This window comes from Paludibacter sp. 221, assembly GCF_010501035.1.
GTDB lineage: Bacteria > Bacteroidota > Bacteroidia > Bacteroidales > Paludibacteraceae > QVMH01.
Map to the genome: position 1 here is coordinate 68,397 of NZ_QVMH01000003.1, position 57,671 is coordinate 126,067.

Genomic DNA, 57,671 nt, shown 5'->3' on the forward strand with positions numbered 1-57,671 from the left:
CCCTTATAAACATTTGAATAGCAAGGTAAAAACCTTATTTTTGTATTAAACCTTAGTAACAATAATAAACTTGCAAACTCAACCTTATTAGCTTATTAAGCAACTTAAAAACAAGTTAATAAGGTAGGTCTATATTTCTACTGTGTCCCTATGTGTTTTCGTATGTGTACTATGTGAGCTAATGAGCAAAATAATACAAGTTAACTTGTGTCGAATACCTATGTGGGCATAAACTAAAATTATTCCTCCGGCAAATAAAAGTTTTCAGGAAAACGGGCTGTCACACCTTTAAAAAAAGACTGTATTTCTTTCAAATCCTTTTTCTCGTCTCCCGTAGGGTAAAATATGCCTGTGATACCTAATTCTTTTTTACCATAATCGATATATGCCAACTGTATAGGCACATTTGCCTGAACGGCAATATTGTAAAATCCCATTTTCCATTTCCGTACCTTCTTGCGCGTACCTTCGGGAGTAATAGCTATATGAAAAGTATTGCGGTTATTAAACATGTCAACCACCTGCTGCGTAACCGATGTTTTTTTCGAACGGTCGACAGGCACTCCACCCATACTACGTAGCACATTCCCAACAGGGAAAAAGAACCACGACTTTTTCATCAGAAAAGACGCATCTCTATCCTCCGCCCAATAATACAACTTACCCAGAATAAAGTCCCAGTTGCTTGTATGGGGCGCCACACATATAACGCTTTTGGGAGGTTCGGGTACTGTGGTAACATACTTCCAACCTGCAACTTTCAACAACCAACGGCTAATTTTTTTCATACATACTGAGGTTACTCGTTTTTTTAATACAAACACAAAGCTACTGCTTTTCGTTCAAACCACAAGATGTTGAAAAATATTTTAGCAGCAACCAATCCAAATCATTAACTTTGTAAAAATAAATTCCCTCTGATTCGTAATTTACAAGGAGATATTTATTCCGAATGCACAGACTGATTTATTTGTTTTAAAGTAGAAATAATTTAGATGTAAAGCGGACTATAGTCACTAAACACTAACTAAAATTTCAGATGTCGCAACCCGAACAGCGGTTTCATACCGCTTGTCGGATAATAAAGTCGGTATTTGGCTGGTTTGAATATTAAGAACTGATTTTCTTGTACATTAGAGATTATATTCAATAAAAATTATGCTCTAACCATCAACACTTTAGAGGCTAATATATTTAAATTCAAATACATGCACTCCGTTAGGAGTGGAAGTTTGGTAACAGCACTATCTTTAGATATAGCGGGCGTGCCGTAGGTACGCGACAATTAGAGAGGAAGTTGCGTACCTACGGCACGCCGGATGATTGAGTGTCCGCATATTACCAAACTTTGCTCCCTACGGGAGCCTTTAATGCTATAATTATTTAGCTCACATAGCACGCTTATGAGAGTTAGTGGTTAATAGCTATAACTATAAAACGGAGGGGCGAAAAATCTTTTGCCCGATAGAATAAAAAGAGGACAAAGAATAAATCCGCTAAACGGGAATAATAATTTAAACACTAATAATTTAAATCGGTATCTTGGTGTCTCCACGTTTGAAAACAAAAGCTATGTATAACTAACTGAACCTATGTGGCACAAAATAAAAACTAATTAAGACGATGTGCTTATAATAAACTATTGAATATAAACAAGGGCAACCGCATCAAAACATGCTAATTTACGACTTTCTTCTTTCGTAGCCATAGCTAATCTTTCCGCCTCAGCTGGTGAGCGTTAAGAAATTCAGCGTAACGTAGCGTTAAACAGGGTTTGCTGTTTGACGAGCGAAGTGAGGAGTTTTAAAGCCTGTAGCGGAGTGTAGCTGAATTTTAGCGAAGCAGGTGTAGCGGTGAATGNAAAGCAGAGTCAAGCTTGCTTGAACTATGCTGAGCGTAGGTGCTTCAACAAGGTTAATTTTTTGTTTACTTTTTCAGCTATAGGAAAAAGTAAAAGCCCGTCCGGCTTGAGGACGAAAGAATAAAAACAAGGCATTTATAACTATGGAATTTCCTTTTTTAGACGAACTGAACGACAGCCAGCGGCAAGCGGTAATATATACGGATGGGCCTTCACTTGTAATAGCAGGTGCCGGCTCAGGAAAAACACGTGTATTGACCTACAAAATAGCATATCTATTAAAAATGGGGATGCGTCCTAACACCATCCTTGCACTTACGTTTACCAACAAGGCTGCAAAGGAAATGAAAAGCCGCATTGCACAAATTGTAGGCGAAAACGTAGCACGTTACCTGTGGATGGGAACTTTTCACTCCATCTTTTCACGCATATTGCGTGCCGAATCCGAAAAAACGGGATATAGCAAGAACTTTACAATCTACGACTCGGCCGACTCCAAAAGCCTGATAAAAGCAATTATCAAGGAGATGAAACTGGACGATAAAGTTTACAAGCCGGGACTTATACAATCGCGCATTTCTTTTGCTAAAAACAACCTGATTACTCCGCAAGCCTATGCGTCGGACAGCGATGTCCAAAAAAGCGACTTGTATGCAAAAGTGCCGTTGCTGAAAGAGATATATCAAATCTATAGCAGCCGATGCAAGCAAGCCGATGCAATGGATTTTGACGATTTGTTGCTACAAACCAACCTGCTGTTCCGCAACCATCCTGACGCTTTGCAAAAATACCAGCACATATTTCAATTTATTCTGGTAGACGAGTATCAGGATACCAATTTCGCCCAATACCTGATTGTAAAAAAACTGGCCGAGGCACATAAAAAAATATGCGTGGTAGGAGACGATGCCCAAAGCATTTACTCTTTTCGGGGGGCAAACATCGACAATATACTGCAATTTAAAAACACATATCCCGAAGCCAAGGTATTTAAGTTGGAACGCAATTACCGTTCCACCAAGAACATTGTAAACGCTGCAAACAGCCTGATAGATAAAAATTCGGCTCAGATAAAAAAGACTATTTTCTCGGAGAAAGAAACCGGTGAACTTATCAAAGTCACCAATGTTTTTACCGATTTGGAAGAAGGTATGTATGTTGCCGACAACATCAAGCTACTCAACAAAAAAGAAAATTACGGTCATCAGGACATTGCTGTATTGTACCGTACCAACTCACAATCGCGGGTAATAGAAGAAGCATTGCGGAAGCAAAATATCCCCTATCGTATTTATGGAGGCCTTTCTTTTTATCAGCGCAAAGAGATAAAAGACGTTATCGCTTATTTTCGCCTCGTAGCAAACAGGAATGATGAAGAAGCCCTTAAGCGCATTATCAACTATCCGGCACGGGGCATTGGCGACACTACCGTAGGGAAACTATTTGCCACCGCTCAGTTACACGGAGTTGGAGTGTGGGATGTGCTGAACGATATGTTGGGATATAACTTACCCGTAAATGCAGGAACTGCTGCTAAACTGGCAAATTTCAGGGATATAATAGACTCGTATGCAGCACTCATAACCGAACTTAATGCGTACGAGCTTGCTCAGAATATAATAAAAGGAACAGGTATACTTAGCGAAACATTTCTCGACCGTTCGCCCGAAAATCTTAGTAAACAGGAAAATATACAGGAATTGCTAAAAGCAATCCACGAGTTTTGCGATGAGAAAGAAAAAAACGGGGAAGCAAATCTTTATCTTTCCGACTACTTGGCTGAAATTTCGTTGCTTACAGATCAGGATACTGACAAAGGAGAAAGCAACCGCGTCACCCTGATGACGGTACACGCAGCAAAAGGCCTGGAATTTAAAGTCGTATTCATAGTGGGCATGGAAGAAGAACTTTTCCCCTCCCCGTTCAATGTAGACAATGAGCGCGATTTGGAAGAAGAACGACGTTTGTTTTATGTAGCCATCACGCGCGCCGAAGAGCGTTGTTTGATAAGTTATGCACGTTCGCGGTTCCGCAACGGGAAAACAAATTTCTCGAATCCAAGCCGTTTTTTAAAAGATATTGACGAAAGGTATCTTGATATCCCGAAAGATGAAACTATTCTTGACAAGCCAAAGCTAACAGGAAACTGGGACGATGAAGTTAACCTTGAGCGGATGCGCTTCAACAAACAACAGCCAACGATAAGTTTCCAAAAAGAAGAGACTGAATATATACCTGTAAGACCAAAGCGACTGGCTAAATTACCTAAAGGAGATAACAGCAAGGTTACAACCCAAAATCCATCCGTTCCGGTAGGAGCATTTGTCAAACACAGCATATTCGGGATAGGCAAAGTATTGGAAACTAGCATCGTGAATGGCAACGAAAAAGCTGAAATAGACTTTGGCGAAAAAGGAGTAAAATCGCTCCTGCTGAAGTTTGCCAAACTCGAAATATTACAATAAAAACAACTATATTTGTAAAGATATAGGTACAACAAGCAGAAGAAACAAAAAAAGGCTTAAAAACGAAATTGGCTGTATAAACACTCAGAACAGAATAATACTGATTATCAATGTTTTACAAATTTATTTCAAATAACAAGCTGACAATCAGCATAGTATACGTTTTTATATATTGATATTATGTAGACCTTTTATCACTTTTTCAAGAAAAAAATCATATACAAATAAAATAATTAATTAAAATAAAGCATGTCAGAAGAAGTAAAAAAACCATCATCCGAGAAATTGAAAGCATTGCAGCTCGCAATGGACAAAATAGAGAAAGACCACGGCAAAGGCACCATTATGAAAATGGGCGACACCAAAGTGGAGGAAGTTTCCGTTATCCCTACCGGCTCGGTAGGACTGAATATGGCATTGGGCGTAGGGGGCTATCCACGCGGCCGTGTCATTGAGATATACGGGCCTGAGTCGTCGGGTAAAACCACACTGGCAATACATGCCATAGCCGAAGCACAAAAGGCAGGCGGAATAGCTGCAATCATCGACGCAGAACACGCTTTCGACCGTTTTTATGCTGAAAAATTAGGTGTAAACATCGACGATTTGCTTATTTCGCAGCCCGATAGCGGCGAGCAGGCTTTGGAAATTGCCGACCAGCTCATCCGATCTTCTGCTGTTGATATTGTTGTAATCGACTCAGTAGCTGCACTTACCCCAAAAGCCGAACTTGAAGGAGATATGGGCGACTCTAAAATGGGATTGCAAGCCCGCTTGATGTCGCAGGCATTAAGAAAACTTACTGCCAATATCAACAAGACAAATACTACCTGTATTTTCATCAACCAGTTGCGCGACAAAATCGGCGTAATGTTTGGCAACCCCGAAACTACGACTGGGGGTAACGCTCTGAAGTTTTATTCTTCGGTTCGTCTCGATATCCGCAGAATTGGTCAATTAAAAGACGGTGAAGACGTGGTAGGAAACCAAACACGTGTAAAAGTAGTAAAGAATAAAGTAGCTCCTCCTTTCCGCAAAGCCGAATTTGATATCATGTTTGGCGAAGGTATTTCGCGTACAGGAGAAATTATCGACTTAGGAGTTGAATACGGAGTGGTTAAGAAAAGCGGGTCGTGGTTTAGCTATGGCGATACCAAACTGGCACAGGGACGTGATGCTGCAAAAGCAGTAGTAAGGGATAATCCTGAGTTGGCTGATGAACTGGAAGCTAAAATCATGGAAGCTATCCAAAACAAGAAATAAACATCATCTGTTTTTATCAGAATGAATAAATCCGGTTTCTTTTTGAAGACCGGATTTATTTTTACCCTCCAATCAATATTTCCTATCCTCTTTTCCTACCTGAATTTACAATAAGGATTTTAAATCACCATTGTATTCAAAACAAAATGTTAAACACCTTGAGTATAACGAATCAAATCTTTATTAATTTTTCTACCTTATCCATCGTGGTTTGTGTGACCTTAACAGATTTTTCGGTATAAGCCGTTATCGGGAAACAAGTTAGTTTCATTGTTCGCTGCACTGCATCATAAGTGACACATCCTCCTACTCCCCATGATGGGAAAAACCCTGAACGAAACTTCACTACATATTTTTCCACATCATCATATACCGTAATATGGTATTGTTCTTTTATCCGGTACTTAACAACCTCGAACGAAAAATCTGAAGTTTCCACCGGAATGTATCTCTCCATTTTATCCCCAAAGGGAGGTATATCAGTATCTTCGGTATTCAGAAAATTTAATTTCGGTTTTAATAACGAATTAATTACCAATACCAAAGCCAGTGCTACAATTAGGGCTATTACAACTCCGGTTAGCAAAGTGTCCATAAAATTAATAGGACGGGCAAATACCGAATCGAACAATAAATCAAGTGCTACAAATAAAACAAGTGCAATAATTGATACTGCCAAGAAAAGTGTTTTTAATTCTTTCATATTAAATATGTTTTTGAGGATAATTTCATGTGCAAATTAATAAGGCCACTTCTTCTTAAACATTCTTTTTACAAGAATTGTTTTTTGAAAAAAACAAGTGCCTCATTAAATAATGAAGCACTCACAACTATATTCTCAATTTTAATCTTCTTCCTCATATTCATCATCCACGTCAATACTTGTATCCACATCAAATACTGATAACTGGCGGTGAAATATCTCATCGAGCGAAATCTGGAAAGTTTCAGTATGCCCTACCCCCTGTATCACCGAAAGTTTTTCCAATATAATATCCAACAAGTGCCTGTTGTCCTTCGCATATATTTTAATGAACATCGCATATTTTCCTGTAGTATAATGACATTCTACCACTTCGGGTATCTTCTTCATCTCGCTAACCACCGAGTCAAACAATTTCACATCGGTAAGTGTGATACCAATATACGCACAGGTCTGGTAGCCTATCTTATACGTATCTACAATAAATTCAGAGCCTTTGATAACGCCTATATTGCGTAGTTTCTGGATGCGCTGATGAATTGCAGCACCAGACACATTACACTCGCGGGCAACCTCTAAAAACGGTATCCGGGCATCTTTCGATATTAATTGTAAAATCTTTTTATCTAACCTGTCAATTCTATGTTGTCCCATAATACATTATTATTTAGCTTTTCATGTTATTCTCTTTCAACAAGGCTTATTTCTTATACAAATATAGTGAAAGTTGAGGGGTAAGCAAAACTTGTTTTAGCTTACCCGAAACGCATCCTATATTCTACAAATGTATTAAAAATTTTCATTTCTATCTTATATTTTCATACAATTTGAAAGCCGATTTTCAAAAACAATATTAACGGTATTTACCCGAATCGCAATCTTCCATTATACTCAGGTAACTTTGATAGCGCGACTGTGATATTTGCTGATTTTCAACCGCTTCCAACACAGCACAACCCGGCTCATGAATATGAGTACAATTAAAGAAGCGACATTTTTTTGATACCGGAAAAATATCCCTGAAATAATGCCCCACTTCGTTTTTTTCCATATCAATCACACCAAATCCCTTCACACCCGGAGTATCAATTATATACCCTCCCCCGTCCAACTCATACATTTCAGAGAATGTAGTTGTATGCATTCCCTTATTATGAACCATAGAAATACCACTCGTCTTTATATCCGAATCAGGCAATATAGCGTTTATCAAAGTTGACTTACCCACACCTGAATTTCCTGAAAACAACGTTATTTTACCTTTCAGAAAATCAATCAGCCCTTTCAACGAATCCGGATTCAAAGCAGATACTTTAAATATCGGATAATCCATTGTAGAGTATAAATAAGCTAAAGCATCCAGATATTCTTTTTCGCCGTCGTCATAACAGTCTGTTTTATTGAATATAATGCAGGCGGGTATTCTATATGCCTCGGCCGTAGTCAAAAAGCGGTCGATAAAAACCGTATAAGTCTCAGGATAATTTACTGTTACTATCAATGCCGCCCAATCCAGATTGGCAGCAATAATGTGAGCCTGCTTTGATAAATTCGACGAGCGGCGGATAATATAATTCTTCCTTTCCTTTATTTCATATATCAACCCCATACCATCAGGCGTAAGCTCAAAAGCTACTCTATCACCGATAGCAACAGGGTTGGTAGTCTTAATTTCTTTAATACGGAAATTGCCCTTTATCTTACACTCTACCGGTTTCCCGTCATCGCCCTTTACCCAATACGAGCTTCCGGAATTTTTTACAACAAGACCTTCCATATTTATAAGCCCCACCAACCTCCCCTTCGGGGGGAGGCTTTTAAATTAGTACTATATTGTTTACTTTGCCTGCCTATTTACTCAAAAAGCCTCTGTAGCAGTAATATAAAATTGTAATTTGTTATCATAATTACTTTTAGCGACATCAAACCGGACATGAACGCGTGCATCGTTTACACGGCAACGAATCCCTGCACCATAAGCAAACTTCAACTTGTCGGTACGAAAATTCTTGCTATCGAACACATCGCCTGTAGCGCAAAACACAGCAGCTTTGAAACGCTTATATATCGGGAAACGATATTCAGCCTGTGCAGCCAACAGCATATTTTCTTTATACTTCCCTTGACGGAATCCGCGCAGCATATCAATACCACCCAGAGTAGAAAGCATCTGAAAAGGCACGTCCTTACCGAATATACCATCAAATTTGGCTTGAAGCGCAAACACATGCGACCCGAATAATGGAAAGTATTTCCTCAAATCCAAAGAAACCTGTTGCAATGAATATGTACTGCCAAAGCCCGCCTGCGAAAAAGCAAATGAAAATTTGCCAAAAACCCCGCTATAGGGATAAAAAGAATTATCACGGCTATCGTACGTTGCTACCACCCCAAGGCTTGTTTGATAATAAGGCTTCCATCCCGCTTTGCCAAAACGTTCGTAAATACTCTCCTCATTTGCCGTAAAAGTAGAATCTATTTTAATATGCTCAATACGGGTAGCAAGGTTGACCCCTACATATAAATCTTTAGTCACAGCATACTGAGGCTGAAGCAGAACCGAAATAATGCGCGAGGTAAAAGGCTGTTTTATATCATTATCCTGATTGCCAATACCATAATAGTAATCGGGATAATTTCGGAAATTAACGTTAGAATATAAATACCATTTATTATTTCGGAAGTAAATTTTAGGAGTAGTATTAAATATAAATTGATGCCTGAAAGTATATACCGCACTCCCCGAAATGGAACTGATACGGTTCAGGTCTTTACTTTTGAAATAGTAACCGTAAGCGACACCCGGCGCCCAGCTTGTCTCCTGCTGGTACGAAGCGTGAGGAATAACAAAAATACTACTGCGCGACACAATAGAATCGGACTGGGCATGCAACTGAACAGCGAATGCTAAAAATAAAAATAATACGGCTTTACGAAACATATTCAGAAAAACAAAAGCCATCTCAAACCTGATTCGAGATGACTAAAATAGGAATCATTAAATAAACTAAAGCAGAAAGAAATGATTACACAGTCATAATCTCTTTTTCTTTATCAGCAAGCATATCTTCTATCTTCTTGATATATTTATCATGAATCTTTTGTATTTCGGCTTCAGCATCTTTACCGGCATCCTCAGGCAATCCTTCTTTTACTAGTTTTTTCACTTGTTCAATCGCATCGCGCCTTGAGCTACGCACGCTGATTTTAGCTTCTTCGCCTTCGCCACGAGCCTGTTTTACCAGCTGTTTACGACGGTCTTCCGTCAGCGGTGGAATCCCCAAACGGATTGTCTCACCATTGTTCGCAGGTGTAATACCCACATCCGAATCCATGATTGCCTTTTCGATAACAGAAATCATATTCTTTTCCCAAGGCTGAATCACGATTGTCTTAGCATCCGGAGTCGATACGGTAGCAACACTTGCAAGCGGCGTAAGCGAACCATAATAATCCACCCTGATACCATCCAGAATACGCGCATTGGCTTTACCTGCACGTATGTGGGCTAACGACTCGTCCAAATAAGCAAGAGCACCTTCCATGCTTTCCTGCGCTTTATTCAAATAAGGCTTTACGTCTAACATAACTCTATTTTATTAAGAAAATTCCCTATCCCTCACAAAAGAAGCTCTAAGGATAATTTGATTTATACTATTTTTAATTATTGAGAACTCTACTTATTTTTTACCAATGTGCCGATTTTTTCTCCCTGCATTACTTTTTTCAAATTGCCCGGAGTGTCCATATCGAAAACATAAATAGGCATATTGTTTTCCTTGCACATAGTGGTGGCAGTCAAGTCCATAACCTTCAAGTTACGGTTATATATCTCATCATAAGTTATTTCGTCAAACTTCACGGCAGTAGGGTCTTTTTCAGGGTCGGCGGTATAAATTCCATCTACCCGCGTACCTTTCAGCATCACATCGGCCTCTACCTCAATAGCACGCAGCGATGAGCCTGTATCAGTAGTAAAAAAAGGATTTCCCGTCCCGCCCGAAAGAATAACTATTTCGCCTTGCTCCAACGAGGCTATAGCTTTTTGCTTACTATAATACTCCCCTATCGGTTCCATCCGTATTGCAGTAAGCACCCGCGAACGCATGCCGGCAGCCTGTAATGCTGAGTTCAACGCAAGGCTATTGATAACTGTAGCCAACATACCCATTTGGTCGCCCTGCACCCTGTCAAAACCTTTCGAAGCCCCGCTCAGCCCTCTGAATATATTGCCTCCACCAATTACAATAGCTATCTGAACTCCCATCTGCGAAATCTCAGCTATTTGCGAAGCATACTCCGCCAAGCGGTTCTCATCAATTCCATATTGCTTACTTCCCATAAGCGATTCGCCACTCAGTTTCAATAATATCCGGTTAAATACTGCCATATCCTAAAAATTTGAACAAATGTAGCTAATTTGGAATTTATATACAAGTATGCAAAAATAAAAAGCGAGATAAAATCAATTTACCTCGCTTCATTCTTATATATTAAGATTTTTATTTCTTATTCTGCCTTTTCAGCTTCTTTTTCTTCAGTTGCAGGAGCTTCGGCCGGAGTTTCTTCTACTACCGGAGCTTCTTCGGCTTTTGGTGCTTCTTCAACCGGAGCAGCTTCTTCTTTCACTGTTTCCTTTGCAGGAGCAGCTTCTGTAGTTGCTTTGGCAGTACCGGCACGACGAGTACGTTTTGTTTTCTTAGCCGACTTTTCTTTCAACATGTTTTCGTTGTAGTCTACTAATTCGATGATACACATTTCAGCATTATCACCCAAACGGAAACCTGTTCTTAAGATACGAGTATAGCCACCCGGACGGTCTGCTATTTTTACAGAAATTTCGCGGAACAATTCAGTAACCGCTTCTTTATTTTGCAAATAGCTGAAAACCACACGTCTTGAATTAGTAGTATCCTCTTTAGATTTAGTCAAAAGCGGCTCAATATATAATTTTAATGCTTTTGCTTTAGGCACAGTAGTAGCAATGCGTTTGTGCATGATAAGCGAACATGCCATGTTAGAAAGCATTGCCTTTCTGTGAGCCGTTTTACGGCCTAAATGATTGAATTTCTTATTGTGTCTCATTTTTCGTTACTCTTTATCCAATTTATATTTAGAAATATCCATGCCGAATGACAGGTTCAGGCTCTCCAATTTCTCGTCCAACTCAGTAAGCGATTTTTTACCGAAGTTACGGAACTTCAGCAAATCGTTGCGGTGGTAAGAAACAAGCTGTCCTAAAGTCTCTACATCTGCTGCTTTCAAACAATTCAACGCACGTACTGACAAGTCCATGTCGGTAAGTTTTGTTTTAAGCAACTGGCGCATATGAAGTACTTCTTCATCAAATTCATCATTTTCTTCAGCCTTAGCTTGCTCCAACGATATTTTTTCGTCAGAGAACAGCATGAAGTGGTGAATCAGGATTTTTGCAGCTTCTTTCAACGCCTCTTTCGGATGGATAGAACCATCTGTGCTGATTTCTAACACTAATTTTTCGTAATCTGTAATCTGTTCTACACGATAGTTTTCAACTGAATATTTCACGTTGCGAATCGGAGTAAAAATAGCATCAACCGGTATTACACCAATTTCCGCATTCGGATTTCTGTTTTCTTCGGCAGGAAGATAACCACGTCCTTTATTTACAGTAATATCAATTTGAAAACCGGCAGAAGCATCAAGAGTACAAATAACCAAATCAGGATTAAGCACTTCGAAACCAGTAAAATGTTTTCCAATATCGCCGGCTTTAAAAACGGTTTGACCCGAAACTGAAATTGTTACTTTTTCATTTTCTATTCCTTCAACAACTTGTTTGAATCTTACTTGTTTAAGGTTCAGGATAATGTTAGTAACATCATCAATCACTCCCGGAATAGTTGCGAACTCATGGTCAACACCTTCTATTTTGATTGAAGTTATAGCAAAACCTTCTAACGAAGAAAGAAGGATACGACGCAGAGCATTACCGATAGTGATACCATAACCGGGCTCGAGCGGACGAAATTCAAATTTACCTTGAAAATCGTCAGCTTCCAACATGATTACTTTATCGGGTTTTTGAAATGCTAATATAGCCATGGATGTTTATTTATTTTATTTTAAAATTACGATTTGAAAAATACAATTAAAATAATACCAACTAAAAGCCGGTTATTATTTAGAGTACAACTCTACAATTAATTGTTCTTTAATGTTTTCTGGAATATCTTCACGTTCCGGAATATGTAAGAAAGTTCCACCCATGATAGAATCGTTCCATTCAATCCAAGGATATTTGCTATGGTTGAAACCACTTAACGATTCGTTGATAACTTCCATTGATTTGTTTTTCTCACGTACTGCGATAACTTGTCCGGGACGCACGTGATATGATGGGATATTAACAACTTTTCCATCCACAGTAATGTGACGGTGAGATACTAACTGACGAGCACCTGCACGGGTTTTTGCCATTCCCAAACGATAAACTACGTTATCCAAACGAGACTCTAATAATTGCAACAAGATAACCCCTGTTACACCCGGGTTACTTTGAGCTTTTTCATAAAGAATACGGAATTGTTTTTCTAATACTCCGTAAGTATATTTAGCTTTTTGTTTCTCACGCAACTGTGTGCCATACTCCGAAGTTTTACGACGGCGTGTATTTCCGTGCTGTCCGGGAGGATAGTTCTTTTTAGATAATACTTTATCTGGTCCGAAAATAGGCTCACCAAATTTACGTGCGATTTTTGATTTTGGTCCGATATATCTTGCCATTTCTTTTTAATTGTTTTTTATTTATTATTGTCCTACAGACGGGGAACCAGTACTAATCGTTACAGCCGCGGTTGTAGAGAGGTTTAGAAACACAACCCAAAACAATCCTTACCGATTTTTGACGCCTTTTAGACTTGATTTTAATTTACAATTCACATATTTATTTACAATTTACAATCGCCTTATTTGATTGTAAATTGTAAATAATAAAATCGTAAATAAATTAAACTCTTCTGCGTTTTGGAGGACGACAACCATTGTGTGGTAATGGAGTAACGTCAACTATTTCAGTTACTTCTATTCCGGCTCCGTGTACAGTACGGATAGCCGATTCGCGACCATTACCCGGTCCTTTTACATAAGCTTTTACTTTGCGTAGTCCTAAGTCGTATGCAACTTTAGCACAATCCTGTGCTGCCATTTGCGCTGCATAAGGTGTATTTTTCTTTGAGCCTCTGAATCCCATTTTACCTGCCGAAGACCAAGATATCACTTGTCCTTCACCATTGGTAAGTGTGACAATAATGTTGTTGAAAGAAGAGTGAACGTGTAACTGTCCTGCACCATCCACCTTAACAACTCTTTTTTTGGCTGCAACTGTTTTCTTTGCCATATTATTATTACTTTACTAAAATTCGCTAATTGTTAATACCTCAATTACTTAGTTGCTTTTTTCTTGTTAGCAACAGTTTTCTTTCTACCTTTACGGGTACGGGCGTTGTTCTTTGTACTTTGTCCACGTACAGGAAGACCAATACGGTGACGGATACCTCTGTAGCAACCAATATCCATCAAACGTTTGATGTTAAGTTGCACTTCCGAACGCAAATCACCCTCTACCTTGTATTGGGCACCGATAATTTCACGGATTTTAGCTGCTTGGTCATCAGTCCAATCTTTCACTTTAGTGTCTAAATCAACACCAGCTTCATTCAAGATTTTTTTTGCACTACTGCGACCTATTCCGTAGATATAAGTCAATCCAACTTCCCCTCTTTTATTTTGGGGTAAATCTACTCCGACGATTCTTATTGCCATAAACTAATTTTTTGCAAAAATAATTAATTATCCCTGACGTTGTTTAAACTTAGGATTTTTTTTGTTGATAACATACAAACGTCCTTTACGACGAACGATTTTGCAATCTTCAGAACGTTTTTTAATAGATGCTCTTACTTTCATATTATTTGTTTTATTTGTATCTGAACGATATTCTTCCCTTTGTCAAATCGTAAGGCGACATTTCCACTTTCACTCTATCACCCGGCAAAATCTTGATATAGTGCATACGCATTTTACCGGAAATATGAGCAGTAATAACATGCCCGTTTTCCAATTCTACACGAAACATTGCATTAGATAATGCCTCTACAATTGTTCCGTCTTGTTCTATTGCAGTTTGTTTAGCCATAAAATTACCCTTAAATTCCCCAAAGGGGCTTTTAAAAAGAATGCAAAATTAAACAAAATTATGGTTATTTCAAAATTCTCTATTCAAAAGAGAGTGGGATTTAAATTGCTCTGTCTCCTAACACCTCTTCGATATATTGAAAACTGGATAAAATATCCGCTTTACCACGGCGTACAGCTATTGAATGCTCAAAATGAGCCGAAGGTTTACGATCGATAGTTCTTACAGTCCAACCATCACTTTCGAACACGATATTACGCTTACCTAAATTTATCATAGGTTCAATAGCGATTGTCATACCTGTTTTCAGCATTGGCCCGTTTCCTTTTCTTCCATAATTCGGAACATCGGGTTTTTCGTGCAAATTGCGGCCTACACCATGTCCTATCATTTCGCGGACAACAGAGTAACCTCTTTCTTCACAATAAGTCTGAACTGCATTTCCAACATCGCCTAAACGCTTACCTTCAATTGCATTCTCTATACCTTTGTACAGAGATTCCTTTGTGGCTTTCATTAGCGCAATAATTTCAGGCTTCACTTCGCCTACACAAAACGTATAGGCCGAATCGCCGTGAAAACCATTGATATACGCACCAACATCTACAGATACAATATCCCCGTCTTTCAAAATAACTTTGTCAGAGGGTATTCCGTGTACAACCTGCTCATTTACCGAAGTACAGATAGATTTCGGGAAACCGCCGTAACCGAGAAAACCCGGTACGGCTCCGTTATCCCTTATAAATTCATCTGCTACCTTGTCCAACTGAGCTGTTGTGACACCGGGAGCAATTATTTTAGCTACTTCTGCTAATGTCTTTGCTACGATCTGATTACTTATACGAAGTAATTCGATTTCCTCGTCTGATTTTAAAAAAATCATTCGATATTTCCTTTCTTAATAGGCAGCAACGCTACCTGTACGTCCTTTTATTCTACCTGACTTCATCAACCCGTCGTAATGACGCATCAATAAATGACTTTCTATTTGCTGCAGTGTATCGAGTACAACACCTACCATAATCAACAGTGAAGTTCCACCGAAGAATTGTGCAAATTCCTGTGATATACCAAGCAAAGATGCAAATGCAGGCATAATCGCTACAATAGCAAGGAAGAATGAACCCGGCAATGTAATACGCGACATAATAGTGTCGATATATTCAGCAGTTTTCTTTCCCGGTTTTACACCCGGAATGAAACCATTGTTACGCTTCATATCTTCAGCCATCTGTGTAGGGTTAATAGTAACCGCAGTATAAAAGTAAGTAAATGCGATAATCATTATAGCAAATACAAAGTTATACCAAAATCCATTCATATTCAGGAATGTACCCATGAATCCACTAGCACTTTCCGGATTAGCATATTGCATGATTGTAATAGGAATAAACATGATTGCCTGAGCAAAAATGATAGGCATTACACCTGCAGCATTTACCTTAAGCGGAATATACTGACGAACACCTCCATATTGTTTATTTCCTACAACACGTTTAGCATATTGTACAGGTATTTTACGTGTTCCCTGAACAAGCAGGATAGAAGCTGCAATAACAACCAGCAAGAAAATAATTTCGAGCAGGAACATTACCAAACCACCACCGGCATCTGTCAGACGGAATGCAAATTCCCTGATGATTGCACTTGGGAAACGGGCAATGATACCCACCAAGATGATGAATGAGATACCATTTCCAATACCCTTGTCGGTTATACGCTCACCCAACCACATTACGAACATACTGCCCGCACAAAGAATGAGTGTTGAAGAAAAGCTAAACCAAAATCCGGCAGGAAACGCGGTACCACTACTTGCCATCTGCATTTTCAGGTTGATAAGGTACGAAGGGCCTTGAAGCAACAAAATTACAACAGTAAGATACCGTGTAATCTGATTCATTTTTCTACGACCACTTTCGCCCTCACGTTGCATTTTCTGGAAGTAAGGAATAGCGATAGTTAATAACTGTATAACAATCGATGCTGAGATATAAGGCATGATACCTAATGCAAAAACAGAAGCATTGGCAAACGCACCTCCTGAGAACATATTCAATAAACTCATTAACCCACCACTTGTTTGTTGTTTAAGTGCTGTTAACGCTCCTGGGTCAATACCAGGAAGAACGATGAATGAACCGAAACGGTAAATCAGCACAAACAAAAACGTTGTTAATAACCGATTACGTAGGTCTTCAATCTTCCAGATATTCTTAATTGTCTCTATGAATCTCATGCGATTATAATTTTGTTACGGTTCCACCTGCAGCTACGATAGCTTCTTCTGCCGATTTAGAAAATGCATTAGCTTCAACATCTACTTTTTTTGTCAAAGCACCTTTACCCAAAACCTTCACTAACGAAGATTTAGAGATAAAGCCAGCTTCTCTCAATTCGCTCAATCCAACTTTAGTTAAGTTTTTGCTTGCAGCAAGTGTTTCGATTGTTTCCAGATTGATAGCTTTATATTCAATACGGTTGATATTCTTAAATCCGAATTTAGGCAAACGACGTTGAAGCGGCATCTGACCTCCTTCAAAACCTATTTTCTTAGAATAACCTGAACGAGATTTTGCTCCTTTATGTCCTCTGGTTGAAGTACCACCCATTCCGGAACCAGAACCACGTCCGATTCTTTTTCTGGTTTTCACTGAGCCAGCAGCAGGAGTTAAACTATTTAAATTCATGTCTTTTATATTTTAAACAGTAGTGAGTAGTGAGTAGTGAGTAGTGAGAATAGAGTTAAACGAAACTCCTTGCTCCTTGCTCCTTACTCCTTGCTCCTTTTCTGTAAAAGTTAATTACTTATTTTTCTACTTCAACCAAATGTTTCACCTTGTTCACCATTCCCATAATTGCAGGAGTGGCTTCGTGCTCAACAACGGCATTCATTTTCTTAAGACCAAGAGCCTCAAGAGTTCTCTTTTGATCTTTAGGAGCATTAATTTTGCTTCTTACTTGTTTTACTTTTATTGTAGCCATAAATAAAATCTCCTATAAATTATCCGTTAAACACTTTATCAAGCGAAACACCTCTGTTTTGAGCAACAGTGTTAGCATCACGCAATTCGCCCAAAGCAACCATTGTAGCTTTTACCAAGTTGTGAGGGTTCGACGAACCTTTTGATTTAGCCAATACGTCAGTTATACCAACGCTTTCAAGTACTGCACGCATCGCACCACCAGCCTTTACTCCGGTACCGGCAGAAGCTGGTTGAATCAATACTTGCGCACCACCAAATTTAGCTAACTGAGCATGAGGAATAGTACCTTTAAGCACAGGAACTTTAATAAGGTTCTTTTTTGCAGCCTCAGTACCTTTAGCAATAGCAGCAGTTACTTCACCCGCTTTACCAAGTCCCCAGCCAACAATACCATTTTCGTTTCCAACTACAACAATAGCAGAAAAACTAAAAGTGCGTCCCCCTTTTGTTACTTTTGTAACACGGTTAACAGCTACCAATCTGTCTTTCAATTCCAAATCGTTAGTCGATTTTACTCTATTCATATTTGTTGCCATACTCGATTAAAATTTAAGTCCACCTTCGCGAGCTGCGTCAGCTAATTGTTTAACTCTACCATGGTACAGGTAACCATTACGGTCGAATACCACTTCTTTAATTCCAGCTTCCTGAGCAGTTTTCGCTACGAGGGCTCCAACTTTTGCAGCTTGCTCTTTTTTGTTTACTTTATCTTTCATTCCTAAAGAAGATGCAGTAGCAAGAGTCTTACCATTTACATCGTCAATAAGCTGAACATAAATCTGTGTATTGCTTCTGAACACAGTCATACGTGGTTTTTCAGCAGTACCCGACACCCTGTGGCGGATATGTGCTTTTATTCTTTGTCTTCTATTATTTTTTCCAGTCATAATTTCACAAGTTTACGAAAATTATTTACCTGCAGACTTACCTGCTTTACGACGAACAACTTCTCCTTGGAAGCGAACACCTTTACCTTTGTAAGGCTCAGGCTTACGGAACGAACGGATTTTAGCGCAAACTTGTCCGACCAACTGTTTATCACAGCTTTCAAGTATGATAAGCGGATTTTGGTTACGCTCCATTTTAGCTTCCACCTTAACTTCGTTAGGTAATTTCAAAAAGATGTTATGTGTATATCCCAAAGACAATTCCAAAACCTGACCTTGACTTGAGGCACGATAACCTACGCCGACTAATTCTAATGTTTTTTTGTAACCTTCAGAAACTCCGGTTACCATATTTTGTATCAAAGAGCGATACAAACCATGATTAGCCCTGTTTTGTTTTTCGTCGTTCGGACGGGTAACAGTAATTTCGTTTCCTTCGATTTTTACTTCGATATTAGAATCTATTTCTTGTGATAATTCTCCTTTAGGACCTTTTACAGTAACTACGTTGTCTTTTACTGTAACGTTTACTCCGGCAGGAACACTAATAGGCAATTTTCCAATTCTTGACATACTACTTTCCTCCTTTTATTAATAAACGTAACACAATACTTCACCACCGATTTTCAAGTCTCTCGCTTCCTTATCTGTCATTACACCTTTCGATGTAGAAAGGATTGCGATACCTAAACCGTTCAATACACGTGGCATTTCTTTATAACCTACGTACTGACGAAGACCCGGAGTAGAAACTCTTTTCAACGATTTGATTGAGTTCACTTTGTTTACCGGATCGTACTTCAAGGCAATCTTAATAGTGCCTTGTGGTCCATCTTCTACAAATTTGTAGTTCAGAATATAGCCTTTTTCGTGCAATATTCTGGTCATCTCTCTTTTGAGATTCGATGCAGGAACTTCCACCACACGGTGGTTTGCTTTAATAGCGTTCCGCAATCGCGTTAAATAATCTGCTATTGGATCTGTCATTATAAATTGTTTTAAATTGATCCCGACTATCGGGACAATATTCATTTACTATTATTGCATTTACCATTTACTATATTAATTGTCATAGTAAATGGTAAATTATCATATGGTAAATATATTACCAGCTTGATTTTTTCACTCCGGGTATAAGACCGTTTGATGCCATTTCGCGGAATTGAATACGCGAAATTCCAAACTGACGCATATATCCTTTTGGACGTCCTGTCAGTTTACAACGGTTGTGCAAACGTACAGGCGATGCATTTTTTGGAATGGATTGAAGAGCTTCATAGTTTCCTTCAGCAATGTATTTTGCTCTTTTTTCAGCATATTTTGCCACCATTTTAGCTCTTTTCACCTCACGGGCTTTCATTGATTCTTTTGCCATATCTCTTATTTATTTTTCTTGAATGGTAAACCAAATTCTTTCAACAAAGCAAAACCTTCTTCATCAGTTTTAGCTGTTGTTACAAACGTAATATTCATCCCCAAAATACGAGCAATGTTGTCGATATTGATTTCAGGGAAAATAATTTGTTCTTCTATACCAAGAGTATAATTACCACGGCCATCCAACTTATTTTCGATACCCTTAAAGTCGCGGATACGAGGCAATGCTACACGAACAAGACGTTCCAAAAACTCGTACATATGCTCGCCACGCAGTGTAACACGTACACCGATAGGCATTTTTTTACGCAGTTTGAAGTTCGAAATATCTTTTTTCGACACTGTAGCTACCGCTTTCTGACCCGAAATAGCTGTCATTTCGTTGATAGCAACTTCAATTATTTTTTTATCGGCAACAGCGATACCCAATCCCTGATTGAGGACAATTTTTTGAAGTTTTGGCGCTTGCATCACTGACGAATAGCCAAATTCCTTCATTAAGATTGGAACGATACGTTCTCTATAATCTTGTTTTAAACTTGCTGTATTCATTTTTTAATTATATTACCTCTCCTGATTTTTTAGAAATACGCACTAATTTACCATCATCGTTTCTTTTACGTCCTACACGAACAGGTTTTCCGTTCTCTACAACGTTAAGGTTCGAAATATGAATTGATGCTTCTTTCTTGATTATACCTCCTTGAGGACTTTTTGCATTTGGCTTGGTGCTTCTCGACACCATGTTGATACCTTCTACGATAGCACGTTGTTTCTTAACTTCAACAGTTAATACACGACCGGTTTTACCCTTGTCGTTACCCGTGTTTACATATACTGTATCGCCTTTTTTAATATGTAATTTACTCATTACGCTTAATTTTTTTCGAAGATTAAAGCACTTCCGGTGCTAATGATATGATTTTCATATTAGTGGCACGTAGTTCGCGGGCTACAGGACCAAAAATACGGCTTCCGCGTATTTCACCTGCGTTGTTCAGCAAAACACATGCATTATCATCGAAACGGATATATGAACCATCGGCACGGCGTATTTCTTTTTTTGTACGCACCACAATTGCCTTTGATACAATACCTTTCTTAATATCACTCGAAGGAATAACGCTTTTTACAGCTACAACAATCACGTCACCTACTGTTGCGTAACGCTTGCCAGTTCCTCCCAGAACACGGATACAAAGAGCTTCCTTTGCACCACTGTTATCTGCTACTGTTAGTCTTGATTCTTGTTGTACCATAATTACTTAGCCCTTTCGATAATTTCAGTTAATCTCCATCTTTTACTCTTACTCAAAGGACGGGTTTCCATAATGCGTACAGTGTCGCCAATGTTACATTCATTTTTTTCGTCGTGAGCGTGATATTTTTTGGTTTTATTTACGAATTTACCGTAAATAGGGTGTTTTTCTTTCCATTTTACAGCAACAGTAATGGTCTTGTCCATCTTATTGCTGAAAACTACACCCGTTCTTTCTTTTCTTAAATTTCTTGTTTCCATCAGGTCCTAAAATTTTACTTATTTACTTCTCTCTGACGTAACTCAGTAGCTAAACGTGCAATATCTCTGCGAACTTCTTTGATTTGCATCGGGTTGTCCAGCGGCGAGATAGCATGATTCAATTTCAAACGATCTAATAACTCTTTTTGAGCTTCCATTCTTTCAGCCAATTCTTTGGCATTAAGTTCTTTGATTTCTGTCGATTTCATTTCTCTTAATTAGTTATTAGTTAGTAACTCCATCATAATCACGTCTAACTACAAATTTAGTAGTTACGGGTAGTTTTTGTGCAGCTAAGCGCAATGCTTCTTTTGCAATATCGAAAGGCACGCCTTCTACTTCAATAAGTATACGTCCCGGTGTAACTGGTGCCACAAAACCTTCTGGCGAACCTTTACCTTTACCCATACGTACTTCAGCAGGTTTCTTTGTTATTGGTTTATCCGGAAACACGCGAATCCAGATTTGTCCTTGACGTTGCATATAGCGTGTAACAGCAATACGAGCAGCTTCAATCTGACGTCCGGTAAGCCATTTAGAATCCATACATTTGATTCCGAATGAGCCGAAAGCCAATTGGTTTCCTCGTTGGGCATTACCTTTCATGCGCCCTTTCTGCTGTCTTCTGAACTTTGTCTTTTTAGGTTGTAACATAATTCCTTAAATCAAATTTCTTAACAGTTTTATTTCTTTCTTTTTCTGAATCCTTTGCCACCACCACGATTGTCATGACGTTCACCGCCACGCGACGAATCTTTTTGTGTTGTAAAGGAAGGCGCTAGGTCTTTCTTACCATAGATTTCTCCACGGCATATCCATACTTTGATACCAATTAAACCTACTTTTGTCAATGCTTCGCCTAGTGCATAGTCGATGTCTGCACGGAAAGTATGAAGAGGCGTACGGCCTTCTTTGTACATTTCCGAACGTGCCATTTCAGCACCATTCAAACGACCTGAAACCATTACTTTGATTCCTTCGGCACCTAAGCGCATTGTTGAAGCGATTGCCATTTTCACTGCACGGCGGTAAGCGATTTTGCCTTCTACCTGACGGGCAATATTGTTAGCTACTATCACAGCATCTAATTCCGGACGCTTAATCTCGAAGATATTGATTTGAATTTCTTTATCAGTAATTTTTTTCAATTCTTCTTTCAGCTTGTCAACTTCTTGTCCACCCTTACCGATAATAATACCGGGGCGAGCAGTGCAGACAGTGATTGTCACAAGTTTAAGCGTGCGTTCAATGATAATACGCGATACACTGGCTTTTGCAAGACGGGCATTTAGGTATTTTCTGATTTTGCTGTCTTCCAGTATAGTGTCGCCATAATTTTTGCCACCATACCAGTTAGAATCCCATCCACGGATAATTCCTAAGCGATTACTTATCGGATTTGTCTTTTGTCCCATCTAGCAATTAATTTTGGTTATCGTTATCATTAGTATTCTTCGTATCAACGAACAATGTTACGTGATTCGAACGTTTGCGAACACGATAAGCACGCCCTTGAGGTGCTGTTTGCAAACGTTTCAGCATAGTTGCTGAGTCTACGTAAATTGCACTTACATATAATTCTGCATCATCAGCTTTTTGCTCTGTTTTTTGTTCCCAGTTAGCAATAGCTGAGCGCAACAGTTTTTCTAATCTGTTTGAAGCTTCTTTCGAAGAAAACTTCAATACACTCAACGCTTTATTTACTTCCATACCGCGAATCATGTCGGCCACAAGGCGCATTTTACGAGGAGAAGTAGGTACATCGTTAAGCTTCGCAAAGTAAAGCGACTTTTTCGCTTCTTTTCTTTGATCGGCTGATATTTTTTTTCTTACACCCATTTTTATCGAAATTTTTTAATTTTTTCTGATTAATGTTTTCAATGGATTATTTCTTTTTACCACCATGTCCGCGGAAAATACGGGTAGGTGCAAATTCTCCCAATTTGTGTCCTACCATGTTTTCGGTAACATATACGGGGATAAATTTATTTCCATTGTGAACTGCAATTGTATGACCTACAAAATCAGGTGAAATCATTGAAGCTCTTGCCCATGTTTTAACGACAGTTTTTTTGCCGCTTTCGTTCATGGTCAAAACTTTTTTCTCAAGCTTCAAGTTAATGTATGGTCCTTTTTTTAATGAACGGCTCATATTATTTACTTAGTTTTTTCTGTTATTTTTTCTTTCTTTCAATAATATATTGGCTAGACTGCTTTTTAGGCGCACGAGTTTTGTACCCTTTAGCTAATAAGCCCTTACGTGAACGTGGATGTCCTCCTGAAGCACGGCCTTCTCCACCACCCATTGGGTGATCAACCGGGTTCATTGCTACACCTCTCACTCGTGGACGACGTCCTAACCAACGTGAGCGACCTGCTTTACCTGATCTTTCTAGTGCATGGTCTGAGTTTCCTACACTACCGATAGTAGCTTTACATGCCGAAAGTATTTTACGAACTTCGCCTGAAGGCAATTTGATAATCGCATATTTATCTTCGCGTGAAGTTAATTGTGCGAAAGTTCCTGCAGAACGTACCATTGCGGCTCCTTGTCCGGGACGTAATTCAATGTTGTGAATTATCGTTCCTAAAGGAATGTTCTTCATTGGAAGCGCGTTTCCTACCTCCGGTGCTGCATCAGCTCCGGAAACTACAGTTTGACCAACTTGCAATCCGTTTGGTGCAAGAATATACCTTTTATCGCCATCAGCATAATAAAGCAATGCGATACGAGCCGAACGATTCGGATCGTATTCAATAGCTTTTACTGTAGCGGGTACACCATCTTTGTTGCGTTTAAAGTCAATTACCCTATATTTTCTCTTATGTCCTCCACCAATCTGGCGCATGGTCATTTTACCATCGTGGTTACGACCGCCTGATTTGGTTTTTCCGAAAACAAGAGATTTTTCTGGTGCACTCGCAGTAATTGTTTCGAATGAACCAATAATTTTGTGTCTCTGCCCCGGTGTTGTGGGCTTTAGTTTACGTACAGCCATTTTTTTAATTAAATATTGCTATAAAAATCTATTTGTTCTCCTTCTTTCACTGTAACAATCGCTTTTTTATAAGCCGATGTCTTACCATTAATAATTCCCGATTTTGTATAACGGGATTTTGTTTTTGGCGCAACAACCAACGTATTTACGTCTGTCACTGTTACATTATACATAGCTTCAACAGCTTGTTTGATTTGAATTTTATTCGCATCTTTTTGAACTCTAAAGCCATAGCGGTTAAGCTTTTCGCTCAACCCTGTCATCTTTTCCGTTACAATCGGTTTTATGATAATTCCCATTATTACTTACCTCCTATGCTTTAAATATTTGTTCAACTGCCGATACTGCATCTGCTGTAAACACAAGAACTTTCGCATTAAGCAAATCATAAGTACTTAATTCCGAAACTGTTATTACTTTTGCAGAGGGCAAATTACGAGCCGACAAATATACATTTTTATTTCCTTCCGACAAAATAAAAAGTGCCTTTTTATCAGCTACTTGCAAACTTTTTGTCAAAGCTGTGAAATCTTTTGTTTTTGGAGCTTCGAATGTAAAATTCTCAACAACAGTAATCGCATTGTCTTTAGCTTTGTATGATAAAGCTGATTTACGAGCCAATTGTTTTACTTTTTTATTCAATTTGAAGCTATAATCGCGTGGAACCGGACCGAAAATACGGCCTCCTCCTACACGTACCGGCGACTTGATATCACCCGGACGAGCACCTCCACCACCTTTTTGACGACCCAATTTACGGGTACTTCCGGCAACTTCGCTGCGTCCTTTTGCTTTGTGTGTTCCTTGACGTTGATTAGCCAAATATTGTTTCACATCTAAATAAATAGCATGGTCATTTGGCTCAATACCGAATACTGCATCGCTAAGCGATACTTTTTTACCGGTGTCTTTTCCTTTGATGTCTAAAATACTTAATTCCATGATTATTTATTGATGTAAACGATTGAATTTTTTGCTCCCGGTACCGAACCTTTTACTAATAAAAGATTGTGCTCAGGAATTACCTTTAATACCTGTAGGTTTTGCACTGTTACTTGGTCACCTCCCATACGTCCGGCCATGCGCATTCCTTTGAATACACGTGACGGATAAGAAGAAGCACCTATCGAACCCGGTGCGCGTAAACGGTTGTGCTGACCGTGAGTAGCTTGACCCACACCACCAAAACCATGACGTTTTACTACACCTTGAAAACCTTTACCTTTTGATGTTCCAACAACATCAACAAAAGTGTCTGCTTCGAACAACATGTCTACAGTAAGCTTATCGCCTATTTTCAATGTTTGTTCAAAATCTTTGAACTCAACCAAGTGTCTTTGAGCTGTTACTCCCGCTTTCTTAAAGTGACCTGCTTCCGGTTTTGAAGTGTGTTTTTCAGTTTTCTCTTGAAAACCTAACTGAACTGCTTCATAACCATCAGTATCAACTGTTTTGATTTGGGTAACAACACAAGGACCTGTTTCGATAACAGTGCATGGAACGTTTTTTCCATCGGCACTGAAAACGGAAGTCATTCCGATTTTTTTTCCTATTAATCCTGGCATTTCAATTAAATTATTTAGTTACAAGTTACGAGTTACGAGTTACAAGACTCTATTAGCACGTAACTAATTATTTTTTTTGTTTTTTAGAAACGAATCACAAGACCAAGCCTGAAAACTTGTAACTTGTAACTCGTAACTGATATTATACTTTAATCTCTACTTCTACACCACTTGGCAATTCAAGTTTCATCAAAGCATCAACTGTTTTGCTTGTTGAGCTGTAAATGTCGATAAGACGTTTGTAAGATGAAAGTTCGAATTGTTCGCGTGATTTTTTGTTTACGAAAGTCGAACGGTTTACAGTAAAAATACGTTTGTGAGTTGGAAGTGGAATAGGACCACTTACTACTGCTCCTGTTGCTTTTACTGTTTTTACGATTTTCTCAGCCGATTTATCAACCAAGTTGTGATCGTATGATTTCAGTTTAATTCTAATTTTTTGACTCATCGTCTTTTTTTTAATTATTTATTAATTGATATTTAAATAATTTTCCGGTTAAGAGTCATTCGCTAACCGGAAAATTCTATTTTTTACAATAAATCCACACGTCCTTTAGCTTCGGTAAGAACTTCTTTAGCTATCGAAGCCGAAACTTCTGCATAGTGTGAGAATTCCATCGAAGAGGTTGCACGGCCTGAAGTGATAGTACGCAATGCTGTTACATAACCGAATGTTTCAGCCAGTGGCACTTTTGCTTTTACGATACGCGCTCCGGTACGGCTTGTCTCCATGCCTTCTACCTGACCGCGACGTTTGTTCAAGTCGCCGATTACATCACCCATACTTTCTTCCGGAGTAACAACTTCCATTTTCATGATTGGTTCCAAAAGAACTGGTTTTGCTTTTGCACACGCATTTTTGAATGCTATTTGCGCACAAATTTCGAATGACAATTGGTCAGAGTCCACTGCGTGGTAAGAACCGTCTACAAGTGTAACTTTCAGTTTATCCATTGAATATCCTGCCAATACACCGTTTTTCATTGCCATTTGAAATCCTTTCTGAACCGAAGGGATATATTCTTTAGGGATGTTACCACCTTTTACAACATCTACGAATTGCAAGCTTCCGTCAAAGTCAGCATCTGCCGGCTCTACTCTCACAATGATATCCGCAAATTTACCACGACCTCCCGATTGTTTTTTGTAAACTTCACGAATTTCAACGGATTGTGTAATAGCCTCACGGTAAGAAACCTGTGGACGGCCTTGGTTACACTCTACCTTAAATTCACGTCTCAAACGGTCGATAATGATTTCCAAGTGAAGCTCACCCATACCACTAATTACAGTTTGACCTGATTGCTCGTCGGTATGAACTGTAAATGTAGGATCCTCTTCCGACAGTTTTGACAGTCCCATACCTAATTTGTCAATATCTTTCTGAGTTTTTGGCTCTACTGTAATACCAATTACCGGATCAGGGAAGTCCATTGATTCCAATGTAATCGGATTTGCCTCGTCACACAGAGTATCTCCGGTACGAATATCTTTAAACCCTACTCCTGCACCGATATCACCAGCACCGATTTTTTCAACCGGATTTTGTTTGTTCGAGTGCATTTGGAAGATACGCGAAATACGTTCTTTCTTTTCAGAGCGGCTATTATAAACATAAGAACCGGCATCTAATTTTCCTGAATAAACACGGAAGAAACAAAGACGGCCTACATAAGGGTCGGTTGCAATTTTGAATGCCAAAGCACACAAAGGTTCGCTTTCATCCGGATGACGAAGCACATCTTTATCTTCGTAACGTGGATCTTTTCCTACAATCTCCGGTGTATCAAGCGGACTTGGCAAATATGCACACACAGCGTCGAGCATTGTTTGCACACCTTTGTTTTTGAATGATGAACCACAAATGATTGGATTTACATCCATCGATAATGTAGCTTTACGAAGTGCCACTTTAATTTCGTCTTCAGTAATTTTAGATGGATCATCAAAGAATTTTTCCATCACAACATCATCATATTCGGCTATAGTTTCAAGCATTTTATCTCTCCACTCTTGTGCTTCGTTTAATAAGTCAGCCGGAATTTCTTCTACCGAATATTCTGCACCCATTGTTTCATCGTGCCAGAAGATAGCTTTCATCTTAATCAAATCAACAACACCTTTAAATGTTTCTTCTGCTCCGATTGGAATCTGAATAGGACATGGAGATGCTCCAAGCACTTCTTTAATCTGACGAACTACTTCAAAAAAATCAGCTCCCGAACGGTCCATTTTATTCACATAACCTACACGGGGAACATTGTATTTATCAGCCTGACGCCACACGGTTTCCGACTGAGGCTCAACACCACCAACTGCACAGAAGGTAGCAACAGCCCCGTCCAAGATACGCAAAGAACGTTCTACCTCTACAGTGAAGTCAACGTGCCCCGGAGTATCAATCAGGTTGATTTTATATTTATTATCTAAATAATTCCAAGATGTTGTAGTTGCAGCAGAGGTAATAGTAATACCACGCTCTTGCTCTTGCGCCATCCAGTCCATAGTAGCAGTTCCGTCGTGCGTTTCACCAATTTTATGAGTCAAACCGGTGTAATACAAAATACGCTCCGATGTTGTAGTTTTTCCAGCATCGATATGCGCCATGATACCAATGTTGCGCGTATATTTTAAATCTTCTTTTGCCATTTAAATTTTTATCCTTTCCTTGTGTATATTATTAAAATTTAAAGTAAGCAAATGCACGGTTAGCTTCGGCCATGCGGTGCATATCTTCTTTACGTTTGAATGCGCCACCTTGGTTATTATATGCATCTACGATTTCAGCAGCCAATTTATCGGCCATTGAGCGTCCACCACGTTTACGGGCAAACAAAATAAGATTTTTCATTGAAATTGATTCCTTCCTGTCAGGACGGATTTCTGTAGGAACTTGGAAAGTAGCTCCACCGATACGGCGCGATTTAACCTCTACTAACGGAGTAACGTTTTCAAGTGCTTTTTTCCAAATTTCAAGCGGAGTTTTTTCATCATTCGGAAGTTTGTTTTTCACAACATCCAAAGACGAATAAAAAATATCGAAAGCAGTTGATTTTTTGCCATCATACATCAAATGGTTTACAAATTTAGTAACCATCGATTCATTGAAAACCGGGTCTGGTAATACAACCCTTTTTTTAGGTTTTGCTTTTCTCATTTTTTTAAAATTTCAGTTTTTGTTTTGGTTGCTTTTTTAAGTTCGCTTCAACGGCTCCACCGAGCCATTTACTCAACCTTTCATCCGGCACCTAAACTCAAACAAGTTTTTTTGACTTGATTTAATTTTTTTCTTCAGAAAAGGCGTTTTATCATTCACTATTTATTCATTTACTATTTTTTCTGTTTTGCTTTCACAATCCAATAGTAAATGGTCAATGGCTAAATGGTAAATGCTTTTATTTTTTAGCAGCTTTAGGACGTTTAGCTCCGTACTTTGAACGACGTTGTGTACGACCATTCACACCAGCTGTATCCAATGTTCCACGAACGATGTGATAACGTACACCGGGAAGGTCTTTCACACGACCACCACGAACCATTACGATTGAGTGCTCTTGCAAGTTGTGTCCTTCGCCCGGAATGTAAGCATTCACTTCTTTTTGGTTTGTAAGTTTCACACGCGCAACTTTACGCATTGCCGAATTAGGTTTTTTCGGAGTTGTAGTATACACGCGAACACAAACACCACGTCGTTGTGGACAAGAATCCAACGCCGGAGACTTGCTTTTGTCAACAAGTTCTGCTCTTCCTTTTCTAACTAATTGTTGAATTGTAGGCATTTTACTTTGATTTTTTACTTAATTACTTTATTCACATTCCGTTTCAGTTTTCCTAAAACGGCTTGCAAAGATAGATATTTTTTTTTATCCTGCAAACACCCTGATGAAGAATGTTTTGAGAAAAAACATAATTATTACCTTAATAAAGCAAAATTCAGTTCCTGTTTTATTCTCAGAAACTGAATTTTACACAAATCGTCATGTCTATTCCCGAAGTCATTTTTCTGCCGGAACATCAAAACTTCTTCTTGACAAAATGGCATCTATATCTTTAAATATCTCATTTATCCGTACTACAGCACTTTCAGTTATTTTTTTAGAGGCTTGAGGTATCAGAAGCACTTTGTATTTCTTTTTTATCATTATATCTTCTGCTGTATATTCCGGCATATTCACTTTTCTTTTTTCACGAGCTTCAACCTTCTCCTTGGTTTCAAACTCCTCTTTATCCATAAAAGTTATATCCCTGATTATTGCAACACATTTATTTTCCTGATATTCAAAAACAATGCGATAGGTCATATACACTGAAAACACGCTGACAAATTCGGAACTAACCACCAAATAATCAGTTGTCCGGAAAACCGCATGGTTGTCATTATCCAAAAGAAAAACTCCGGAGTAAGGGTTCAAATCGTTCTTCAGATAATAAACAATTCTGTTTCTTATATCTTGATTATCCAACGGTAAATCAAAATCGACCCTGAACTCGACCTTGCCATTCCGAACCGGAATAGAGGTGGCCGAAAAATAAGACAATTGGCAATAAGCCGGAACTGCCGTTATTATCAGTACGAACAAAAACAGTGTTTTTCTCATATCCGTTTCAATTTAAAATTAAACACAAAACGACATCCTAATAATATTAATTAACCGAGGGGATATTTTTCAGTGCTTCCAAATCAATATCGGGAGCTTTGCCATTAGCCATTCTGGTAAAAACTGTATTTTTAGTAGTATTCCCATCAAAGTAACCACAGTTTTTCAGCATAAACTTATCGTCCTTTATTCCCCCATAATAGTCTAAACGGATACCTTTATTAGCCGTATTATCATGGGTAAAATTAGCACTTGTCAACTCTTGCCAATTTCCCGAAAGAGTTCTTACCCACTGATTATCGAAATAAACCTCGCGGGTTATCCAGCCTTGTGTAGGCGAAAAATTCTCAAGGAAAGAATGCATACCTGTATACGTCTTATTTGTCTCAGGCCTACGGAACGAGGCTATTAAAAACCATTTTCCTGCTCCGCCATTGGCTTGGGGATCAAAAAAGTATGCTGTATAGTCGGTAGTATGGCTACCTTCTACTACCGCGTTGTATTTTACTTGCGTCAGCAAGCGATAAGTCACTCCGGCTTTCCAAGGATAAATCAGATAACTCTGTCCTCCTGAACCTTCGTTACCAAACTCTCCAACCTTCACCCCTTGTCCTCTACGCAGCAGCTTAACACGCAAATGTTCCGGAATTTGCGAAGGATCGTCTGTTTCAAAAGGTGCCCAAACTGAAAACAAAACCCTTCTCTCCGAAGCAGAGTTTACTTGGATGCCACAATACCCTTCTCCAAATCCGTTTGTCATACAATACGTACCTATAACATCGTTGCCTGCCGGAACTGTAATCTCGTTGTAAAAATACTCTACATTTTGAGGCGCTCCCCTGTAATTCATATGCACCGAAGGGCCTCTACGCCCCCAGTAAGACCATTCCGAAACCTGATCGTCTTTTATATAGGTATTAGTACCGGTGGTAGCTTCACCGCCAATGCGGAGTTTTGATATTTGTCCAAAATAAGAAGAAGTAGTACTTACCCCTTGAAAATCGACCCTCACATAGCCGGCTTTCTCCATCTCCATTTGCCCGATCGGGTAAAACTTAGTAGAAGCACCATTTAGTTTAACAAGAAACTCTTTACCGTTTACAGTTACTTTTATTTCACTCGAACCCGAAGCTATGTTACCTATAAAACCTAGATTTAACTGTCCCGGTTTCGAAACCCTGAAATACATACTAATTCGCTGGTCTGTTTTCGACCATTGGCTTATCCCGCTTTCCGAATCGGGGTTGGTTGCCAGCATTACCCCTGAGCCTGCCGTCACATATGTATTGCCCGGTATTGATATGGGAATAGGAGTAGTTTCTTCTGTCACAGATGCCAACTGGTTTATCTGAATCGAATCTATTTTAGCATTCATCTCTTTCCATACGATATAAATTTTTCCTCCTCTATCTCCTCCGGTATTCTTGGTGATATTCCACGACGTATTTTCACCCTGAATGGGGATAATCCAGTCAACACCCGGTTCTATCTCATACAGCAATTCGGCAACCGGCTCCGAGCTTATTTCAAAAGAAATCTTTTGCTGGGCATATGTATATGTTTCGCGCTTTGATGGCAGCACCGCCACCTTAGGGGCATCAATCCCTTTTTGTTGAATAATAATCGAATCCAACAAAGCCGAAGTACCTTTGGCTATAACATATATTTTAGCTTGGCGTACCGGAACTAAATCATAAGCCTTCACGTTCCATGCCGTTTTTCCTTCAACCGGCAAAACCCAGTCAATCCCTTCTTCTATCTTATACTCCAAATCAATAACAGGAGCTACCGAAATTTCAAATTTACATTCTCCCCCTTCCTTACCAATCTCTATATATTTGGAAGGCGAAATTTTCACATCATAAGCATTTTGTATCACTGTTATTCTGATTTTTTTACTCTCAGATTCCACCATGAATACATCCGAACGGTTTTTCCCTGTCAGGTTCGAGGTTATAGTCAATACAATTTTTCCATTCCCGCTATTTTCAATGTTTAATGGTTCAATTGTAAAAAAATCAGATTTACCATCCACAAAACGGGCTTTCCAAGTTTCTTTTTTTCCCGCTTTAACATTTATTTCAATAGTTGTAGTACCTGCCGTAACAAGCATTTCCGACGACGATTTTGATAAATCGTAGCCATCTGCAGACAATTTTACTCCCTCTTTCAAGTCGTCATTACATCCAAACAACATAACGGCTCCAAAAAGAAGTACAATAAGCCTGAAAAGAAGTGTGTTTTTCATTATTTTAATAAAAGTAAAAACATATTTAATTCTGAAAAAAGAGAAAGACATGTTTCCATAAAAGAAAACATGCCTTTTTCCTTTCTTATCTCATATTAATATTATTCAGCATAACCATTCAACGACAATTCGCTCATAGCAAAATAACCGGCTTTTGTTTCCGAAGCTACAATCCGTACATATTTAAATGGCTGAGAAACAAATACCGATGAAGAATAACTTTCTTCTTTACCACCCGGCAACTCGCCTACAGTTCCTACAGAATAAAAGTTTGTTCCATCTATACTTGTCTGAACCGTTATCGCTACCGGAGTACCATTATCATTCTGCTTACGGGTTACGTAGCTAAAACTTAACGCTACATACTCATCATCCAGATTAACCTGAATATAAGGGTTCTCTGGCATAGGAGCCGAATAACTGGAATGGAAATAAGTTTCAGTATCACCGTCAACCAATGCTGCAACACCTCCTCCGTCTCCCGACTGTGCATGTGGCGACGACAACATTGAGGATGTTAGCGAAATAGGCCTCATTTTGCTGGCATTCGGCACATAAGAGAAACCGAAGAGACATTCGTCTTTTTCGTCATCGATCACAAACGACTCCATCGAACATGCTGCCAAGTAAAATGGAAGTATATAGTTTCCATAGGCCAGTTCGCTTCTATCCACGTCAACACTTATTGCCTTATACGTATTTTTATCCGTGTCCTTTTTAAAATCAATTTTATTATTTACTAAATTTGTTTTGTAAGCCGAAGCCGGAAGCATGGCGTAATTAGAGTTATTTTTTTGATTGTACTCTGCAAGTTTTTCCTCGCTAATATCAATAGTACAATCAAAATCCCATCTGTTTTTCACTGGTAGCGTTAGCAACAACTCCAAATTCATCTTATCCGAACCACCGTCTATAAACTCATTACGCACATAGCCCGTTTTTCCAAAAGCTACTGTAGGAACAAGGACCTGAGGTACATATACTACACTGCTCTTTTTTGAATTAACCGAATCTGTAGATATTAACATCAATGGGAAAGCATATTCTTTCAGAGCTACGTTATCGCCCAAAGCCTCTATTTTATCCAATATAAATTCTACCTCTACGGATTTATAAAGCTCATTACTTTCAAAATCAACATTTGCATGCTGATTAAACATCGTATAACAATCTTCGGGAAGCAACCTGTAGTTAGTCAAGTTTTCTTGGTTGTACTCTTCCAATTCCGCTTGCGTCATCAGGCTAACAGTAGCCGTAGTTTTAGTAGACAAATCGCTACCGGCCTTATTTACAACAATAGGATGTACCGTATTAAAACCGGTTTTGTAAATGGTTAAATCCTGTTCTCCGCTATTTATAAAATACAGGATTGTTGCATAATCTTTCAAAAACTCATCATTACTTTCCTGTTTGCAACCAAACAAGGTTGAGAGTAAGAGTCCCAATATGCTTAATATAATTATATTCTTTTTCATATGTATATTTAAAATTTTATACGATTAATTACCAACCATAATTTTGTACTAACAATTTATTCCTATCCAGTTCACGTTGAGAGAAAGGATACAAATAATAGTTATTTCTAAATACGCGAGGTTGGTCAAAAGTAACCCGCTTCCAGAATTCATCAGGAGTATTAGTACCACTACCTTTCGCATTCACATTCATTCCATACATATACCCATTATCCGTTTCGGTAGCAATCATCCATGTACGGGTATCGAAGAACCTGTGGTTTTCGAACGATAACTCAACTCTGCGCTCTTTTCTGCAATATTCAATCAAAAGTTCGTAGTTATCCCTAGCCGTCGGATACACTTCGGTTATAGGTTTCAGCCCGGCTCTGTCACGTATATCAGCCCACACTTCCATTGCCTTCGATTCATAGTCGCTCGGAATAGCAACTCCTCTTTTTTTACACTCCAAAACAGCTTCGATGTAGTTCAAATAAATTTCGGCCAAACGGAATGTAGGGAATGTCATGTTGCCCCACTGACCAGCTGCCGAGTTTACAGTATGGTCATAAAAACGGGAAATAAGATACCCCGATTTTGGATGGTCATGAGTTGTATTACTGTTTCCACCTTGTGCAAACGATATTTTTGTTTCACCGTCTCCATGTTTCCACATTTGCCCGCTAAAGAATACATTGACATAAAAACGAGGTTCCCGTCCTTCATACATAGCAGGGCTTACAGTAGAATAGCTATTTATATTACCTCCCCACGAAGGATAAGTCCACGTTTTCATTTCAAATTCATTAGCAGGATAGCCCGATCTTGAATCTATCTTCGGACTACCATCTACCTCATAACCGGTAATAGGATAACGTCCGTTGCCCATTGCATACGCATCTACCTGTTGTTGTGTTGGCCCGGCAGCACCATACGAAGTACCTGCCAAAGCAGTTGGAGTCATTGTAACAGCATAATTATAACGTCCCTTGTAACCACTTGCCGAATAGATAATTTCATCATTCCAGTTTTCCTGAGTTATTCCATAATAATCCTCATATGGATTGTCATTTCCTTTCCGGTATAGTTTATACTGAGTAGCATAATCATCTATAAGTTTTCGGGATGCATCGGCAGCTTGTTTCCACTTATCAGCCTTATAATCAGGAAAAAGTCTTTCACCCGACTGTTCAGGGAAATCAGGTGTTTCCGGATTTACCAAATTCTTATATAAATCATTTCCGTTAAACAAGTCACGAGCCGAATACAACAACAAACGCGAAATCACTGCCTGACAAGCTCCTTTCGTAGCCAAGCCTTTCTCCATATCGCTTTCCCATGTTGCTTTCATGTATTTTGAATCACGACAGATTTGCATTTCGCTTACCACATAATCCACACACTGATCCCATGTGTTACGCGGACGCATCAGTTCCTCTGTAGTAAGTCTGAAGTCAAGCACCTCATCGCCAAGCAAATATACAGGGCCATACAATCTCATCAAATGGAAATAATTATAAGCACGGGCAAAACGAGCTTGTATCTGCATTTGTCCCAATATCTCCTCGCTGGCCGACGAATCATAATCTCCACAGGTAAAAACGTTTTCCATAAAAACAGTACACTCCCTTATACCCTGATAAAGACGGGTTGAAGGATCGCCGTAAGGAATGTTACTTGGGTTCCACGAGCCGTAAATAATTTTGTTATAATCGCGGCTATATGCAACTGTAGCCTCATCCGAAGCTCCTAAAAAAGGATTACTATCACCATTTATTGTCGACATTTCGTGTGGAGTATACGACATAGCCGTATACCAATACTTACGGGTGTTTTCCAAAGTATGCCATATTTTTTCAAAAGTTAATTGCTCATCCTCCTGTCTATCCAAGAAACTTTCGCAAGAAACCGTACTAAATACTGTCAGAACCAGCATGAAGTACATTATATATTTATTGAATATGCTTTTCATATTATTATGTATCTTTATTTGTTTTTATTTTTAGAAATTAGCATTTATACCTATAGTTATTACGCGAGATGGAGGATAACCGGAGCCATCACTATTTCCCTTCTCAGGATCCCAAAGTTTAAATTTGCTAAATGTAAGCAGGTTAGTTCCGGCAGCATACACACGAAGCGAGTTTATAAACGAACCCTTCAGCACTGACTTGGGAAGTGAATAACCTAATTCAAAATTTTTCAAACGCATAAAGCTACCATTCTGAAGATTCCATGTAGAATTTTGAGAGTTGTTGGAAGAACCTGTTCCCGAACCATAGCTCAAACGAGGATATTTAGCATTTGCATTTTCCTCCGGAGTATTAGTACTCATCCATGTGTTACCCCACAGGTCGGCATTAATAGCCGAACGTTCTATATTTCCACTTGAGAACGGACGCATCGAAGTTCCCCCTGTGAAGAACGAAATATGGCTAATACCTTGAAAGAATACGTTAACATCAATACCTTTCCACTCGGCAGTTACTCCAAAGCCGTATGTTATCTCCGGCAAGTTTGTATAACCAATTGCCACACGGTCATAAGTATCAACCTTTCCATCACCATTTACATCTTGGTATTTAATATCACCTACGCGATACTCGCCATACATTTGTTGCGGACTGTTTGCTATTTCTTCATCACTCTCGAATAAGCCCAAAGCAATAAGCCCTAATGGTTGAGCTGAACCTCCCGAACCAAACGGACGTCCTATCGTATTTTGATATTTATATTCCCAGTCCGGTTCATCATTGTTCAGCAGTTTATTCTTATTATATGTAAAGTTAACACGTCCGGTAAGAAATACCTCACCTATCTTTTGGTTGTATTCTACGTTGGTATCAAACCCTTGATTCATTGTTTCGCCAATGTTTACATAAGGATTGGTTGTTAAACCCACATAATTTTGCAATCCGGCACGTTGCAAGAAAATACCTTGACGGCTTTCGTAAAAATAATCGGCCTGAATCCTCAACGAGTTGAACAAAGAAAACTCTATACCCAAGTTCGCTTTCTTGGCTTCTTCCCAAGATACCATTCGGTTCTCAATACGTCCCTGACGAATACCTGTTCCTCCCGATTGTGCCGAAGAACCATAATTCCATGAATAAGGACTATTCTCGATAGTAGGGTTATAAATCCAACGGATGTCGGTACCTATTTCGTCATTACCTACAATACCATAAGAAGCCTTGAATTTAAGCATATCTACAACTTTAGTTACAGGCTCGAACCACGACTCGTTCGACACTACCCAACCTAACGCTAAAGCAGGGAAGAAACCAAACCTGTGACCCGGTGCAAAGTTTTCAGAACCATTATAACCCAAGTTGAACTCTCCCAGATATTTATCCTTATACGCATAAGTCACACGCCCAGCAATACCTTGATTTTTATAAGGCAACGATTTTTGTTGAGTGCCCGCAAGAGTTAATGTTTTTATCTTATGGTTATACAGGAATAATCCTCCGATACGATGTTTTTCGGCAAATAAACGGTTGTATGTCAACGATGCCTCCATATATGTAACCATGCTACCACCGTCATAGGCTTCGCGCTCATAACCCAAAGAGTCATTCCCCTTATAAATAGGGTCGCCATAAAACAGTTTACCTGTATCCGGGTCTCTGTATTTAGCATGATACTGAGTAGATTCTTTTGAACGCACTTGTCTTGCTGTATTGAAAGCATCCCACGAGAATTTAAAGTTACCTGTCAAGCCTTCCAATGGTTTCCACAACTTACCAAAATCCTGATTCAAACCAATTAACGCCTGAGAAGAGTTCCAGAATTGCTCACGATAACCGGAGTGCGCCAATAGGTTCCAAGGGTTATATCCCGTAGAAGAAGAAGGCGCGGCAATCGTACCATCCGAATATTCGATAGGGAACGCATTAGGCGAAGTAGCGAATGTATATCCCCAAATATCATTTTTATCTCTACCCGGTGCAAACGATTTTTCATATATATTTGCCAGGTTCAGATTCAACACCGTACTTTTAGTTATGTTAAAATCAATGTTCGCCCTGAAATTATATTTTGTATAACGGATAGACGAGTCGTAGTTGTAACGGTCGCCGGCATTCTCGAAAATAGAATTTTCATTATAAAACGAACCCGAAATATAATAACGAACAATTTCGCTACCACCCGATACACTTAAGTTGACTCTCTGATTCGAAGCAAAATTGCGATATAACTCGTCAATCCAGTTTACATCCGGATACAAATCCGGATCACTTCCATCCCTGTACTTTTCCAGTTCATCGGTAGTATATTGCGTTTTGCCTTCGCTTTTTGCCATTTCGTTGTAAAACGTACCCCATTGGTAAGAGTCTAAAAACTTAGGCATTTGGGTTGGAGATGTCAGACCATACTCACCACGAGCATTGATTTTTGGTTTTCCTTCCGACCCTTTTTTAGTTGTAATCAAGATTACACCATTTGCACCACGTACCCCATAAACTGCCGAAGCCGAAGCATCTTTCAGAATAGAGAATTGTGCAATATCTTCGGTATCAACCAAGTCCAACTCGCGCTCGATACCATCAACCAGTACCAGCGGGTTAGTATTTCCTTTGAATGACGATACACCACGGATATAAAAGTTTGCAGCACCATCGCGTCCCGGCTCACCCGAACGGGTCATCGCTACAATACCGGACAATTGTCCTGCTAATGCTGTTGACAGGTTAGAGCTACCGGGAACTTTTAAATTCTCTACATCTACGGTAGAAATAGCACCTACAACACTCTCTTTACGTTGTTGCCCGTAACCTACCACAACCACCTCATCCAGTAACTTCTCATCAGGGTCAAGGGTTACATTAATAACTCTTTGGTTAACAATCGCTATTTCCTGAGTTACCATACCGGCATAGGAAAAAACAAGAACACCTCCTACTCCTTCGACAGTAAGCGAATAATTACCATCAAAGTCAGTAATAGTACCCACCGAAGTTCCCTTCAGCCAGATATTCCCACCAATTACAGGCAATTTATCCTCAGAGGAAATTACTTGCCCCGTAATTGTTCTTCTTGAAACATTTTGATTTGTGTTTTGCGCATAAACTGTCCAAGTACAGAGTAAGGACATCAGCACAAAACTTAAACAACATTTTTTAAAAAATTGCTTCATAATGATTTTTTTGATTTAAAAACGGTTTTTCATGATTTATATATGTGATTTTCAGTGTCTATCCATTATTTCATTTAAACACAGACATGGAATAAAATAAGCTGATACTTAAACATATAAAGCAACAACAAACCTACCTTAGTATAACTTCCATACCAAGCTAAAACAATGTGTCCAGTGTGTTTTTTATCAGTTATTTTTGTCAAGAGTAGTTTAGTTACAGACAAACCTTTCGGAAAAAGAACATAAAAACACCTTTTCGGGAGAATCATTTCTTTTCAGAAAAGTTTGTCAGTAGCTATTTTTTCTTATTGGATAATAATTTTTATATTTTCCGATACTGAATCAGCATAAGTTACCGATACGATATAGCAACCTGTAGCTGGCAAAGTATATGTAGTAGAAACTGCCGACGAAGTTATCAACCGGGTTCCTGTGATATCATAGATGATAACGCCTGCGATATTTTCACCTTCTATAGTCACTTGTTTTCCATTAACACAACATTGAGTTCGGTCAATCTGGCTTTCGGCAAGGGCACTACCTTCACTATATGGGATAAACTCTAATTCGTTTCCACCTTGATTTGCAGTATATAAACCAACAGTGCTGCCCGCATAATCATTAAATGCCAAACTTGTAGTATTGTGTATCACCTGCCATTGGTTAGGATTGCCATCTACAAGGGCTAACTTAAAGAAATCGCCGTTTTCCATTTCAGCCAAAACTAAATCATTGGAATCTGCAGCCTTTTTCACTTCAAGGTCACCTGTTTTGGCTATAAATCCGAATGAATTATATGTACCGTTCAGACGGAATAATTGTGCTTCATTCCCTTCTTCAAGGTCTGCTTGTAAAAGCGTACTACCTAATCCCGCTGCTGTCATGTATTTCTTATTTCTCACAACTTTTACATAATACCATTTTGGGATGTCATAAGAACTCAATGCAGGAGCTTTGTCAAACGGATTGGAACCGGGCTCGTAAATATCAAAAACACTTCCGTCGTCAGTAACAGAATAAGTTGTTAAATCATTACCGGGTGCACCATTAAAACCATTACCTGCTTCGAGATGAACAAATCCCCATTTATTTTCGCCATAATTGGTGTTTGTATTAGAAATAATACTAAAATCATCACCTGCGCTCGCAAGGATAAAGATCCCCCTATCAGCACCATTACTATCTTTTTCAGTAGAAAGTTTCAGATATCCACCTGCTTTACATTTAATTTTTACAGAACCATATTCTCCGTCGGCTCCTTCAAAAGCAAACAATTGTGCATCTTGCTCCTCTCCTTCAATAAGTTCTCTACTCAATAATTTCAATTTTTGCTCATCACCTTGCGAAGTCACCACCAACTTTTTACGCAGGTTGTCTAAAAAATACCAAGTATAATCTTCGCCAACCGAAATTTTAGGAGGATTTACATAAAGTACTTCATAAATTTCTTTCATGCTCTTGATAGCACTAAAAGGGTTACCACCGTCATTATCAACATGGTATACGCAAATTTCTTTTGAAGAGTCTCCGGTCATATTTATATAAGTATCAAATTCGGGACAATAAAGTTGGAATTTAAAGCCGGTTTCGTCCGTACCAAACTGTTTAAAAACAAAAACAGCACCCTCGGCAATAGGAGCCGGCTTAAAATGAGAACGTACTGCGGCGTCAATTTCCATGTCATGGGTACCTTTATAGTTACCTTCAGCATCTTTTTCAGCCAACTTATAACCTCCGGCACCATCGGAAACATATTTTCCAGTACCTTTTGCATTTGCCTTATAATTAGCGAAAAGCTTTAGCGCTTCTCCTTTTTTAGATACAATTTTAAAACTTTCATTCTCTACCTGCTGAAATTTCCATTTCAGTTCATCTACATTTTCAAATTGAACAACTGTAATTTTCGCATCATCACCATTGTCTTTCCATACATTGCCGGAACGGTGAGAATAAATACTATACCACTCTTCGGTGGTACCATCGCTAATAGTAGGAAAAGTTTGTGAATTAAGAACAAAAGGCATAAACGCCCACAATACAAGTAAGGGCAGTAATAGTTTTTTCATGTCTCAAATTTTAATGTTAACAGTATCTTTATAATAAATGAAATACAAACACAAATATAGATATACTTTTTCTAAAAAAACAAAAAAAGCACTTTTATTTAAACACTTTTCTACTGTTTTGTATCGTTCGTTTTTTACCCATCGAGATATTCCCCAAATTAACAGCCAAATACCCTCGTATACTATCTTTAGAAACTGTTTAAAGTTTCCACTATTATGCCTTCAAAAAAAATCTTTTTCGCAATAATTTATATCCTTTTTTATTAAAAGCCCCGGAACAATCTATAATTACCAAAAAAAAACCGACCGGGTAAGATAATCACCCCCTACCCTATAAAAAAAACAGAAGCAGAATATCCCATATTCTACTTCTGCTCCCGATTTTTCATTATAATTTTAGAGGTTGTCTTCTTATCTGATAAATAGCAGTTCCCTGTATTTCGGCAATGTCCACATCTCATTATCCACTGTTAGTTCCAACTTATCCACATGATAGCGGATAACATCAAAATAAGGATAAACATTATCATGATAGGCAATAGCTTTCTCACGTTCATCCTCAATCCTGTTGGCCACCTTACGTGCTTCCACCATTGCATCCGCATTGGTTTTTATAGCACAAATATGGTCGGCTATCTCTTCAATAATGGCCGAATCCATCTCGCTCAGTTTTTCTGCCTTATCAGCCGGATACACAGCTTTTATCTTGTATACATTATCCAACAGCATCGACTGGTAACGGGTGGCTACCGGAATAATATGATTCATAGCCAAATCGCCCAGCACACGTGCCTCTATCTGAATCTTCTTTGTATATACCTCCCATTTCACCTCGTTACGTGCATGGAGTTCTTTTTCGGTCAACACACCAGTTTCTTCAAACATTTTCACGGTTTGAGGAGCAAGATAAGCATCGTAAATCAAAGGAACGCTTGTTTCACAATCCAATCCCCTTCTTTTAGCTTCTTCTTTCCACTCATCGCTATAGCCATTACCATCGAAACGAATGGCCTTTGTATCTTTTATGTATTGCTTTAATGTGTCAAAAATAGCTTCTTCCTTGGATATACCCGCTTTCATCTTAGCGTCTATCTCTGTCTTAAACTCTTTAAGCTGGCTTGCTACCGATGTATTTAAGGCAATCATCGCAGAAGCACAATTGGCCGAAGAACCTACTGCACGAAACTCGAAACGGTTTCCGGTAAACGCAAAAGGCGAAGTACGGTTACGGTCGGTATTATCTACCAGCACTTCTGGTATATGAGCAATACCCAGTTTCATCCGTTTTTTATCGTCCACCACGATAGCTTCTTCGCTGGTACTGGCTTCGAGCTTATCCAGCACAGCAGACAGTTGCGAGCCCAGAAAAACAGATATAATAGCCGGAGGAGCCTCATTTGCACCAAGGCGGTGAGCATTCGGAGCTGTCATAATCGAGGCTTTCAGCAAAGCATTGTTTTTATGAACGGCTTTCAGCGTATTTATAAGAAAAGTCACAAACTGAAGATTAGCTTCCGAAGTTTTACCCGGAGTAAGCAAGCCCACACCCGTATCAGTTCCCAGCGACCAGTTATTATGCTTGCCCGACCCATTGACACCTGCAAATGGCTTCTCATGAAGCAGAACGCGGAAATTATGTTTACGCGCTATCCTGTCCATCAGCGACATGATGAAGATATTCTGGTCGACAGCCAGGTTTGTTTCCCCATAAATAGGAGCAAGTTCAAACTGGTTTGGTGCAACTTCGTTATGGCGGGTCTTCAACGGAATACCATACTTATATGCCTCAAACTCCAAGTCGCGCATGTACTCCGCAACGCGCGGCGGAATAGCCCCAAAATAATGGTCTTCCAACTGTTGGTTTTTAGCGCTCTCGTGTCCCATAAGCGTTCTTCCGGTCAGCAATAAGTCAGGACGCGCTACACAAAGGTCTTCATCAACCAAGAAGTATTCTTGTTCCCAGCCAAGATACGAGTATATCTTTTTTACATTCGAGTCGAATAGCAAACAAACATCCAAAGCAGCCTTTTCTACCGCATTGATAGCCTTAAGCAATGGAGCTTTATAGTCAAGCGACTCACCTGTATACGAGATAAATACCGTAGGAATACAAAGCGTATCGTCAACAATAAATGCCGGAGAAGATGGATCCCATGCTGTATAACCACGCGCCTCGAAAGTATTTCGTATCCCCCCGTTAGGGAAGCTCGACGCGTCAGATTCCTGTTGTACAAGCAATTTTCCCGAAAACTCCTCAATAATAGGCCCGCCCGGTTCATCCACATACTCGATAAAAGAATCATGTTTTTCGGCAGTACCGTCGGTCAATGGCTGGAACCAGTGAGTGTAATGAGTAGCGCCCATCTCCATCGCCCACATTTTCATTCCGGCAGCCACATGGCTTGCTATTTCACGGTCAAGCGTTTTACCCTCGTCAATAGCCTCACATACAGTTTTCATCGTATTTTTCGACAAGTATTTTGCCATCTGGTCACGATTGAATACATACTTACCATAGTACTCCGATGTGATTTTGTCCGGCACCGATGCCGGAACGGCTTTACGCTTGAATGCTTCTTCAACAACTTTAAATCTTAATGTTGACATATATAGTTTATGTTTGGATTATTTATAATAGAGCTTATATTCAATAGTCTATTATAAAGCTTATTTATAAATCATTATAGTATTAAAAGCTCCCGTAGGGAGTAAAGTTTGGTAATGTGCAAATTACTTAATAATCCGGCATGCCGTAGGTACGCGACAATTAGAGAGAAAGTTGCGTACCTATACGGCACGCCCGCTATATCTAAAGATAGTGTTTTACCAAACTCCCACTCCTAACGGAGTGCCATATTTAGCGCAAGTCTGTGACTTGTGCTTATATTCTTTACAGTTTAAAACTGCATTATCTTTGGTACAAGTTGTGCTACGCTAAACTTGCGCCAACAGTGAAAAAATCTGACTTTTCAAGTCAGTCTACTTTTTAAAATACATCTGCAAAACCGTTTCTATCAATTACTTTCCGAAAGCAAAAACATCTCAAAAACAGCTATTCTGAAACATCGTACTTTCAATAAACAGGTTTGCAATACATCAAACAAGGAGGAATAAAATACGGGGTATAAAGATACATAAAAAAAATTGGTCAAAAATATTCAACTTTCATATTTTAAAGGCAACCGCATCAAAATATGTAAAATTGCTATTTTTTTCTTTCGTAGCCGGAGCTAATCTTTCCGCCTCAGCTGGTGAGCGTTAAGAAATTCAGCGTAACGAAGCGTTAAACAGGATTTGCTGTTTGACGACCAACGGGAGGAGTTTCAAANAGCGAAAGCAGAGTCAAGCTTGCTTGAGCTATGCTAAGCGTAGGTGCTTCAACAAGGTTAATTTTTTGTTTACTTTTTCAGCTATAGGAAAAAGTAAAAGCCTGTCCGGCTCGAGGACAAAAGAATAAAGTGAGGATACTATAACTCTCCCTAAATCCCTCTCTCAAAGAGAGGGACTTTGAGAGTGAGAAACGAAAGAACAATATCTGATGAATTGGGCATTTACAAATGTAATTTTGGTTACCCTTTCATATTTTCCATTGACATCAAAATTTATTCAGTACTATCTTCACGCATTTAAATTATTTTGAAGCTGAAACAGCCCTTTGCTAAATACAGTTGGCGCAGATGAAACGTTCCATCTGCGCCAACTGTATTTAATTTCAGCAAACGATTGTGCCGTAACACGTTACCTCGTCAACATAAACTTAATTCCAAGCCCGAAGTTCGTAGTCGATACAGGGAAAGATGATGAAATAAGCGGCGTAGTTCCCTGATGGTCGAAAAACATCTGAAGATTTATCTTCGAACTGAAAACATAATCTGCCATCACTTTCACTCCAAACATCTTATTTCCACTGGTAGCCTGTGTTATATTCTCTTCAATCTTACGCAACAGCATTTTATTGTCGCGATACGATACATCCACATTCAGCTTAAGGTCGTTCTTCACTTTCGACTGTCTGTCTTTCATCTTAAGAATAACATTGAAATCCTTAATTGTATAACCAAACCCAAAAACAATCTCGTCGCTGCTACCGTCGGCAAGCTGTGCACTGGCAAGGTTCAGTGATAAATTACGTTGCTTACGGTATTCTATCTTAGTGGTCATGCTGTTTTTCATCGTCACGTTCACCCCGATAAGCGGGCTAAACTGCTCAACCAGCGACACACTCGGTATCTCATATTGCATCGACGGAATAGGGAAATCATTCTCTACATTGCGGATGTAACCAAAATCACTGCCACTCTCCATTGGCACCCAAGTAGAATAAGACGAATAAGCACCAACTGTATAACGGCAAGTATAGCCATGAGTCAGGTTCACTGTACGGAAACGGTCTTTTATCCAAGGTATCCTTGTCAGCCCGTCGTAAGTTACACGCCAGTTAGGCAAAATACTAAGCAACGACAGTAGCGGATTAGTACCGACTGTATTCACATCACGCCCCGTATAGGCCGCCAAAAATGCAGGAATGAGCACATCTGCCGAATTTTCAGAATACCCTCCATATGTATTCGGGTCATATTGTCCATAGTTATTGCCGGTTAAGAATCCAGCATTTTCATCATTAGGATAAACTTTCCCCTGATGCTCCCTGTTCAGGCGTTGACGGATAACCTCCCTGTTAGCACGGAATGTTTCGTATGTTTCCGAGCGGTAATTATTCTCGCCATTCCCTACTTTCCTGAAAGCAGTACCGATAGCCACCTGAGTAATGTTGTAATTACCCGTAAAAGTAGTAGGAGAACCCGGCGACATATACAGGGTAGATTTATTATACTGCGTTACCTGTTTTGCATTCAACTCTATTTTGAAACCAACAATTGGTTCTACCGACACTTTTACATCCAATTCGGAAGAGTGCGAGAAAATAGCCGGATTCACAATAGTGTCATTATTGGCAAGCAACCAGCCATTCTGCTTCATTTTATCAAGCGTACTATCCTCGTCGAAGAATCCGAAGGCAAAACCTATGCCCGGCGCATAAATTCCATTATGGTCTTTACGCTGCCCCAGGAAAGACGGTTCCTGCATAAATCCCGGAATAGTCATATTATTCGACTCGCGGTAAGTGAACGATGCACGGCGCACCATCATCAGGCCACGAACAGTATAGTCGGCTATTTGCTGTGCAGGGTTACGATGATTCGGGTCCTGACTTACAACAGTCAGCAATATCTCGTCCGCATCATTAGGCGTAGTAATATCTACCGAGTTATTATTTTTCGCCCCTTGCGAAACTCTTACAGGCTTACCCGATTTATCCACTGCACTCACCTGCAAACGGTCGCTTCCCAAACGGTGATTAATAGTTTTGCTCTCCCCGCCTTTCAGGCTTACTGTTTCAGTATATGTTTTCGGCTGAAACTTAGGGCGGTTGCCCGTTTGCTTCATTCGTGTATCAACACCTTTCAGATATTTGCTTTTGTTATACAACTGCTCAAAATTGAACTGTCCGCCACCCTGCCAAGCTCCCATACTGGTAGCAATGTTGCCCATGCTTTCTTCCTCAACCCTGTTCCAGCTATAATTAGCATTGTACGAGGCATTCAGATTAACCCAACTAAGTATAGGTATCTTATTGACAGGCAAGTTCCACGAAGCCGTGAAAGTTTGCTGATACGTACTGGCACGCCCAAACTCCTTAACACTCATCCAAACCGAATCGCGCCAAAGCTCATAATGCTCCTTGCCTATCTCCGGAGTATAATAAGGTTCAATTATATTGGCATTGGTAGCAGCGTTAAATGTCAAACTAATTGCCCGTGTCAGGTTATATGCGATATTAAACTGCCGCCTCCACACAAAATCCTTGGCAAAAGTCAAATCCATCGGCTCTTCGGTAGCACTTACCGCACTGAAATCGCGCAACTTAACCTGTGAGAACTGACGATTCATATCTGTATTAAAACTCAAGGATGTAGGAGTATAATATATATTCATATCCTTGATTATCTTGAACGCCGGCTTATCCAGTGCCTTCACATTCTTGAAAGGCTCGAAAGGCTGGCTACTGAACGAGTAACTATAGTTTATAGCTGCACGCTGCTCTTTCACCATATCTTTTTCTATATCGGCGCTTTGCTTATTACTCTCTACATAAGCATAAGTAACCGTAATATTGGCAGGGTCGTAAAACTGTGGCTTCTTACTCCTGATATTTACTTTAGCGTTCGATACATTAAAGCTCTTGGAGGTAGCCACCGTATTCGACATCATCTTCAGCGAGTCGCGCTGTTGTTCTGTTTCCAGATTGTCCAAAGCATCCGAAAGCAGTATATCTTCATCCAACGGGTTGTATTTAGGCGAAAGCGTCTCGTTGGAGTACGAGAAATAAATTGGTATCTGAAGTTTTGCTTTCTCAGGCAGGAAACGACCCGCATCTACCGAAGTAGAAACGCTTATCTGATATAAATCGTCCATACGGCGGTCCATAACCTTGCTCTCGATAGACCCGAATCCGGCAGTTTCCGTACGTCCTGCTACATTCACGGTTGCAATATCCGACAGAGCCAATGCCATATTAGCCATAGCAGCCCATCCGCCGCTTTCGTCAAACTCGGACATACGCAGTTCGTTCACCCATATTTCACCGGTCCGCAGCGAGTTGCTCTTATTACGTATCCCTATCATGATATTCTTCACCTCCGAGAGTGTAGGGTTACCGCGAACCGTAATTTTATTTTTTGGTTTCTCAGGGTCCCATGTTTCAAACAGAGTAAGATTTGTTACCCCCGAAGCCGGATTTTGTTTCGCCTTGTTACGCAACAACTTGGCATCGGTCAATACTTCGAACGGGAAATCAAACTTATTATCCTCAGGCCATACAGCCCGCCTGTCGTTCAGCAAGCTATTATCATACCTTCCCTCCGGAGTAAGCACAAGGGGTATCTCATATTCATAATAGTTATCGGTCATATCAGTACCCAAGCGGACGAAACAGCTCAGTTGCTGGTCTTCCAACGGCTCGCCCGACTCCAACGCCTCAGCATGCACATACATTTGCAGGCGTTTGTACTGGCGCATATCATAATTAGTTTTCTTATAAACCGCACGGGCATCGTTTGGCGACAAATCTCTGACACGCAATACCATTGCCTGCTCATTCTGAGCTATTATCTGTGTTTGTCCCGGAGTAGTCTGGCGGTTTATTCCCGGAGGCAATACGTAGTTCACAGGCGATTTAGTTGCATTTTCTTCAATATTCACAGCCAGCACATCCAATTTTCCATCCGATTCGGGCATTTTATCAGGTTCATGCAATGCTTTGGTATAAGTACGCCACTCGCCGCGTACCAAATCGAGCGTAGCAAAACGCAAGGTAATATCATCTTCAAAATCGGTCAGGTACATCCTCATGAAGCGGATTGACTTAAAGTTACGGATATTACCCTTTCTTTCGCCGCTTGCCACAGGTATTTTAAACTGGTACCATGTTACCGTCGAAGGTTGTCCATTGCGTAATGTAACTTCCACATCCTTTCTTTCTGTAATGTAGTTCTGCCCTATCTGCATCGACTCACGTTTTATATCTACCGCATATTCAAAGTATTTTTCATACTCGTTCATCGTATTGTCGGCATTTATATCCTCCGTATCGGGCAGTGTGGTCGAGTTTGTAGCATAAGTTTCGTTCGTATCCGCTATTTCGGGCGAGTTTCCTTCCGTACCGTTATATCGCTTATAGCGGCTCAGTACATCCAGTTCTTGGTCGTCATAGTCCGAGCCCCGGTAAAAATGGTAACTATCCCCCGCAGGGTCGTTGAATGGCGAGAACGGGTCTAAATCCATACGAGCCTGAACATTCGGGTCGAGGATATTTCTCAGATTATCCAGAAACTCCTTATACGCGCCAAAGCTCTTTTCCTGTTCGCTGGTTAAACCATTCAAACCCACATCCTGATAAATTCTTGCTCCCGGCGTATTATCAAAAGCATTAACAGTGGATTGTCCGCGCGGCACATATCCCCACACCGTTTCGTCGTTTTGCGACACATCGCCCGTAGAGCTCAATCCGTTTTCAAAGAATTTTTTACCATCTTTCAGTACATCTTCGCTTATATCCCCCAAGTTGAAAACCAGCTTACCTCCCAGATGCGTTCCCGTGGAATCGTTCACAAACGGATCCATCATCCAGAACTCAATATACTCGATGTTGGCATTTTCAAAATCGGTTACATCAAGTTTGCGCATAACACCTCCCCACCGGCTTTTCGGGTTCTGTAGCGAGCCATCAGGATTCATCCCCTGCCAGTTAAGGTTGTAAGGCCCCCGCTCTGTCGGATAAAAAGAAAGGTTCATCACCGAAAGATTGTTGGACTGAGTGGTCAAAGTTTCCCGGTTAGGATATATTTCTTCTACCAGCACATTACGCGTCAGATGATTCGACTGCAAGTCAGGATTATCACGCAAATGGGCAGGCGTATTCTTTGTACTTATATTCAGATTGGGGTCTACCGAGTACCATGCCAGTAAAGCACGGTTATATCCGTAACTAACATCATTACTCCGCGCCGACTCGGGGAAAACCGACGGCGTACTTGCCAGCTTCCAATAATAAGCCGGACTATAATTCAGGTTTATATTGGTTTTGGTAGCTTCAAAATCGTCAACGTAAGCATATCCTGCATCACCAATAGCTTTGGAGTGGCCGGGTATTAACTGTGCAAACTCTGCATTCACTGCAAACGACGAGGGTTGTGTAGCATTAACAAACGGAAGTTTATCAATCACGTTGGTAAGCCATTGCGACTCGCCACGCCACGAGGTATTCAGCCCCCATATCGTATTGGATATAGGCTCGCTGCCTGTATTTACTTTTGTAGTAAGAGGTGTTTCGGACAGGTGCATAACCGTACCGCCCAATGTAAAGTTTTTACTGAACTCGTATTCAACATGCGTACCGAACAACGATTTACGCTGCATGCTGAACATCGACTGATTCTCCAACTTCACATCTATGTTTGTACCCGATTCGAGCAACGATTCACGCAATATACTAACAGTACCCATCGTATAGTCTACCGTGTAATCTACGTTTTCGACCAAGGTTTCGCCACCAGCGGTAACACTTACCGACCCGCGCGGAATATTCATTGCATTCAGGCGAATCTCTTTGCCCGAAGATGCCTGATACTCCCCTACTAAACGGAATTTATTTTTCTCGCTGAACTCACGTGCTATAACCAAAGTAGAATCGTACAGTTCTTTGAACACATAATTCCGGGCTATCTGCGAATTTCCTATCTCTTTTTCCAAATGCTTTCCGAATGGCTCCAACACCGGAAATATAACACGCCCTGTATTGGCACTAACTGTATAACCTTCGACATAATCGAATTTGCCATCGGGAGTTTTTCGCTGCTGCTTATCAAGCCGGTCGAGGTTCATCACCCGAAGCAAAATTTTATTTTTAATATCCCCTTCGGTAATGTACTGCAAATCCGTACCGATAGAATCGTTGCGGTATACTATGTCCAAACGGAAATTATCAGGCTGAAGCTGAAAAGTATTAAGATAATATACATTCTTCATCATCAAATCCCACATAGGCAACTGGGGAATCTGAACGGTACCTTTCAGCATCTTTACAATAAGCGTATTGGGAGCCTGGATGTTATCGGTAGAAAACTCTCCCACCTGATAAGTCTCTCCATTGTACGTATATTCAAAAGCCACAGCCAGCACCTCGTCAGGGTTGAGTGCCGAGCGTAAAGAGATAATCCCCAACGACGGATTGAAGGTATATTCAGAAGCCTCGAGGCGGCGGGCGCTTTCTACTTTTTCATAATCCTCGCCTCCACGCACATCAGGGGCGTTAATTGCAAAGTAATCAGCCAACACCTGATTGGTACGCTGAATATCGCGTATGCCGTCTATATCTTTCACTACATTGTAAAGATTATTCGACTTGTTACCCGGAAGAGCATCTCCCCCTACAGGCAACTTCCAATAATTGGCTGCAAGGCTGTCTTTTTCAGCCAAGTCCATGAACGCTACAATATTACGTGCCTGCTCGTAGTTTCCACGCTTATTGGTTACCCATACCTCAAGGCGGTTGATTGTAACCCCGTAAGCCGCATTGGGCAAACGGCTCATAGCCCCTTCAAACTTATCGCGGAAATAATGCGCAAGGAAAAAGTGCCTGTTTTCGTCGTAATTATCAATACTGATATCAAACTCGGTAGTCTGTGCGCCTCCTCTTGAACTTACGCTCTGCGATTCGGACTGCTGCTGGGTAGCTATTGCCGACACGCTCAACTTGCCGAACTTCAAGTCGGTTTTCACCCCAAAAAGCGAAGTACTACCGCTTATAAGCGAACTATTGAGCGGCATGCTTACATTTCCCGCTTCTATGTTCTGTATTATATCGTCTTCCTCGCCCTTGAAACCAAGTTTAACCATCTTTTGGTCGAAACCGAAGGACGACTGGGTATTATAATTCATACCAAAGTTAAGGCGGGTACCCACTTTGGCATTTACATTCAATTGGATTTTCTGATCGAAATCAGGCGAAGTATTCCGGCGCAAACGCTTGCTTACCGACGGATTTTGAAGGTTGGTGTGAGTTATCCCGAAAAGCAACTCTGCCGAACCTTGTGTTTTTATCTGCACACCTCCCGGCCCGAATATCTTATCGGCAGCGCCGATATTGAACTTCATATCAGTAAGCGAAAACTTATCCTCGTTGCTCCTCTCACCATCCGAGTCTTTTTCGAGCCAGTAACGGTTCATCGCCTTTTTTGCCGAATAGTCGTAATACTCCTGTTCGGTCATGGAGTAAGGCGTTGCTATCTCGGTATTACCCACATACGTACGCATGATGTACAGGCCCGAAACAGGGTCGTATTCCACCACCGACTTTACATTTTCGGGCATGGGAGCATCCATCGGATGCTTCACATCCAAATCCTCAAATGTATCCTGCTTGTTATTACTTATCGGGAAGCGCGTTTTGGTAGTATCAGCCTGATTTACACTTTGCTGAGCTACAGATCCCATAGGCAACAGGAACAGGCTAACAAAAAGGGATATAATAAATATGGATAATATTTTATTCTGCATATTAAAAACTACAAATTACAGCCTATAGCCCGACTGCCAAATAGTATACAATTACAAGTTTCTGCCACGAAGGCGATAAGACACTATTTTTTGTCTGTTTCTTAGCCTCCCCTTACGGGGAGGTTGGAGGGGCTCCTTCCCTCTACATCATTTTAAGCGCAAGTTTTATCATTTGCTCCACCTTAATATCAGGCTGCTCTTTCAATATCTTGTCGGCAGCTTTTTGCGAAGCAGCAGCCGAAAAACCAAGCATAGTGAGCGCAGCCACAGCTTCGTCCTTCGTATGACTGTTTTCCTGAAAACTTACCACAGCCGATTCTGTCATTCCGGTCACCTTTATTATCTTATCTTTCAGGTCGACAATAATACGCTGGGCGGTTTTAGCTCCAATGCCTTTTATCGAGCTTAGAGCCGGCACATTGCCTGTAGCAATCATTTCCTGAATTTCCTGTGCCGAGTACGAGGACATTATCATACGGGCTGTATTAGCGCCGATGCCCGAAACGGATATCAACAGCAAGAATAACTGACGTTCAGCCTGAGTAAGAAAGCCGAAAAGCACATGAGCATCCTCCCGTATCGATTCGTAAATGAACAACTTGGCCGACTTCTGTTGCTGAATGGTAGAATAAGTAGGGAGTGTTATGTGCACACAATAACCGATGCCTCCGGTTTCGAGTACAGCATAGGCCGGATTTATCTCTGCCACATCACCTTTTATGTAGTCAATCATCTTTCTTTCAGGGTGTTTTTTTAAGCTTGCAAATATACTGATATTTTACATTAGCCACAAAGCAATATAAAACCTTATTAGGGTAACCGCATCAAAATTACATTCTAATCACCAAATTCATCAGATACTGCTCTTTCGTTTCTCGCTCTCAAAGTCCCTCTCTTTGAGAGAGGGATTTAGGGAGAGTTACNTTTTATTCTTTCGTCCTCGAGCCGGACAGGCTCTTACTTTTTCCTATAGCTGAAAAAGTAAGCAAAAAAGCCACCGCTACACCTGCTTCGCTAAAATTCAGCTACACTACGCTACAGAATTTGAAACTCCTCGCTACGCTCGTCAGACAGCAAATCCTGTTTAACGCTTCGTTATGCTAAATTTCTTAACGCTCACCAGATGAGGCGGAAAGATTAGCTACGACTACGAAAGAAGAAAATAGCAATTCTGCATATTTTGATGCACTTGCCCTTAAACCTTATTGCCCTTTGCCGAAAATAATAACGTGTGTTTTTTCGAAAAATTACATCAAAGATTTATTTTATGAAAATATTTTTCCGGTACTCTCCACCGTGGTATACTTTGGTTGGCGCGGACTTGTAGTCCATGCCAACCGAGTCTCTATGTTGAAAAGGGAAAAAGAAGAATGTCTTAAGTAGGCTGTGGTATGTATACAAAAATAATATCCGTAAAGCGGACTTAGAGCCGCTTTACGGAAAAATAGACTTTTATATATGCACTATGTGCGAACCAACTGGCACCTATGTGTCGTAAAAACACCCATACTTGGCGCAAGTCTGCGACTTGTGCCTATATATTTAGTAGTTTAAAACTGCATGTATTTTCGGCACAAGTTACGCTACGCTAAACTTGCGCCAATATAATGAAAAAACAGGCTCCTATGTGTCACTATGTGCGAACTAACTGAACCTATGTGTCGTAAAAACACAAACTGCTTAAATCACAACTCGTAAACAGACTCTACCTCCGGTATTTCTACATTTTGGAAACCTGCATCTTCCAAGTGTCCTTTATATGCAACTTGGGCGTTGTACTCACCGTGCACCAAGAATGTCTGTTTTATTTTCGATTTGTCCTGCGACGACAGGTAATCTATCATTTCGCGGTAATCGCCATGTGCCGAAAAACCTTCGATACGTTCAATCCGCGCATTCACCTTGTGCGGAGAGCCAAAAATAGAAATCTCCTTCAGTCCCGGCTGCTGGATACGAGCTCCTAACGATGTAGGAGTACAATAACCAACCATCAATATCGTATTATTCGGGTTCTCAATATTATTCGAAATATGGTGTTTAATCCGTCCCGCCTCAGCCATGCCCGAAGCCGAAATAATGATACAAGGCTTTTTATAACCATTCAACGCTTTCGATTCGTCCACATCCTTAATATAATGCAAAGAGCTAAACCCGAAAGGATTAGGGTCTTTCAGTAAGGTTTCCTTTACACGATCGTTCATCGTATCCATGTGCAGGCGGAAAATATCAGTAGCATTTACCGACAGCGGACTATCTACAAACACCTCGATAGGCGGCAGTTTTCCCGCATTGTGAAACTCATTCAGCGCATATACAATTTCCTGCGTGCGCCCTACCGAGAAAGCCGGAATAATCAGTTTACCCTGCCGTTCCACACACGTTTCATACACTATTTTCAGCAAGTCCTCTTCCGTAGTTTTCACAGGCTCGTGCAAACGGTCGCCGTAGGTCGACTCCGCAATAAGGTAATCGCATTGAATAGAAGGTGTCCACGGGCTTAACAGGTGACTACTTTCGCGCCCTATATCGCCCGTATAGGTTATGTTTTTAACCTCGCCACCCTCTCTAATCCGGATATTGGCGGCAGCACTCCCCAGCATATGCCCCGTATTGGTAAATTTCACACTAACATTATCATTGATATAGAAACGGCGGTTGTATGCAACAGTGATGAACAGCTCCATACATTTTTCGGCATGCACCACATTGTATATAGGCGAGGTAAGAGGCAAGCCTTTTTTCGCCTGTTTTTTATTAAACCATTTATTATCAAGCTCCTGTATATGTCCGCTATCCACCAGCATTATCGAACATAAATCGCGTGTGGCGGACGTACAGATTACCGACCCTCTGAATCCTAATTTGTATAGATACGGAATAAGCCCCGAATGGTCGATATGCGCATGAGTAAGTATAACGTGGTCTAACTCTTCGGGGTTGAATCCCAAATGGCGGTTCATAGCATCAGTTTCCAACCCTTTTCCCTGAAACATACCACAGTCGAGCAAAATACGCTTCCCCTCATCGGTGGTTATCAAAAATTTACTACCCGTTACCTCACGTGTAGCCCCTATAAATTCTATCTTCATACTACAACATCTTTATATAATAATTTCCAAAAGTCGTAAAATCAATCCTCTTAAAAGAATAAACCGGAACAATTTATTGTTTTTTTACAATAATGAGCAGTTATGGGTTACGAATCGCGTTACCTCGTTTAAAAAAGAAAGAGAACGCAAATTACGCAAACAACGCAAATTCCATTTTTATAAAGTATTTAAACTCAATAAAATAAATTTGCGCAAAGCGGTCTTTAGCCGCTATACACCAACCCGAATATTATACACAATAACCCGTACAGCGGCTTAATGCCGCTTGTCGGATAACAAAAATACGATTCTTTCAAAAAATAAAATCTTGTTTTTTAGCTTTTATACATTTATATTTGAAATTCATAAAAAACAAATAATATGGAAGGCTCAGCTATTTTCATAATAGTAGTAGGAGTATTACTGTTATCTATATGCATTTTGATAAGAATTTTATATCCAAGAGATTATTCTTCTGTTTGTGATAAGTGTGGTTCTACCGATGTTGAAGTTCAACCAATGCGCAACCTCAATCCAATGGAAAATTTGGGGGATAGCTGTATTAATGAGTGTCGTAACTGTGGAAATACATGGACTGAAATCCTCTCTTAGTAGCGGATTTAAACCCGCAATGTATATTCCTCTTGTCTCATCGGATTTGTAATCCGATGATTTTTTAATAGCGGATTTAAAATCCGCAGATAATTCCTTTCGGATTATAAATCCAAAAGGACATAGTTACGAATAGCGTCACCTTACTTCAAAAAACAAAAAACACATAGAAAGCATTTGCAATCTATGTGTTCTTATATGTAAGCTAACCACCCCTATGCGTCACAAGGTTACTCCTGTTTTAAAAATAGCAATTTCGCGATAGCCTTTCTTTTCATTATTTACCAACTCGCCACTCGCCACACCTATTACATAGGCGATAAAGCGTTCGTTTACCGCCTCAATCGGCTCGTTTTCCACAATCGTTCCGGCATTAAAATCAATCCATCCCGGTTTCTTATTATAGAGTGGAGTATTTGTTGATATTTTCATTGTAGGCACATACGTACCAAACGGCGTACCACGCCCTGTAGTAAACAGCACAATATGGCATCCGCTCGAAGCTAAAGCCGTAGCAGCCACCAGGTCGTTACCCGGTGCGCTCAACAGGTTCAAGCCCTTTGTTTTAATACGCTCGCCATACATCAACACGTCTTTAACCAACGACTTTCCGCACTTCTGCGTACACCCCAGCGATTTTTCTTCCAAAGTAGAGATACCTCCCGCTTTATTGCCGGGCGACGGATTTTCGTACACAGGTTGATTATTTTTCATAAAATAATCTTTGAAATCGTTGATTAAGTGCACTGTTTTATCAAACATATTACGATTGATACAGCGGTTCATCAAAATAGTTTCGGCTCCGAACATTTCAGGCACTTCAGTAAGCACCGTACTTCCTCCCTGCGCAATGAGGAAATCGGAAAAAACACCCAACAAAGGGTTGGCAGTAATACCCGAAAAACCATCAGAACCGCCACATTTAAGCCCTATTTTCAATTCTGAAACCGGCACTTCTTCACGTTCGTCTTTCGATGCCACTTCGTAAATTTCACGGAGCATCTGCATACCTGTTTCATACTCATCCTCCACTTTTTGAGTTTCCATGAATTTCACACGCGCCTCGTCAATATCGCCAAGCAATTCACGGAAAGCACCCACCTGATTGTTTTCGCATCCCAGCCCGACAACCAATACTCCGCCCGCATTAGGATGAAGCACCATATCACGCAGTATTTTACGTGTGTTTTCATGGTCATCGCCAAGTTGCGAGCACCCGTAATTGTGAGGATAAGCAACAATGGCATCAACCCCTTGTAGTTTTGTCTCATTACGCAGCTGCTCTGCCAGCGAGTTGGCAGTCCCATTCACACAACCAACTGTAGGAATTATCCATATTTCGTTACGTACCCCTACCTCGCCATTTGCACGCTTATAGCCTCTGAAAGTCAGATTGCGATTCGGGATATCCAAATCCACATCATGCGGGTTATACTCGTAATCCAACAAGCCTTCGAGGTTTGTTTTTATTGTTTTCTCATTTACCCAGTCGCCTTGCTTAATATCTTCGCGGGCATGCCCTATCGGATATCCATATT

General features: G+C 40.0%; 53 protein-coding genes (1 of these 53 only partly in view). 2 read left to right on the forward strand and 51 right to left on the reverse strand.

What is annotated here, in order from left to right; all coding sequences use genetic code 11:
- Positions 1–239: 239 nt before the first annotated feature.
- Entirely contained in the window at positions 240–788 is a 549-nt protein-coding gene (locus D0T49_RS01260) for a lysophospholipid acyltransferase family protein (protein WP_163628774.1), read from the reverse strand.
- A 1,216-nt stretch (positions 789–2,004) separates the two neighbouring features.
- Between D0T49_RS01260 and D0T49_RS01265 the strand changes: the two genes are divergently transcribed.
- Positions 2,005–4,326, forward strand: a complete 2,322-nt coding sequence (locus tag D0T49_RS01265) for an ATP-dependent helicase (RefSeq protein ID WP_163628775.1) — start codon at positions 2,005–2,007, stop codon at positions 4,324–4,326.
- A gap of 249 nt (positions 4,327–4,575) precedes the next feature.
- The gene (gene recA / locus D0T49_RS01270; RefSeq protein WP_163628776.1) at positions 4,576–5,589 is read left to right on the forward strand and encodes a recombinase RecA; all 1,014 of its coding nucleotides are present in this window, start codon (positions 4,576–4,578) and stop codon (positions 5,587–5,589) included.
- A gap of 172 nt (positions 5,590–5,761) precedes the next feature.
- Here the strand turns inward: recA and D0T49_RS01275 are convergent, their stop codons facing one another.
- The 50 genes from D0T49_RS01275 to D0T49_RS01520 all read right to left on the reverse strand — a co-directional run.
- Positions 5,762–6,292 carry a hypothetical protein gene (locus D0T49_RS01275; protein WP_163628777.1) on the reverse strand — a complete coding sequence of 177 codons (531 nt, stop codon included), beginning with the start codon at positions 6,290–6,292 and terminating at the stop codon, positions 5,762–5,764.
- Positions 6,293–6,433: 141 nt separating this feature from the next.
- A complete protein-coding gene (locus D0T49_RS01280; RefSeq protein WP_163628778.1) occupies positions 6,434–6,946 on the reverse strand; it encodes an Lrp/AsnC family transcriptional regulator in 513 nt (170 codons plus the stop codon).
- Positions 6,947–7,145: 199 nt separating this feature from the next.
- On the reverse strand, positions 7,146–8,069 hold the full coding sequence (rsgA, locus tag D0T49_RS01285; RefSeq protein WP_163628779.1) for a ribosome small subunit-dependent GTPase A: 924 nt from the start codon (positions 8,067–8,069) through the stop codon (positions 7,146–7,148).
- Positions 8,070–8,150: 81 nt separating this feature from the next.
- A complete protein-coding gene (locus D0T49_RS01290; RefSeq protein ID WP_163628780.1) occupies positions 8,151–9,254 on the reverse strand; it encodes a BamA/TamA family outer membrane protein in 1,104 nt (367 codons plus the stop codon).
- 64 nt (positions 9,255–9,318) lie between these two features.
- Positions 9,319–9,879 (reverse strand): ribosome recycling factor, encoded by a 561-nt coding sequence (gene frr / locus D0T49_RS01295; protein ID WP_163628781.1) that lies wholly within the window; start codon positions 9,877–9,879, stop codon positions 9,319–9,321.
- Between the two features lie 89 nt (positions 9,880–9,968).
- A complete protein-coding gene (gene pyrH / locus D0T49_RS01300; RefSeq protein ID WP_163628782.1) occupies positions 9,969–10,682 on the reverse strand; it encodes a UMP kinase in 714 nt (237 codons plus the stop codon).
- A 119-nt stretch (positions 10,683–10,801) separates the two neighbouring features.
- On the reverse strand, positions 10,802–11,377 hold the full coding sequence (gene rplQ, locus D0T49_RS01305; RefSeq protein ID WP_163628783.1) for a 50S ribosomal protein L17: 576 nt from the start codon (positions 11,375–11,377) through the stop codon (positions 10,802–10,804).
- A 6-nt stretch (positions 11,378–11,383) separates the two neighbouring features.
- On the reverse strand, positions 11,384–12,376 hold the full coding sequence (locus D0T49_RS01310) for a DNA-directed RNA polymerase subunit alpha (RefSeq protein ID WP_163628784.1): 993 nt from the start codon (positions 12,374–12,376) through the stop codon (positions 11,384–11,386).
- A gap of 75 nt (positions 12,377–12,451) precedes the next feature.
- Positions 12,452–13,057: a 30S ribosomal protein S4 gene (gene rpsD / locus D0T49_RS01315; protein WP_163628785.1), complete on the reverse strand. Its 606-nt coding sequence runs from the start codon at positions 13,055–13,057 to the stop codon at positions 12,452–12,454.
- 223 nt (positions 13,058–13,280) lie between these two features.
- Entirely contained in the window at positions 13,281–13,670 is a 390-nt protein-coding gene (gene rpsK / locus D0T49_RS01320) for a 30S ribosomal protein S11 (RefSeq protein WP_163628786.1), read from the reverse strand.
- 44 nt (positions 13,671–13,714) lie between these two features.
- Positions 13,715–14,095 carry a 30S ribosomal protein S13 gene (gene rpsM / locus D0T49_RS01325; protein WP_163628787.1) on the reverse strand — a complete coding sequence of 127 codons (381 nt, stop codon included), beginning with the start codon at positions 14,093–14,095 and terminating at the stop codon, positions 13,715–13,717.
- Positions 14,096–14,122: 27 nt separating this feature from the next.
- Positions 14,123–14,239 (reverse strand): type B 50S ribosomal protein L36, encoded by a 117-nt coding sequence (gene ykgO, locus D0T49_RS01330; RefSeq protein WP_163628788.1) that lies wholly within the window; start codon positions 14,237–14,239, stop codon positions 14,123–14,125.
- Positions 14,240–14,249: 10 nt separating this feature from the next.
- Positions 14,250–14,468: a translation initiation factor IF-1 gene (gene infA, locus D0T49_RS01335; protein ID WP_163628789.1), complete on the reverse strand. Its 219-nt coding sequence runs from the start codon at positions 14,466–14,468 to the stop codon at positions 14,250–14,252.
- A 100-nt stretch (positions 14,469–14,568) separates the two neighbouring features.
- Positions 14,569–15,354 (reverse strand): type I methionyl aminopeptidase, encoded by a 786-nt coding sequence (gene map / locus D0T49_RS01340; RefSeq protein ID WP_163628790.1) that lies wholly within the window; start codon positions 15,352–15,354, stop codon positions 14,569–14,571.
- A gap of 15 nt (positions 15,355–15,369) precedes the next feature.
- The gene (gene secY / locus D0T49_RS01345; protein WP_163628791.1) at positions 15,370–16,710 is read right to left on the reverse strand and encodes a preprotein translocase subunit SecY; all 1,341 of its coding nucleotides are present in this window, start codon (positions 16,708–16,710) and stop codon (positions 15,370–15,372) included.
- 4 nt (positions 16,711–16,714) lie between these two features.
- Positions 16,715–17,161, reverse strand: coding sequence for a 50S ribosomal protein L15 (gene rplO / locus D0T49_RS01350; RefSeq protein WP_163628792.1), 447 nt, complete (start codon positions 17,159–17,161; stop codon positions 16,715–16,717).
- 118 nt (positions 17,162–17,279) lie between these two features.
- Positions 17,280–17,456: a 50S ribosomal protein L30 gene (rpmD, locus tag D0T49_RS01355; protein WP_163628793.1), complete on the reverse strand. Its 177-nt coding sequence runs from the start codon at positions 17,454–17,456 to the stop codon at positions 17,280–17,282.
- Positions 17,457–17,475: 19 nt separating this feature from the next.
- On the reverse strand, positions 17,476–17,994 hold the full coding sequence (gene rpsE, locus D0T49_RS01360) for a 30S ribosomal protein S5 (protein ID WP_163628794.1): 519 nt from the start codon (positions 17,992–17,994) through the stop codon (positions 17,476–17,478).
- 6 nt (positions 17,995–18,000) lie between these two features.
- The gene (rplR, locus tag D0T49_RS01365) at positions 18,001–18,345 is read right to left on the reverse strand and encodes a 50S ribosomal protein L18 (RefSeq protein ID WP_163628795.1); all 345 of its coding nucleotides are present in this window, start codon (positions 18,343–18,345) and stop codon (positions 18,001–18,003) included.
- A gap of 21 nt (positions 18,346–18,366) precedes the next feature.
- Entirely contained in the window at positions 18,367–18,918 is a 552-nt protein-coding gene (rplF, locus tag D0T49_RS01370) for a 50S ribosomal protein L6 (protein ID WP_163628796.1), read from the reverse strand.
- 18 nt (positions 18,919–18,936) lie between these two features.
- Positions 18,937–19,332 carry a 30S ribosomal protein S8 gene (rpsH, locus tag D0T49_RS01375; protein ID WP_163628797.1) on the reverse strand — a complete coding sequence of 132 codons (396 nt, stop codon included), beginning with the start codon at positions 19,330–19,332 and terminating at the stop codon, positions 18,937–18,939.
- Positions 19,333–19,450: 118 nt separating this feature from the next.
- Positions 19,451–19,720, reverse strand: a complete 270-nt coding sequence (rpsN, locus tag D0T49_RS01380; RefSeq protein ID WP_163628798.1) for a 30S ribosomal protein S14 — start codon at positions 19,718–19,720, stop codon at positions 19,451–19,453.
- Positions 19,721–19,725: 5 nt separating this feature from the next.
- Positions 19,726–20,274 carry a 50S ribosomal protein L5 gene (gene rplE, locus D0T49_RS01385; protein ID WP_163628799.1) on the reverse strand — a complete coding sequence of 183 codons (549 nt, stop codon included), beginning with the start codon at positions 20,272–20,274 and terminating at the stop codon, positions 19,726–19,728.
- A 7-nt stretch (positions 20,275–20,281) separates the two neighbouring features.
- Positions 20,282–20,593, reverse strand: a complete 312-nt coding sequence (rplX, locus tag D0T49_RS01390; RefSeq protein ID WP_163628800.1) for a 50S ribosomal protein L24 — start codon at positions 20,591–20,593, stop codon at positions 20,282–20,284.
- Positions 20,594–20,615: 22 nt separating this feature from the next.
- Complete coding sequence (rplN, locus tag D0T49_RS01395) at positions 20,616–20,981, reverse strand: 50S ribosomal protein L14 (protein ID WP_163628801.1); 366 nt, start codon at positions 20,979–20,981, stop codon at positions 20,616–20,618.
- Positions 20,982–20,983: 2 nt separating this feature from the next.
- Entirely contained in the window at positions 20,984–21,241 is a 258-nt protein-coding gene (rpsQ, locus tag D0T49_RS01400) for a 30S ribosomal protein S17 (protein WP_163628802.1), read from the reverse strand.
- Positions 21,242–21,255: 14 nt separating this feature from the next.
- Positions 21,256–21,450, reverse strand: a complete 195-nt coding sequence (rpmC, locus tag D0T49_RS01405; protein ID WP_163628803.1) for a 50S ribosomal protein L29 — start codon at positions 21,448–21,450, stop codon at positions 21,256–21,258.
- A 16-nt stretch (positions 21,451–21,466) separates the two neighbouring features.
- A complete protein-coding gene (gene rplP / locus D0T49_RS01410; RefSeq protein WP_163628804.1) occupies positions 21,467–21,895 on the reverse strand; it encodes a 50S ribosomal protein L16 in 429 nt (142 codons plus the stop codon).
- 29 nt (positions 21,896–21,924) lie between these two features.
- The gene (gene rpsC, locus D0T49_RS01415) at positions 21,925–22,656 is read right to left on the reverse strand and encodes a 30S ribosomal protein S3 (RefSeq protein WP_163628805.1); all 732 of its coding nucleotides are present in this window, start codon (positions 22,654–22,656) and stop codon (positions 21,925–21,927) included.
- Positions 22,657–22,663: 7 nt separating this feature from the next.
- Positions 22,664–23,080, reverse strand: coding sequence for a 50S ribosomal protein L22 (gene rplV / locus D0T49_RS01420; RefSeq protein ID WP_163628806.1), 417 nt, complete (start codon positions 23,078–23,080; stop codon positions 22,664–22,666).
- Positions 23,081–23,126: 46 nt separating this feature from the next.
- A complete protein-coding gene (gene rpsS / locus D0T49_RS01425; RefSeq protein WP_163628807.1) occupies positions 23,127–23,393 on the reverse strand; it encodes a 30S ribosomal protein S19 in 267 nt (88 codons plus the stop codon).
- 22 nt (positions 23,394–23,415) lie between these two features.
- Positions 23,416–24,240, reverse strand: coding sequence for a 50S ribosomal protein L2 (rplB, locus tag D0T49_RS01430; RefSeq protein ID WP_163628808.1), 825 nt, complete (start codon positions 24,238–24,240; stop codon positions 23,416–23,418).
- A gap of 8 nt (positions 24,241–24,248) precedes the next feature.
- Positions 24,249–24,539 carry a 50S ribosomal protein L23 gene (rplW, locus tag D0T49_RS01435; protein ID WP_163628809.1) on the reverse strand — a complete coding sequence of 97 codons (291 nt, stop codon included), beginning with the start codon at positions 24,537–24,539 and terminating at the stop codon, positions 24,249–24,251.
- A gap of 13 nt (positions 24,540–24,552) precedes the next feature.
- A complete protein-coding gene (rplD, locus tag D0T49_RS01440) occupies positions 24,553–25,182 on the reverse strand; it encodes a 50S ribosomal protein L4 (protein ID WP_163628810.1) in 630 nt (209 codons plus the stop codon).
- A 2-nt stretch (positions 25,183–25,184) separates the two neighbouring features.
- A complete protein-coding gene (gene rplC / locus D0T49_RS01445; RefSeq protein ID WP_163628811.1) occupies positions 25,185–25,805 on the reverse strand; it encodes a 50S ribosomal protein L3 in 621 nt (206 codons plus the stop codon).
- 142 nt (positions 25,806–25,947) lie between these two features.
- The gene (gene rpsJ / locus D0T49_RS01450; RefSeq protein ID WP_163628812.1) at positions 25,948–26,253 is read right to left on the reverse strand and encodes a 30S ribosomal protein S10; all 306 of its coding nucleotides are present in this window, start codon (positions 26,251–26,253) and stop codon (positions 25,948–25,950) included.
- Between the two features lie 83 nt (positions 26,254–26,336).
- On the reverse strand, positions 26,337–28,454 hold the full coding sequence (gene fusA, locus D0T49_RS01455; RefSeq protein WP_163628813.1) for an elongation factor G: 2,118 nt from the start codon (positions 28,452–28,454) through the stop codon (positions 26,337–26,339).
- 31 nt (positions 28,455–28,485) lie between these two features.
- Positions 28,486–28,962 (reverse strand): 30S ribosomal protein S7, encoded by a 477-nt coding sequence (gene rpsG, locus D0T49_RS01460; protein ID WP_163628814.1) that lies wholly within the window; start codon positions 28,960–28,962, stop codon positions 28,486–28,488.
- Between the two features lie 238 nt (positions 28,963–29,200).
- On the reverse strand, positions 29,201–29,584 hold the full coding sequence (rpsL, locus tag D0T49_RS01465; RefSeq protein WP_163628815.1) for a 30S ribosomal protein S12: 384 nt from the start codon (positions 29,582–29,584) through the stop codon (positions 29,201–29,203).
- Positions 29,585–29,800: 216 nt separating this feature from the next.
- The gene (locus D0T49_RS01470) at positions 29,801–30,403 is read right to left on the reverse strand and encodes a hypothetical protein (protein WP_163628816.1); all 603 of its coding nucleotides are present in this window, start codon (positions 30,401–30,403) and stop codon (positions 29,801–29,803) included.
- Positions 30,404–30,449: 46 nt separating this feature from the next.
- Positions 30,450–32,651 (reverse strand): DUF3472 domain-containing protein, encoded by a 2,202-nt coding sequence (locus D0T49_RS01475; RefSeq protein ID WP_163628817.1) that lies wholly within the window; start codon positions 32,649–32,651, stop codon positions 30,450–30,452.
- Between the two features lie 101 nt (positions 32,652–32,752).
- Positions 32,753–34,126, reverse strand: a complete 1,374-nt coding sequence (locus D0T49_RS01480) for a BT_3987 domain-containing protein (RefSeq protein ID WP_163628818.1) — start codon at positions 34,124–34,126, stop codon at positions 32,753–32,755.
- Positions 34,127–34,154: 28 nt separating this feature from the next.
- Positions 34,155–36,077 carry a RagB/SusD family nutrient uptake outer membrane protein gene (locus tag D0T49_RS01485; RefSeq protein WP_203583402.1) on the reverse strand — a complete coding sequence of 641 codons (1,923 nt, stop codon included), beginning with the start codon at positions 36,075–36,077 and terminating at the stop codon, positions 34,155–34,157.
- 30 nt (positions 36,078–36,107) lie between these two features.
- On the reverse strand, positions 36,108–39,203 hold the full coding sequence (locus D0T49_RS01490) for a TonB-dependent receptor (protein ID WP_239056986.1): 3,096 nt from the start codon (positions 39,201–39,203) through the stop codon (positions 36,108–36,110).
- Between the two features lie 350 nt (positions 39,204–39,553).
- The gene (locus tag D0T49_RS01495) at positions 39,554–41,314 is read right to left on the reverse strand and encodes a hypothetical protein (RefSeq protein ID WP_163628820.1); all 1,761 of its coding nucleotides are present in this window, start codon (positions 41,312–41,314) and stop codon (positions 39,554–39,556) included.
- A gap of 411 nt (positions 41,315–41,725) precedes the next feature.
- Positions 41,726–43,921, reverse strand: coding sequence for a glutamine synthetase III (locus D0T49_RS01500; RefSeq protein ID WP_163628821.1), 2,196 nt, complete (start codon positions 43,919–43,921; stop codon positions 41,726–41,728).
- A gap of 1,131 nt (positions 43,922–45,052) precedes the next feature.
- On the reverse strand, positions 45,053–52,432 hold the full coding sequence (gene sprA, locus D0T49_RS01505; RefSeq protein WP_163628822.1) for a cell surface protein SprA: 7,380 nt from the start codon (positions 52,430–52,432) through the stop codon (positions 45,053–45,055).
- Between the two features lie 142 nt (positions 52,433–52,574).
- Positions 52,575–53,165 carry a Holliday junction branch migration protein RuvA gene (gene ruvA, locus D0T49_RS01510; RefSeq protein ID WP_163628823.1) on the reverse strand — a complete coding sequence of 197 codons (591 nt, stop codon included), beginning with the start codon at positions 53,163–53,165 and terminating at the stop codon, positions 52,575–52,577.
- A 952-nt stretch (positions 53,166–54,117) separates the two neighbouring features.
- Positions 54,118–55,521, reverse strand: a complete 1,404-nt coding sequence (locus tag D0T49_RS01515) for an MBL fold metallo-hydrolase RNA specificity domain-containing protein (RefSeq protein ID WP_163628824.1) — start codon at positions 55,519–55,521, stop codon at positions 54,118–54,120.
- 834 nt (positions 55,522–56,355) lie between these two features.
- Positions 56,356–57,671 carry the 3' portion of a UxaA family hydrolase gene (locus D0T49_RS01520; protein WP_163628825.1) on the reverse strand. The gene runs 169 nt beyond the window's last position, so the window shows 1,316 of its 1,485 coding nt (coding positions 170–1,485); its start codon lies beyond the right edge, outside the window; the stop codon is at positions 56,356–56,358.

Bases quoted from the DNA above. Each gene is read 5' to 3' on its own strand.
- D0T49_RS01260 (WP_163628774.1), bottom strand. From the start codon at position 788: ATGAAAAAAATTAGCCGTTGGTTGTTGAAAGTTGCAGGTTGGAAGTAT.
- D0T49_RS01265 (WP_163628775.1), top strand. From the start codon at position 2,005: ATGGAATTTCCTTTTTTAGACGAACTGAACGACAGCCAGCGGCAAGCG.
- recA (WP_163628776.1), top strand. From the start codon at position 4,576: ATGTCAGAAGAAGTAAAAAAACCATCATCCGAGAAATTGAAAGCATTG.
- D0T49_RS01275 (WP_163628777.1), bottom strand. From the start codon at position 6,292: ATGAAAGAATTAAAAACACTTTTCTTGGCAGTATCAATTATTGCACTT.
- D0T49_RS01280 (WP_163628778.1), bottom strand. From the start codon at position 6,946: ATGGGACAACATAGAATTGACAGGTTAGATAAAAAGATTTTACAATTA.
- rsgA (WP_163628779.1), bottom strand. From the start codon at position 8,069: ATGGAAGGTCTTGTTGTAAAAAATTCCGGAAGCTCGTATTGGGTAAAG.
- D0T49_RS01290 (WP_163628780.1), bottom strand. From the start codon at position 9,254: ATGGCTTTTGTTTTTCTGAATATGTTTCGTAAAGCCGTATTATTTTTA.
- frr (WP_163628781.1), bottom strand. From the start codon at position 9,879: ATGTTAGACGTAAAGCCTTATTTGAATAAAGCGCAGGAAAGCATGGAA.
- pyrH (WP_163628782.1), bottom strand. From the start codon at position 10,682: ATGGCAGTATTTAACCGGATATTATTGAAACTGAGTGGCGAATCGCTT.
- rplQ (WP_163628783.1), bottom strand. From the start codon at position 11,377: ATGAGACACAATAAGAAATTCAATCATTTAGGCCGTAAAACGGCTCAC.
- D0T49_RS01310 (WP_163628784.1), bottom strand. From the start codon at position 12,376: ATGGCTATATTAGCATTTCAAAAACCCGATAAAGTAATCATGTTGGAA.
- rpsD (WP_163628785.1), bottom strand. From the start codon at position 13,057: ATGGCAAGATATATCGGACCAAAATCAAAAATCGCACGTAAATTTGGT.
- rpsK (WP_163628786.1), bottom strand. From the start codon at position 13,670: ATGGCAAAGAAAACAGTTGCAGCCAAAAAAAGAGTTGTTAAGGTGGAT.
- rpsM (WP_163628787.1), bottom strand. From the start codon at position 14,095: ATGGCAATAAGAATCGTCGGAGTAGATTTACCCCAAAATAAAAGAGGG.
- ykgO (WP_163628788.1), bottom strand. From the start codon at position 14,239: ATGAAAGTAAGAGCATCTATTAAAAAACGTTCTGAAGATTGCAAAATC.
- infA (WP_163628789.1), bottom strand. From the start codon at position 14,468: ATGGCTAAACAAACTGCAATAGAACAAGACGGAACAATTGTAGAGGCA.
- map (WP_163628790.1), bottom strand. From the start codon at position 15,354: ATGATTTTTTTAAAATCAGACGAGGAAATCGAATTACTTCGTATAAGT.
- secY (WP_163628791.1), bottom strand. From the start codon at position 16,710: ATGAGATTCATAGAGACAATTAAGAATATCTGGAAGATTGAAGACCTA.
- rplO (WP_163628792.1), bottom strand. From the start codon at position 17,161: ATGAATTTAAATAGTTTAACTCCTGCTGCTGGCTCAGTGAAAACCAGA.
- rpmD (WP_163628793.1), bottom strand. From the start codon at position 17,456: ATGGCTACAATAAAAGTAAAACAAGTAAGAAGCAAAATTAATGCTCCT.
- rpsE (WP_163628794.1), bottom strand. From the start codon at position 17,994: ATGGCAACAAATATGAATAGAGTAAAATCGACTAACGATTTGGAATTG.
- rplR (WP_163628795.1), bottom strand. From the start codon at position 18,345: ATGACTGGAAAAAATAATAGAAGACAAAGAATAAAAGCACATATCCGC.
- rplF (WP_163628796.1), bottom strand. From the start codon at position 18,918: ATGTCAAGAATTGGAAAATTGCCTATTAGTGTTCCTGCCGGAGTAAAC.
- rpsH (WP_163628797.1), bottom strand. From the start codon at position 19,332: ATGACAGATCCAATAGCAGATTATTTAACGCGATTGCGGAACGCTATT.
- rpsN (WP_163628798.1), bottom strand. From the start codon at position 19,720: ATGGCAAAAGAATCAATGAAAGCCCGTGAGGTGAAAAGAGCTAAAATG.
- rplE (WP_163628799.1), bottom strand. From the start codon at position 20,274: ATGAATACAGCAAGTTTAAAACAAGATTATAGAGAACGTATCGTTCCA.
- rplX (WP_163628800.1), bottom strand. From the start codon at position 20,593: ATGAGTAAATTACATATTAAAAAAGGCGATACAGTATATGTAAACACG.
- rplN (WP_163628801.1), bottom strand. From the start codon at position 20,981: ATGGTACAACAAGAATCAAGACTAACAGTAGCAGATAACAGTGGTGCA.
- rpsQ (WP_163628802.1), bottom strand. From the start codon at position 21,241: ATGGAAACAAGAAATTTAAGAAAAGAAAGAACGGGTGTAGTTTTCAGC.
- rpmC (WP_163628803.1), bottom strand. From the start codon at position 21,450: ATGAAATCGACAGAAATCAAAGAACTTAATGCCAAAGAATTGGCTGAA.
- rplP (WP_163628804.1), bottom strand. From the start codon at position 21,895: ATGTTACAACCTAAAAAGACAAAGTTCAGAAGACAGCAGAAAGGGCGC.
- rpsC (WP_163628805.1), bottom strand. From the start codon at position 22,656: ATGGGACAAAAGACAAATCCGATAAGTAATCGCTTAGGAATTATCCGT.
- rplV (WP_163628806.1), bottom strand. From the start codon at position 23,080: ATGGGTGTAAGAAAAAAAATATCAGCCGATCAAAGAAAAGAAGCGAAA.
- rpsS (WP_163628807.1), bottom strand. From the start codon at position 23,393: ATGAGCCGTTCATTAAAAAAAGGACCATACATTAACTTGAAGCTTGAG.
- rplB (WP_163628808.1), bottom strand. From the start codon at position 24,240: ATGGCTGTACGTAAACTAAAGCCCACAACACCGGGGCAGAGACACAAA.
- rplW (WP_163628809.1), bottom strand. From the start codon at position 24,539: ATGGGAATTATCATAAAACCGATTGTAACGGAAAAGATGACAGGGTTG.
- rplD (WP_163628810.1), bottom strand. From the start codon at position 25,182: ATGGAATTAAGTATTTTAGACATCAAAGGAAAAGACACCGGTAAAAAA.
- rplC (WP_163628811.1), bottom strand. From the start codon at position 25,805: ATGCCAGGATTAATAGGAAAAAAAATCGGAATGACTTCCGTTTTCAGT.
- rpsJ (WP_163628812.1), bottom strand. From the start codon at position 26,253: ATGAGTCAAAAAATTAGAATTAAACTGAAATCATACGATCACAACTTG.
- fusA (WP_163628813.1), bottom strand. From the start codon at position 28,454: ATGGCAAAAGAAGATTTAAAATATACGCGCAACATTGGTATCATGGCG.
- rpsG (WP_163628814.1), bottom strand. From the start codon at position 28,962: ATGAGAAAAGCAAAACCTAAAAAAAGGGTTGTATTACCAGACCCGGTT.
- rpsL (WP_163628815.1), bottom strand. From the start codon at position 29,584: ATGCCTACAATTCAACAATTAGTTAGAAAAGGAAGAGCAGAACTTGTT.
- D0T49_RS01470 (WP_163628816.1), bottom strand. From the start codon at position 30,403: ATGAGAAAAACACTGTTTTTGTTCGTACTGATAATAACGGCAGTTCCG.
- D0T49_RS01475 (WP_163628817.1), bottom strand. From the start codon at position 32,651: ATGAAAAACACACTTCTTTTCAGGCTTATTGTACTTCTTTTTGGAGCC.
- D0T49_RS01480 (WP_163628818.1), bottom strand. From the start codon at position 34,126: ATGAAAAAGAATATAATTATATTAAGCATATTGGGACTCTTACTCTCA.
- D0T49_RS01485 (WP_203583402.1), bottom strand. From the start codon at position 36,077: ATGAAAAGCATATTCAATAAATATATAATGTACTTCATGCTGGTTCTG.
- D0T49_RS01490 (WP_239056986.1), bottom strand. From the start codon at position 39,203: ATGTCCTTACTCTGTACTTGGACAGTTTATGCGCAAAACACAAATCAA.
- D0T49_RS01495 (WP_163628820.1), bottom strand. From the start codon at position 41,314: ATGAAAAAACTATTACTGCCCTTACTTGTATTGTGGGCGTTTATGCCT.
- D0T49_RS01500 (WP_163628821.1), bottom strand. From the start codon at position 43,921: ATGTCAACATTAAGATTTAAAGTTGTTGAAGAAGCATTCAAGCGTAAA.
- sprA (WP_163628822.1), bottom strand. From the start codon at position 52,432: ATGCAGAATAAAATATTATCCATATTTATTATATCCCTTTTTGTTAGC.
- ruvA (WP_163628823.1), bottom strand. From the start codon at position 53,165: ATGATTGACTACATAAAAGGTGATGTGGCAGAGATAAATCCGGCCTAT.
- D0T49_RS01515 (WP_163628824.1), bottom strand. From the start codon at position 55,521: ATGAAGATAGAATTTATAGGGGCTACACGTGAGGTAACGGGTAGTAAA.